The 56914-nt window shown below is 71.7% G+C and carries 53 protein-coding genes (1 of these 53 running past the window's edge); 24 read left to right on the forward strand and 29 right to left on the reverse strand.

The window, feature by feature from the left end; translation table 11 throughout:
* Positions 1–692: the 3' portion of a hypothetical protein gene (locus C3V38_RS03325; RefSeq protein WP_070721855.1), read on the forward strand. The gene continues 100 nt to the left of window position 1, outside the view; the window shows 692 of its 792 coding nt (coding positions 101–792); the start codon falls outside the window, past its left edge; it ends in the stop codon at positions 690–692.
* A gap of 216 nt (positions 693–908) precedes the next feature.
* On the opposite strand, the gene lpdA is transcribed toward C3V38_RS03325, so the two are convergent.
* Together lpdA and C3V38_RS17520 are read right to left on the reverse strand one after the other, a co-directional pair.
* Positions 909–2300 carry a dihydrolipoyl dehydrogenase gene (gene lpdA, locus C3V38_RS03330; RefSeq protein WP_061227954.1) on the reverse strand — a complete coding sequence of 464 codons (1392 nt, stop codon included), beginning with the start codon at positions 2298–2300 and terminating at the stop codon, positions 909–911.
* Positions 2301–2422: 122 nt separating this feature from the next.
* Positions 2423–2569, reverse strand: a complete 147-nt coding sequence (locus C3V38_RS17520; protein ID WP_165001061.1) for a hypothetical protein — start codon at positions 2567–2569, stop codon at positions 2423–2425.
* A gap of 182 nt (positions 2570–2751) precedes the next feature.
* Here C3V38_RS17520 and C3V38_RS03335 point away from each other — a divergent pair, with 182 nt between their 5' ends.
* Positions 2752–4932, forward strand: a complete 2181-nt coding sequence (locus C3V38_RS03335; RefSeq protein WP_106386349.1) for a prolyl oligopeptidase family protein — start codon at positions 2752–2754, stop codon at positions 4930–4932.
* Here C3V38_RS03335 and C3V38_RS03340 read toward each other — a convergent pair.
* The 5 genes from C3V38_RS03340 to groL form a co-directional block, all read right to left on the reverse strand.
* Entirely contained in the window at positions 4892–5788 is an 897-nt protein-coding gene (locus C3V38_RS03340) for an alpha/beta fold hydrolase (protein ID WP_061227953.1), read from the reverse strand. The genes C3V38_RS03335 and C3V38_RS03340 overlap by 41 nt on opposite strands.
* A gap of 144 nt (positions 5789–5932) precedes the next feature.
* Positions 5933–7063 carry an alpha/beta hydrolase family protein gene (locus C3V38_RS03345; RefSeq protein ID WP_070722406.1) on the reverse strand — a complete coding sequence of 377 codons (1131 nt, stop codon included), beginning with the start codon at positions 7061–7063 and terminating at the stop codon, positions 5933–5935.
* Positions 7064–7470: 407 nt separating this feature from the next.
* Complete coding sequence (locus tag C3V38_RS17525) at positions 7471–7617, reverse strand: hypothetical protein (protein WP_165001062.1); 147 nt, start codon at positions 7615–7617, stop codon at positions 7471–7473.
* Positions 7618–7762: 145 nt separating this feature from the next.
* Positions 7763–7909: a hypothetical protein gene (locus tag C3V38_RS17530; RefSeq protein ID WP_165001063.1), complete on the reverse strand. Its 147-nt coding sequence runs from the start codon at positions 7907–7909 to the stop codon at positions 7763–7765.
* Between the two features lie 642 nt (positions 7910–8551).
* Complete coding sequence (groL, locus tag C3V38_RS03350) at positions 8552–10174, reverse strand: chaperonin GroEL (RefSeq protein ID WP_106385087.1); 1623 nt, start codon at positions 10172–10174, stop codon at positions 8552–8554.
* A gap of 299 nt (positions 10175–10473) precedes the next feature.
* Between groL and C3V38_RS03355 the strand changes: the two genes are divergently transcribed.
* Both C3V38_RS03355 and C3V38_RS03360 read left to right on the forward strand, forming a co-directional pair.
* Complete coding sequence (locus C3V38_RS03355) at positions 10474–10950, forward strand: SRPBCC family protein (protein WP_070722408.1); 477 nt, start codon at positions 10474–10476, stop codon at positions 10948–10950.
* A 7-nt stretch (positions 10951–10957) separates the two neighbouring features.
* The gene (locus C3V38_RS03360) at positions 10958–11677 is read left to right on the forward strand and encodes a hypothetical protein (RefSeq protein ID WP_070722410.1); all 720 of its coding nucleotides are present in this window, start codon (positions 10958–10960) and stop codon (positions 11675–11677) included.
* 21 nt (positions 11678–11698) lie between these two features.
* Here the strand turns inward: C3V38_RS03360 and C3V38_RS03365 are convergent, their stop codons facing one another.
* The gene (locus tag C3V38_RS03365) at positions 11699–12451 is read right to left on the reverse strand and encodes a hypothetical protein (protein WP_244881634.1); all 753 of its coding nucleotides are present in this window, start codon (positions 12449–12451) and stop codon (positions 11699–11701) included.
* A gap of 82 nt (positions 12452–12533) precedes the next feature.
* Between C3V38_RS03365 and C3V38_RS03370 the strand changes: the two genes are divergently transcribed.
* The 10 genes from C3V38_RS03370 to C3V38_RS03415 all read left to right on the forward strand — a co-directional run bounded on the left by C3V38_RS03370 (position 12534) and on the right by C3V38_RS03415 (position 25296).
* The gene (locus tag C3V38_RS03370; RefSeq protein ID WP_070722414.1) at positions 12534–13985 is read left to right on the forward strand and encodes a M20/M25/M40 family metallo-hydrolase; all 1452 of its coding nucleotides are present in this window, start codon (positions 12534–12536) and stop codon (positions 13983–13985) included.
* Positions 13986–14117: 132 nt separating this feature from the next.
* Complete coding sequence (locus C3V38_RS03375; RefSeq protein ID WP_061227946.1) at positions 14118–15341, forward strand: alpha/beta hydrolase family protein; 1224 nt, start codon at positions 14118–14120, stop codon at positions 15339–15341.
* Positions 15342–15379: 38 nt separating this feature from the next.
* The gene (locus C3V38_RS03380) at positions 15380–17737 is read left to right on the forward strand and encodes an AAA family ATPase (protein ID WP_061227945.1); all 2358 of its coding nucleotides are present in this window, start codon (positions 15380–15382) and stop codon (positions 17735–17737) included.
* A gap of 190 nt (positions 17738–17927) precedes the next feature.
* A complete protein-coding gene (locus C3V38_RS03385) occupies positions 17928–18506 on the forward strand; it encodes a hypothetical protein (RefSeq protein WP_061227944.1) in 579 nt (192 codons plus the stop codon).
* 130 nt (positions 18507–18636) lie between these two features.
* Positions 18637–21681: a Na+/H+ antiporter subunit A gene (locus C3V38_RS03390; RefSeq protein ID WP_070721042.1), complete on the forward strand. Its 3045-nt coding sequence runs from the start codon at positions 18637–18639 to the stop codon at positions 21679–21681.
* The gene (locus C3V38_RS03395) at positions 21678–22277 is read left to right on the forward strand and encodes a Na(+)/H(+) antiporter subunit C (RefSeq protein WP_061227942.1); all 600 of its coding nucleotides are present in this window, start codon (positions 21678–21680) and stop codon (positions 22275–22277) included. The genes C3V38_RS03390 and C3V38_RS03395 overlap by 4 nt, the downstream gene beginning before the upstream one ends.
* Positions 22274–23899: a Na+/H+ antiporter subunit D gene (locus C3V38_RS03400; RefSeq protein WP_061227941.1), complete on the forward strand. Its 1626-nt coding sequence runs from the start codon at positions 22274–22276 to the stop codon at positions 23897–23899. Before C3V38_RS03395 ends, C3V38_RS03400 begins: the two co-directional genes overlap by 4 nt.
* A gap of 1 nt (position 23900) precedes the next feature.
* On the forward strand, positions 23901–24641 hold the full coding sequence (locus C3V38_RS03405) for a Na+/H+ antiporter subunit E (RefSeq protein ID WP_061227940.1): 741 nt from the start codon (positions 23901–23903) through the stop codon (positions 24639–24641).
* Positions 24638–24931 (forward strand): monovalent cation/H+ antiporter complex subunit F, encoded by a 294-nt coding sequence (locus C3V38_RS03410; protein WP_061227939.1) that lies wholly within the window; start codon positions 24638–24640, stop codon positions 24929–24931. Before C3V38_RS03405 ends, C3V38_RS03410 begins: the two co-directional genes overlap by 4 nt.
* On the forward strand, positions 24928–25296 hold the full coding sequence (locus C3V38_RS03415; protein ID WP_061227938.1) for a monovalent cation/H(+) antiporter subunit G: 369 nt from the start codon (positions 24928–24930) through the stop codon (positions 25294–25296). The genes C3V38_RS03410 and C3V38_RS03415 overlap by 4 nt, the downstream gene beginning before the upstream one ends.
* 130 nt (positions 25297–25426) lie before the next feature.
* Here the strand turns inward: C3V38_RS03415 and C3V38_RS03420 are convergent, their stop codons facing one another.
* From C3V38_RS03420 to C3V38_RS03430, 3 genes are all read right to left on the reverse strand, one after another.
* On the reverse strand, positions 25427–25774 hold the full coding sequence (locus C3V38_RS03420) for a hypothetical protein (RefSeq protein WP_061915318.1): 348 nt from the start codon (positions 25772–25774) through the stop codon (positions 25427–25429).
* 93 nt (positions 25775–25867) lie between these two features.
* Positions 25868–26689: a LytR C-terminal domain-containing protein gene (locus C3V38_RS03425; RefSeq protein ID WP_254426066.1), complete on the reverse strand. Its 822-nt coding sequence runs from the start codon at positions 26687–26689 to the stop codon at positions 25868–25870.
* 15 nt (positions 26690–26704) lie between these two features.
* Complete coding sequence (locus C3V38_RS03430; protein ID WP_061227935.1) at positions 26705–27034, reverse strand: DUF3263 domain-containing protein; 330 nt, start codon at positions 27032–27034, stop codon at positions 26705–26707.
* Between the two features lie 155 nt (positions 27035–27189).
* On the opposite strand from C3V38_RS03430, the gene C3V38_RS03435 reads away from it, so the two are divergent.
* The 5 genes from C3V38_RS03435 to C3V38_RS03455 all read left to right on the forward strand — a co-directional run bounded on the left by C3V38_RS03435 (position 27190) and on the right by C3V38_RS03455 (position 31251).
* Positions 27190–27861 carry a peptide deformylase gene (locus tag C3V38_RS03435; protein WP_007630501.1) on the forward strand — a complete coding sequence of 224 codons (672 nt, stop codon included), beginning with the start codon at positions 27190–27192 and terminating at the stop codon, positions 27859–27861.
* Positions 27854–28972, forward strand: a complete 1119-nt coding sequence (locus C3V38_RS03440; protein WP_061915315.1) for a GNAT family N-acetyltransferase — start codon at positions 27854–27856, stop codon at positions 28970–28972. Before C3V38_RS03435 ends, C3V38_RS03440 begins: the two co-directional genes overlap by 8 nt.
* Positions 28973–28982: 10 nt before the next feature.
* A complete protein-coding gene (locus tag C3V38_RS03445; protein WP_106385088.1) occupies positions 28983–29783 on the forward strand; it encodes an exodeoxyribonuclease III in 801 nt (266 codons plus the stop codon).
* A 62-nt stretch (positions 29784–29845) separates the two neighbouring features.
* On the forward strand, positions 29846–30739 hold the full coding sequence (gene ppk2 / locus C3V38_RS03450; protein ID WP_106385089.1) for a polyphosphate kinase 2: 894 nt from the start codon (positions 29846–29848) through the stop codon (positions 30737–30739).
* Between the two features lie 95 nt (positions 30740–30834).
* The gene (locus tag C3V38_RS03455; RefSeq protein ID WP_007627320.1) at positions 30835–31251 is read left to right on the forward strand and encodes a CoA-binding protein; all 417 of its coding nucleotides are present in this window, start codon (positions 30835–30837) and stop codon (positions 31249–31251) included.
* Positions 31252–31312: 61 nt separating this feature from the next.
* Here the strand turns inward: C3V38_RS03455 and C3V38_RS03460 are convergent, their stop codons facing one another.
* The 4 genes from C3V38_RS03460 to C3V38_RS03475 all read right to left on the reverse strand — a co-directional run bounded on the left by C3V38_RS03460 (position 31313) and on the right by C3V38_RS03475 (position 34047).
* Complete coding sequence (locus tag C3V38_RS03460; RefSeq protein ID WP_106385090.1) at positions 31313–31822, reverse strand: CD225/dispanin family protein; 510 nt, start codon at positions 31820–31822, stop codon at positions 31313–31315.
* Positions 31823–31954: 132 nt separating this feature from the next.
* On the reverse strand, positions 31955–32251 hold the full coding sequence (locus tag C3V38_RS03465; protein ID WP_106385091.1) for a GNAT family N-acetyltransferase: 297 nt from the start codon (positions 32249–32251) through the stop codon (positions 31955–31957).
* A gap of 123 nt (positions 32252–32374) precedes the next feature.
* Positions 32375–33136: an ABC transporter permease gene (locus C3V38_RS03470; RefSeq protein WP_106385092.1), complete on the reverse strand. Its 762-nt coding sequence runs from the start codon at positions 33134–33136 to the stop codon at positions 32375–32377.
* Positions 33133–34047, reverse strand: a complete 915-nt coding sequence (locus C3V38_RS03475; RefSeq protein WP_063973888.1) for an ABC transporter ATP-binding protein — start codon at positions 34045–34047, stop codon at positions 33133–33135. Before C3V38_RS03475 ends, C3V38_RS03470 begins: the two co-directional genes overlap by 4 nt.
* An 87-nt stretch (positions 34048–34134) precedes the next feature.
* Here C3V38_RS03475 and C3V38_RS03480 point away from each other — a divergent pair, with 87 nt between their 5' ends.
* Positions 34135–34788: a DUF1707 domain-containing protein gene (locus C3V38_RS03480; protein ID WP_063973889.1), complete on the forward strand. Its 654-nt coding sequence runs from the start codon at positions 34135–34137 to the stop codon at positions 34786–34788.
* Between the two features lie 25 nt (positions 34789–34813).
* On the opposite strand, the gene C3V38_RS03485 is transcribed toward C3V38_RS03480, so the two are convergent.
* The 3 genes from C3V38_RS03485 to thiO form a co-directional block, all read right to left on the reverse strand.
* Positions 34814–35584: a thiazole synthase gene (locus tag C3V38_RS03485; protein WP_106386352.1), complete on the reverse strand. Its 771-nt coding sequence runs from the start codon at positions 35582–35584 to the stop codon at positions 34814–34816.
* Positions 35585–35645: 61 nt separating this feature from the next.
* Positions 35646–35846, reverse strand: coding sequence for a sulfur carrier protein ThiS (thiS, locus tag C3V38_RS03490; RefSeq protein ID WP_061228006.1), 201 nt, complete (start codon positions 35844–35846; stop codon positions 35646–35648).
* A gap of 62 nt (positions 35847–35908) precedes the next feature.
* On the reverse strand, positions 35909–37096 hold the full coding sequence (gene thiO / locus C3V38_RS03495; RefSeq protein WP_106385093.1) for a glycine oxidase ThiO: 1188 nt from the start codon (positions 37094–37096) through the stop codon (positions 35909–35911).
* Positions 37097–37137: 41 nt separating this feature from the next.
* Here thiO and thiE point away from each other — a divergent pair, with 41 nt between their 5' ends.
* On the forward strand, positions 37138–37869 hold the full coding sequence (gene thiE, locus C3V38_RS03500) for a thiamine phosphate synthase (RefSeq protein ID WP_106385094.1): 732 nt from the start codon (positions 37138–37140) through the stop codon (positions 37867–37869).
* Here thiE and C3V38_RS03505 read toward each other — a convergent pair.
* Positions 37811–39757: an alkaline phosphatase D family protein gene (locus C3V38_RS03505; RefSeq protein WP_106385095.1), complete on the reverse strand. Its 1947-nt coding sequence runs from the start codon at positions 39755–39757 to the stop codon at positions 37811–37813. The genes thiE and C3V38_RS03505 overlap by 59 nt on opposite strands.
* 64 nt (positions 39758–39821) lie before the next feature.
* Positions 39822–40940, reverse strand: coding sequence for an NUDIX domain-containing protein (locus C3V38_RS03510; protein WP_106385096.1), 1119 nt, complete (start codon positions 40938–40940; stop codon positions 39822–39824).
* A 153-nt stretch (positions 40941–41093) separates the two neighbouring features.
* On the opposite strand from C3V38_RS03510, the gene C3V38_RS03515 reads away from it, so the two are divergent.
* From C3V38_RS03515 to C3V38_RS03525, 3 genes are read left to right on the forward strand one after another with little or no spacing between them, the layout of a single operon-like run.
* On the forward strand, positions 41094–42584 hold the full coding sequence (locus C3V38_RS03515) for a hypothetical protein (protein WP_254426067.1): 1491 nt from the start codon (positions 41094–41096) through the stop codon (positions 42582–42584).
* Positions 42581–43705 (forward strand): glutamate ABC transporter substrate-binding protein, encoded by a 1125-nt coding sequence (locus C3V38_RS03520; RefSeq protein ID WP_232303169.1) that lies wholly within the window; start codon positions 42581–42583, stop codon positions 43703–43705. The genes C3V38_RS03515 and C3V38_RS03520 overlap by 4 nt, the downstream gene beginning before the upstream one ends.
* Positions 43702–46182 (forward strand): serine/threonine protein kinase, encoded by a 2481-nt coding sequence (locus tag C3V38_RS03525; protein WP_106385097.1) that lies wholly within the window; start codon positions 43702–43704, stop codon positions 46180–46182. The genes C3V38_RS03520 and C3V38_RS03525 overlap by 4 nt, the downstream gene beginning before the upstream one ends.
* Positions 46183–46199: 17 nt before the next feature.
* On the opposite strand, the gene C3V38_RS03530 is transcribed toward C3V38_RS03525, so the two are convergent.
* From C3V38_RS03530 to fgd, 9 genes are all read right to left on the reverse strand, one after another.
* Positions 46200–47411: an acetate/propionate family kinase gene (locus C3V38_RS03530; RefSeq protein WP_106385098.1), complete on the reverse strand. Its 1212-nt coding sequence runs from the start codon at positions 47409–47411 to the stop codon at positions 46200–46202.
* Positions 47408–49711 carry a phosphate acetyltransferase gene (gene pta / locus C3V38_RS03535; RefSeq protein ID WP_254426068.1) on the reverse strand — a complete coding sequence of 768 codons (2304 nt, stop codon included), beginning with the start codon at positions 49709–49711 and terminating at the stop codon, positions 47408–47410. The genes C3V38_RS03530 and pta overlap by 4 nt, the downstream gene beginning before the upstream one ends.
* Before the next feature lie 85 nt (positions 49712–49796).
* Positions 49797–51086, reverse strand: coding sequence for an HNH endonuclease signature motif containing protein (locus C3V38_RS03540; protein ID WP_106385099.1), 1290 nt, complete (start codon positions 51084–51086; stop codon positions 49797–49799).
* 70 nt (positions 51087–51156) lie between these two features.
* A complete protein-coding gene (locus tag C3V38_RS03545; protein WP_106385100.1) occupies positions 51157–51849 on the reverse strand; it encodes a hypothetical protein in 693 nt (230 codons plus the stop codon).
* 13 nt (positions 51850–51862) lie between these two features.
* Positions 51863–52870: an L-histidine N(alpha)-methyltransferase gene (locus C3V38_RS03550; protein WP_254426134.1), complete on the reverse strand. Its 1008-nt coding sequence runs from the start codon at positions 52868–52870 to the stop codon at positions 51863–51865.
* Positions 52871–53010: 140 nt separating this feature from the next.
* A complete protein-coding gene (gene egtB, locus C3V38_RS03555) occupies positions 53011–54366 on the reverse strand; it encodes an ergothioneine biosynthesis protein EgtB (RefSeq protein WP_106385102.1) in 1356 nt (451 codons plus the stop codon).
* A gap of 111 nt (positions 54367–54477) precedes the next feature.
* Positions 54478–55080, reverse strand: a complete 603-nt coding sequence (locus tag C3V38_RS03560; protein WP_254426069.1) for a methylated-DNA--[protein]-cysteine S-methyltransferase — start codon at positions 55078–55080, stop codon at positions 54478–54480.
* A gap of 2 nt (positions 55081–55082) precedes the next feature.
* Entirely contained in the window at positions 55083–55721 is a 639-nt protein-coding gene (locus tag C3V38_RS03565) for a suppressor of fused domain protein (RefSeq protein ID WP_106385104.1), read from the reverse strand.
* Positions 55718–56737, reverse strand: coding sequence for a glucose-6-phosphate dehydrogenase (coenzyme-F420) (fgd, locus tag C3V38_RS03570; protein WP_106385105.1), 1020 nt, complete (start codon positions 56735–56737; stop codon positions 55718–55720). Before fgd ends, C3V38_RS03565 begins: the two co-directional genes overlap by 4 nt.
* Positions 56738–56914 lie beyond the last annotated feature (177 nt).

Consider the following 56914-nt stretch of genomic DNA (forward strand, 5'->3'; position numbering starts at 1 on the left):
CCGAGGCCGAGCAGTCGGGCGACACGTCGACCTCGGCGCCGGCCTCGCCGACGGTCGACGACTCGGCCCCGCAGGCGCCCGTCGAGGAGCTCGTGCTGGCCGAGGGCGAGGCCCCGGGGGGTGGCATCGTCCAGGTGCTCGACCGGCCGATGCTCCAAGAGGCCGTCGACAAGCTCGTCGCCGACCAGCAGCGCCAGCTCATGGACGACCCGGCCTGCGACAAGGTCTCGCGCCTCGAGACCGTCTCCAACCACGCCACCACGGACGGCGTGACCGCGGCGGTGCGCTACAAGCAGTCCGAGACGGACGAGACGGAGCACCGGTTCGGCATCGGCATGGTGAGCGGCCGGCTCGACGACTTCATGGACCGCTCCCTCTACGAGGCGTGCGACACCGCGCGCAGCACCTCGAACCCCGACGTCGAGCTCGTCATGTCGGTGCAGGACGCGCCGGAGATCGCGGGCGCCGAGGGCTTCCGCGTCACCAGCGACTTCATCACCACGCAGCCGGACGGCACGAAGACCCTGAGCCGGGCCATCGCGATCCACGGGTACGCCCGCGACACCACGGTGAGCGTGGAGTACGCGGCCCGCGGCGACGATCCCGCGGCCGACCCGGTCCTGCCGACCGCCGCCGGCGCCCTCGACGCGATCTACACGGCGCAGATGGAGAAGCTCGTCAACGCCGAGTGACCCCGCGGCCGGCGGGTCCGCGCCATCGAGAAGACCGTTTCGCACACGTCGCCCGAGTGGGTCCGTGCGGAACGGTCTTTTCGTCGGCCGGGGCCCGATCGTTCCGTCAGCTGTGGACGGGTTGGACCCCGCGCCGGGCACACGCCGGAAGGCACTCCGCCCCGCCGCCCGGCCGGACGAACCGGCGAGCAGCGGGGCGGAGCGACGGGCGGACCGTCAGAGGTTGATCATGTGGCCGGCGATGCCCTCGACGGCCTCCTTCATGGCCTCGGACAGCGTCGGGTGCGTGTGCACGTTGCGGGCGACGTCGGCGGCGGTGAGGTCCCACATCTGCGCGAGGGTCAGCTCGGGCAGGAGCTCGGAGACATCGGGACCGATGAGGTGGCCGCCGATCAGCTCTCCGTGGGTGGCGTCGGCGACGATCTTCACGAAGCCGACCGCATGGCCGAGGCCCTGCGCCTTGCCGTTGGCGGAGTACGGGAACTTGGCCACCTTGACGTCGTAGCCCTCGTCCCTCGCCTGGGCCTCGGTGAGCCCGAAGGACGCGACCTGCGGCTGGCAGAACGTGGCGCGCGGCATCATACGGTAGTCGCCCAGGGTCTGGGTCTCGGCGCCGGCCATGGTCTCGGCGGCCACGACGCCCTGCGCCTCGGCCACGTGGGCGAGCTGCAGCTTGCCGGTGACGTCGCCGATGGCGTAGATGCCGTCGACGTTGGTGCGCATGTGGTCGTCGATGTCGATCGCGCCGCGGTCGGTGAGCTCGACGCCGGCGTTCTCCAGGCCGAAGCCCTCGACGCGGGGACCGAAGCCGACGGCCATGAGGACCTTGTCCACGGTGACCGTCTGGGTCTCCCCGCCGTCCTTCTTCTCGATCTCCACGTCCACCGAGTCACCGTTGTCGGTGATCTTGGTGGTCTTGTGCCCGGTGAGGAGCTTGATGCCGAGCTTCTTGTAGTGCTTGGCGATCTCCTTGGAGACCTCCTCGTCCTCGTTCGGCAGCAGGCGGTCCATGAACTCGACGATCGTGACCTCGACGCCGTAGGCGTTCATCACGTACGCGAACTCCATGCCGATCGCGCCCGCGCCCACCACGACGATCGAGTCGGGCAGCTCGCGGGAGAGGATCTGCTCCTCGTAGCTGACCACGTTCTCGCTCAGCTCGATGCCCGGGAGGGTCTTGACCACGGAGCCGGTGGCGATGATGCAGTTGTCGAACGTGTACTCCGTGCCGTCGACCTCGATCGTCTTGGCGTCGGTGAACGTCCCGTAGCCGTTGATCTCGGTGATCTTGTTCTTCTTCATGAGGAAGTGGACGCCCTTGACGATGCCGTCCGAGACCTTGCGGCTGCGGTCGTAGGCGGCGCCGAAGTCGAAGGAGACGTCGCCGGAGATACCGAACAGCTTGCCGTCACGCTGAACCGTGTTGGCCAGCTCCGCATTACGCAGCAGTGCCTTTGAGGGGATACAACCCACGTTGAGGCACACACCGCCCCAGTACTTCTCCTCGACGACGGCCACCTTGAGGCCGAGCTGCGAGGCACGGATTGCGGCGACGTAGCCACCGGGGCCCGCGCCGAGGACGATCAGGTCGAAATGAGTGTCAGCCACGACACACAGACTATGCGCAACGCGTGTCGCAGGCACCCCGAGCCGCCCCCGATCGCACCCGAAATGCCCGACGCCGCCCCCTCCGGGTGGAAGGGGCGGCGTCGGGATGTCTGCGGGCACCGTCAGGACAGGTTGCCCAGGACCTGCCGGAGCGCGGTGGCGACCAGGTCGCCGACGGTCTCGGCGATCTGATCGGTGATGGTCTCGGTGGAGCTGCCGGTGCCTCCGCCGAGGGACTCCGTGACCGATCCGAGCTTGAGGGAACCCATTATGTGTCTCCGTTTATCGAGGGTGCATTCCCGGATCCCCGAGAATGGCCGGGTCAGACGACCCGAACGTGGGGATGATGCTACTGACGGCGCAGCCTCATAACAAGAGTCTGTGAAGATCTGGACCCCCATCCGACATGTCGGCTCGGTCACTCCGACACGACCACGGCATCATCGAGGTCATGACGGTTTCCCCGAGCTCAGATCCGTACCTCCACCTGGAGGACGTGGACGCGCCCCACGCCCTGGAGTGGGTGCGGATGCGCAGCGACCGGACGGTGGCCGATCTCGCGACCGGCGAGCACGCCGAGGCCTCCTACACCCGGGCGCTGGAGATCCTCGACGCCACGGACCGTATCGCCTGGCCCGTCCTGCGCGGCCCCCACGCCTACACGCTGTGGAAGGACGGCGACCACCGACGCGGACTGTGGCGCCGCGTGCCGTGGTCGGTCCTCGCAGAGGGCGCGCCAGGTGTCGACCACCCGGCGTGGGAGACGCTCGTCGACGTCGACGCGCTCGCCGACGAGGAAGGCGTCAACTGGGTGTACTCGGGGACGGTCGTCCGCCGGCCCGCCGACGACCGCGCACTGCTGCGGTTGTCCCGCGGCGGCGCGGACGCCGTCGAGATCCGCGAGTTCGACCTCCTCGCGCGACGCTTCGTCCCCGCCTCGGAGGACGGCTTCCGACTGAGCGAGGCCAAGTGCTCGGTGTCGTGGGTCGACCGCGACACCGTGCTCCTCGCCGCGCCGCTCGACCCGGAGGGATCCGACGCCACCGACTCGGGGTACGCGCGCGTCGTGCGACTGTGGCGGCGCGGTACCGATCCCGCGCAGGCGCCCGTGATCTTCGAGGGACGGACGGACGACGTGGCGGTGGGGGCCTCGCACGACCCGACGACGGGCCGGTTCCTCGCCAGCCGCGCACCGGACTTCCACACCTCGCAGGAGGTCTTCTGGACGCCCGGGACCGACCCCACCGCGACCGGGCCGCGCGCCGTGCCCGTGCCCGAGGACTGCGACGTCACCTCGTGCGGCGACTGGCTCCTCCTGAGGCCCCGGACCGATCTCGAGATCGCGGGCCGGACCCATCCCGGCGGGTCGGTGCTCGTGGTGCCGTGGTCCGTCGTGGACGCCGACCCCGAGCGCCTGCCCGAGCCGGTCGTCCTGTTCTCCCCCACCCCGTCCACGACCGTCGAGGACATCACCTGGGGCCGCGGCCGGATCCTGCTGACGGTCCTCGACGACACCGAGTCGCGGATCGAGGCCTACACCATCCCCGATTCCGTCGACGGCGACTGGACGCCGCGGCCGGTGGAGGGCCTGCCCGAGCACGTGTCGATCGACGTGCTGTCCTGCGACCGGCTGTCCGGGATGCGGGACGGCGAGCAGGAGGATTCCGGGCCGGCGGGAGGAGGGCGGTCCGACGGCGAGCGGCCGCACCCCGACGACGCCGTGCTCGCGGTCTCCGGGCCGGTCGTGCCACCGTCGCTGGTGCTCCTGCGCGCCGACGGCAGCACCACCACCCTCGGCGCGACCCCGCACCGGTTCGACACGGCCGGCATCGAGGTCACCCGCCACACCGCCGTGAGCGACGACGGCACCGAGGTCCCGTACACCGTCATGCGCGGGCCCGGCCCGGACGGCCCCCGACCAACCATCCTGTACGGCTACGGAGGCTTCGAGGTGTCGATGCGGCCCGCGTACGCGGCCCTGCGCGGCGCGCTGTGGCTCGAGGAGGGCGGAGTCTACGTCGTGGCGGGGATCCGCGGCGGCGGCGAGTACGGGCCGTCGTGGCACCGGGCCGCCCTGCGCGAGAAGCGGCCGCGCGCCTACGAGGACTTCGCGGCCGTGGCGCGCGCCCTCGTCGATACGGGGGTGACCACCCGCGACCAGCTGGGCGCGACCGGCGGATCCAACGGCGGGCTGCTCATGGGCGTCATGCTCACCCGCTACCCGGAACTCTTCGGAGCGCTGGCGATCGCTGTACCGCTGCTGGACATGAAGCGTTACCACCTACTGTTGGCCGGCGCGTCGTGGATGGCCGAGTACGGCGACCCGGACTCGTCCGACTGGGACGATTTCCTCGGCGCGTACTCCCCCTACCAGAACATCCGGCCCGCCTCGGAGGTCCGTTACCCGCCCGTGCTCATGACCACCTCGACACGGGATGACCGCGTGCACCCGGGCCACGCGCGGAAGATGACCGCCGCCCTGGAGGCCGCGGGTCACGAGGTCGCCTATTACGAGAACGTCGAGGGCGGCCACGCCGGCGCCGCCGACAACACGCAGGAGGCGCGGAAAGCGGTCCTCACGTACGAGTTCTTCAGGCGTCGACTACCTCGTCGTCGTCCCGCTCGGGCCTGACGACCTCCCGGTCCGTCCACGCGAGCACCCGGGCGACCACCTCGGCGGGTCGGCGCGCCCACGAGTTGTGCCCCAGCGCCTCGGGTTCGAGCTCGAGGGTCGTGCGCGCGGAGGGCAGCATGGCCAGGAGGTTGCGTGCGGCACTCGCGGGGGCGAGCGGGTCGTCGGCGATCACCACCGCCAGCGCCGGCACGGTGACGCGCGACAGGCCCGCCGGGTAGTCGAGATCGGCGCGGGCCGGCTGCATGACGCCCGCCGCGGCGAGCCGGGCCCAGTCCCGGATGCGGTCGGCGGGGATCCGTCCCTTCGCGCCGAAGAACTGTCCCGGCACGTGCCCGGAGAGCCAGCCCAGCGCCGGCAGGATCACCGAGCCCGCGCGCAGCTTGCGACCGACGGGCCCCGGGAAGCCGCGGTGGAACGGTGACTGGGCGGCGACCGCGACGAGCCCGGCGACGCGCGGGTCGTGGCGCGCGAGGTGGTACACACCGATCTGCGCGCCCATGCTGTGCCCCAGGAGGATCACGGGCCGCCGGCCGAGTCGCTGCTCCATCGCGTCGAGCGCGAGCGGGACGTCCTCGGCGGCGCTCTCGTGGTAGCCGGCCGGGGCGCTACGCCGACCGATGCGGTAGGTGCTCTCCCCCTGGCCGCGCAGCTCGGTGATCGCGACGTCGACGCCCTCGGCCGCCAGCGCGCGGGCGAGCGGGAGGTAGTAACGGGCGCCGACGGCGATGCCCGGCAGCACCAGGACCGACGGCCGGCGCTCGTCCCGCTGGTCGGTCTCCACGATCAGCAGCGGGCTGGTGCTGCCGTCCGGGTGGTGCAGTTCGACCCGGGCGGGGTCTTCGATCGTGGTCATGGGTACAGGATGCCGGACTACGCTCCGTTCGCCGCAGCCGGCCCGCGGCGGGGCCGCATACGAGAACGGACCCCGCCCACCTGATGTGAGGTGAGCGGGGTCCGTGGGCTCCGGGCGCGGGTGAGCCGCCGTGGCGCCGGTCGATCAGAGAGCGCCCCAGCGGGCACCCATGGCGTTCGCCATCATGGGCCAGGACTGCTTGAGGTCGTCCTCCCAGTAGCCCCACGAGTGCGTGCCGTTGGGCGCGAAGTCGAAGTGGGCGGGGATGCCGAGCTCGCCGAAGCGGCGGGCCAGATTGGCCGTGCAGTACTGGGTGGCCGCCTCGATGACACCGCCGACGATCGCCTGGTTGGCCAGCGCCGGGATGCTGTTGCGCAGGCGCCAGTTCTCGAGCGACTCGTGCGGTCCGGGCAGACCGTTTCCGGTGGAGATGAACATGGCGGGCAGCTGGCCGCGGTCCATCTGCTCCTTGAAGCGCCAGGCGCCCCAGACCGGGTCGTTGTCGAACCAGCTGTTGGTACCCGCGCGGGGCTCGCCCGGGAAGGGCCCCCACATGTTGTTGAGGTCGGCCCCGCCCCGCATGCCGGTGACGATGTTGATGAACTCGTGGCCGATCGGGGTGGAGGTCTCCGCACAGCCGGAGTAGGAGCCGATGGCGTCGAACCTGCCCGGGTACTTCTGGGCGATGGTCAGGACCGAGGTCGCGGTCATGGAGATCGCGGCGAGACCACGGCCGCGGGCGTCGCCGGTGTTCCCCCCGTAGCGACCCTCGAAGAGATCCGGCAGTTCTTTGGCGAGGTAGGTCTCGAACGCCATCGGACGGTCGGTGTCACGCGCGAAGCGGGTCTGGACATTGGGATCGTGCTTCTGCCAGTCCGTGTAGTACGAGAAGGCGCCGCCGATCGGGGTGACGGTCCAGGCGTCCTTGTCGGACATGAACTGCTTGACGTCGGACTGTGCCTGCCAGGTGGCTGAGTCCTCGCCGCCACCGGCACCGTTGACCAGGTAGAGGACCGGCGCGTGCGGGTTGCCGTCGCGCGGCCGCTGGACGATGTTCGGCACCTCGATGGCCATCTTGTCCGACCACACCGACACGATCAGTCGACCGTCCGGGAGCTCGGTCTCGGCGACCTTGTTAGTGGCCGTGGCCTTGGTGTACTGGATCGTGCCGCCCTGGGCCTGAGCCGTGCCGGTGGCGACGACGGGGACCATGGCCGCGGCCAGGGCCGCCGCAGTCACCTTCGTGCCGAGCCGGCGGCTCTTGACTGATCGCATAATTCCGACGCCTTTACGTTCTCGTAGTTCACCGGCCCCACGGAAGCGGGGCCGGACACCTCTTATCGCCGACGGCCTGGGCAGACCCTCAGGGGAGAGTAAACCCAATCCGTATCGGTCACACAAGCCCCACGGGTCACACACCGTGCAGGCGTGGGACTTCGGGGGCGAGTCACGCGTCCGCCCTCCACGACCCCCTGCGGATTCCCTGGCCGGAAGCCATGGAAACCTCACCAGACGCGGTGGCGGCTCACATGTTCCTTATCGACGGTACCGGCCACACCGTTACCTCGGGACCTCAACCCCGTGAACATGCCGCCGAGACCCTACGCCGAAACCCGGCCGCAGACACGAAAAGGGGCGCCGGGAAGCACTCCCGACGCCCCTTATCGAGACCGAAGGTCAGATCACTTCATGAAGCCGCCGGCGAGGGCCTCCTCGAAGTCACCGCCGGTGAAGTAGTCGAGGCCCGAGAAGAGGTCGCCGAAGGCGCCGAGGAAGTCGTTGACGAAGCCGAGGGTGTCGGACACGGCCGCGAGGGAACCGAGCTCCATGATTGTCTCCTTTGAGGATGGGCCCCGCTCCGCGCGGGACCTCGGTGAGATGCGGGCCGGACCGGCCCGGGGTCAGGTGGGAGGCATTGGGGTCCGGCCGCGTCCCGAGCCGGTGGGCCGCCCCGTCAGCGGCGGCCCGGGGTCATCACTCGCCGCCGGCGCTGATGGAGCCGATGGCACCGAGGAAGCCGTCGACGTTGTTGCCGCCGAGCGAGCCGGTGAAGAACTCCGCGGCACCGAGGATGTCGGTGATGCCACCGATGAGGTCGGCCAGTGCACCAAAGTCAGGCATGAAAGTCTCCCTTGTTGAGAAGTGAACCCCGGAATGCTGAGGCAGAAATTAGGGTAACGGGGCGCACCCCTATGTCAATTGTGATCTGCACCATGTGAAGTACCGCCACAGAGGGGCCCGTCACACCGAACCTAGCCCACCGTGACCCACATTACAATGACTTCCAAGCAACCCGCCTTCCCTCGATCGCCACCGTCGCCGCAGGTAGACCGACCCGGTTACAGGTCAGGGCACCCTTAGTTTCCCTAGCAGCTTCTCGGAGACACCCCCTTGCCGCCGGCCCGACCGGTTGACGAACGCGAACATCGCCCCACCCCCCAGGGAAATCCGCGCCTCACTCGGCCCCGGACAGACGGTTTCCAATAAGGAGAATTTCTCTCTGAGTTTCCCGGGAATTCACCGATCCGGCACGCCGGAGCACGCCCACCGCCGCCCGAGGCGTTCCGGCCCGGCCCCGGGAATGACCCCGTCTTCACGTGCGGCCCGCCTCGTCGTCGCCGCCCCCTCCCCACCACAAATGGGCCGTGGCCCGCACCGGGGGATCGGTGCGGACCACGGCCGCGACAGGCGTGGTGCCAGGGCTACCTCCAGAAAGCCCACTCCGTGGGGCTTCTGCGCCTGCCTCTGTTCCAGGCAGCTCCCTTAGAAGCCCATGCCGCCCATCTCGTCGCCACCCGGCATCGCCGGGGCGGCGGGCTCGGGCTTGTCGGCCACGACGGCCTCGGTGGTGAGGAACAGCGCGGCGATCGACGCGGCGTTCTGCAGCGCCGAGCGGGTCACCTTGACCGGGTCGTTGACGCCGGCCTCCAGGAGGTCCTGGTATTCGCCGGTGGCCGCGTTGAGGCCCTCGGAACCGGGGAGGTTGCGGACCTTCTCGGCCACGACGCCCGGCTCGAGGCCGGCGTTGAGGGCGATCTGCTTGAGCGGGGCGCTCAGGGCGAACTTGACGATGTTCGCGCCGGTGGCCTCCTCGCCCTCGAGGGACAGGCCCTCGATCGCGGCCTCGGACTTCACCAGGGCGACGCCACCGCCGGCGACGATGCCCTCCTCGACGGCCGCCTTGGCGTTACGCACGGCGTCCTCGATGCGGTGCTTGCGCTCCTTGAGCTCGACCTCGGTGGCCGCGCCCGCCTTGATGACGGCCACGCCGCCGGCGAGCTTCGCGAGGCGCTCCTGGAGCTTCTCGCGGTCGTAGTCCGAGTCGGAGTTCTCGATCTCGGCACGGATCTGGTTGACCCGGCCCTCGATCTGGCCCTGGTCGCCGGCGCCCTCGACGATGGTGGTCTCGTCCTTGGTCACGACGACCTTGCGGGCCTTACCGAGCATGGAGATGTCGGCGGTCTCGAGCGAGAGGCCGACCTCCTCGGAGATGACCTGGCCACCGGTGAGGATGGCGATGTCCTGCAGCATGGCCTTGCGGCGGTCGCCGAAGCCCGGGGCTTTGACGGCGACGGACTTGAAGGTGCCGCGGATCTTGTTGACGACCAGGGTCGACAGGGCCTCGCCCTCGACGTCCTCGGCGATGATCAGCAGCGACTTGTTCTCGCCGATGACCTTCTCCAGCAGCGGGAGCAGGTCCTTGACGGTGGAGACCTTGCCCGAGACGAGGAGGATGTACGGATCCTCCATGACCGCCTCCTGGCGCTCCGGGTCCGTCATGAAGTACTGCGAGATGTAGCCCTTGTCGAAGCGCATGCCCTCGGTGAGCTCGAGGTCCAGGCCGAAGGTCTGGGACTCCTCGACCGTGATCACGCCCTCCTTGCCGACCTTGTCCATGGCCTGGGCGATGAGCTCACCGATGGCCGGGTCGGCGGCGGAGATGCCGGCGGTCGCGGCGATCTGCTCCTTGGTCTCGATCTCCTTGGCGGAGTCGATGAGGTGCTTGGTGACGGCCTCGACGGCCTTCTCGATGCCGCGCTTGATGCCCATGGGGTTGGCACCGGCGGCGACGTTGCGCAGGCCCTCGCGCACGAGCGCCTGGGCGAGGACGGTGGCGGTGGTGGTTCCGTCGCCGGCGACGTCGTCGGTCTTCTTGGCGACCTCCTTGACCAGCTCGGCCCCGATCTTCTCGTACGGGTCCTCGAGCTCGATCTCCTTGGCGATGGAGACACCGTCGTTGGTGATGGTGGGGGCGCCCCACTTCTTCTCCAGCACGACGTTGCGACCCTTGGGGCCGAGGGTGACCTTGACGGCGTCGGCGAGCTGATTGAGCCCGCTCTCCAGGCCGCGCCGGGCCTCTTCGTCGAACGCGATCATCTTTGCCATGGGGTGAATCATCCTCCGGGTATGGGGTGACACGCGTGTGGTCAGCGTCGGTGCCCGCGACGGACGGTGCGGACCGTGTCGGATCCGCCCCTCACCTTGCGACCTCAGTTTCAGATCTTGCTGGCACTCAGGGTAACCGAGTGCCAATCGCTTTTCTAGCACTCGCCCCCGACGAGTGCAAAGGATCGATGTCCGGGTCCGCGACCGGCGAACGCCTGACACGAACGTCCCTCACCGACCCGGGCCCTGCCCTACCATCGAGACGCCGTCCCACCCGCCCGTGTCGAAAGGCCCGCCGAATGCCCACCGAACCCGCCGCCTTCGGCGCCATCGAGAGCTCCATCGAGATCGACGCCCCTCCGGCCCGGGTCTGGGAGGTCGTCTCCGAGGTCCGCAACGCCACGGAGTGGAGCAGCCAGGCGTGGAAGATCTTCTCGCCCGGCGGCCGCACCACCAAGGGCACGTGGGCGATCAACCTCAACAAGCGCGGCCCTATCGTCTGGCCCACCACGAGCCGGGTGGTGGAGTTCGAGCCCGGTCGCCGGTTCGCCAACCGCATCAACGAGAACACCACCGTGTGGGTGTTCGAGCTCGAGCCCACGCCGTCCGGTGGCACGCGACTGACCGAGCGCCGCGAGGTGCCGGACGGGCTCACCTTCATCTCCCGGTTCCTCACCGACAAGCTCTTCGGCGGACAGAAGTCGTTCACCGCCGAGATGGACCGCGGCGTGTCCACCTCGCTCCAGCGCATCAAGGCTCTCGCCGAGCGGGGCTGAGAGCGGAATGCCCCGCCCCGCCGCGGCGCTGCTCGCCGGCGCGCTCGTCGCGACGCTCACGGGGTGCACACTGTGGCCCGGCGGCGAGGACGAGCCGTACGAGCCCACCCGGGAGGAGCCCGGGCCCACTCTGGCCGCCGCGCCACCGCCGGCGGACTGGCAGGACGTGCGCAGCCCCACCGGCCTCGTGTACTCGGTTCCGCCGGACTGGGAGGTCGGTGACCCGTTCGGTGTCGACGAGGACGGCCACGACCCGGGGGCGGACTGGGGCTCGGGCTACGTCACCACCGCCAACGCCATCGCGGACAGGGACTACTGCGCGCTCGGGGGTCTGAGCTTCCGGACGCTGGTCGGCATCAGCGCGACGACGCTGCCGGGCGAGGCGCGCGATCAGGCCGAGTCGGCGTCGCGGGCGATGGCAGATTCCATCGACCGGCGCTTCACCGAGGCGGGAGCGGACGTCCCGGTTCCCGAGGCGCGCCGTATCGGGATCTCCGGGGTGCCCGCCTGGTATGTGTCACTGCGCGGTCAGGTGCGCCCGCCGCGCAACGCGTGCACGCCGCCGGTCATCCGCTTCGACACGATCGCGGTCTCCACCCGCACCCCGGACGGCGCGCCGGCGTCCACCGTCTTCGTGCTCATGTCCGACGAGGGCGAGCCCGGGGTTCAGCCGACGGAGACGATCGACGCCGTCGTGGCCTCGCTGCGCTACGACAACTCGGTGTAGACGCGCGGGACCGGTGAGGACTCAGGCCGCCGACGCGGGGCTGCTCGGTTCGGTCATGCGCGCAGCGGCGGGATCGACGTCCGCCGGCGCCTCCCCGGAGCCGGTGCCCGCCTCGAGGAACCGGGCCCAGTCCGCGCCGCACCGCGCCCACGCCCAGCCGGCGTCGGCCGCGGAGGCCGCCACGTCCACGGGGACCATGACGCGTCGGACAGGGACGTCCGGGCCGTCGACGGCCTCGACGACCAGCGCGCCGCCGGAACGCTCGTAGCGAAACCACCGCTCGTCGTCGACCTCCAGCTCCAGCCGGTCACCGTCGATCTCGAGATGGTCCACGAGCTGACCGAGAAGCTCGCGGGTGACCCACGGCAGCGTGCCCCGCGGCCGGCCGCGCACGGAGTGGTCGGCGATCCCCGCCCCGACCATGGTGGGGCGCCGGTTCACATCGATGTCGATGCGCTCGCGCGGATCCGCGGCGAGCCCGAGCTCGGGCGCGGTGACGCGGAGCTGGCGGGGCGCGGCCAGCCGCATGACCGCGTTGACCACGAGTGGGCGGGTGATGACCTCGGGACGGATGACGACGCCGACGCCCTCGATCTCGGGCCGTGCGCACAGCGCGCCGGTCTCGCCGATGGCCTCCGCCCCGGGGAAGCGCTCGGCGACCTCGTCGCGCAGGGCCTCGAGGTCGGCGCGGAGTCGCTGGGGGAGCTCGTCGACGTGCGCGAGCTCGCGGAATTCCTCTTCCGCCGGAGTGACGACGATCACAAAGCTGCTCATGACTCCGAAAATACTTCATTCCGCGTTCACTTGCTGTTCATCTTGCGCAGCCGTGTCGGACCCGGCCTCTATCCTGTTGCCCATGACCGACTCCTCCGCGTTCGCCGATCCCCACGCCGAGCTCGCGCCGCTGGCCGCCGCGGTGGGTGCGCAACTCGACCGCGCCCGCTCGGACCTGGCCGCGCTCGTCTCCGTGCCGTCGGTACACGGGGCCGAGCCGGAGGCCTGCGAGCGGGCGTGCGAGATGGTCCGCGATCTGCTCGCCGAGCTGCCGGTGCCGGGTCTGGGACCGGAGGCGGTGGAGGTGGTCGAGACGTCCGACGGGTCGCGGGCCGTGTTCGCCCACCGCCCGGCCGCGCCGGGTCGGCCCACCGTGCTGCTGTACAGCCATTACGACGTGCAGCCGACGGGCGACGAGGGGGCGTGGACCTCCTCGCCGTGGAAATTGACCGAGCGTGACGGCCGGTGGTACGGCCGCGGCGCGGCCGACTGTAAGGGCAACCTGGTCGTCCACCTCACCGCCCTGCGCGCCCTCGCCGCCGTGGGTGGATCAGAAGAGGACGACGACGACAAGGGCGGCTCGCCCGGGGCGGACCCGCTGGACGGCCTGGGGATCCGGATCGTCGTGGAGGGTTCCGAGGAGACCGGTGGCGGAGGGTTGGACGATCTCGTGGCCGATCGGCCGGACCTGGTGGCGGCGGACGCCATACTCATCGCCGATTCCGGGAACGTCTCGGTGGGCACCCCCACGCTGACGACCAGCCTCCGGGGGATCGCGAACGTCGTCGTCGCCGTCGACACCCTCGAGGCCGGGGTCCACTCCGGCCAGTTCGGCGGCGCGGCGCCCGACGCGCTGGCCGCACTGCTCTCGATTCTCGCTTCCATGCGCGACCCGCAGACCGGGGCGACCACCGTCGACGGACTCGACTTCTCGGGGCGGTGGGACGGACAGGCCTACCCCGAGGAGACGTTCCGCGCCGATGCCGGCGTCCTCGACGGCGTCGATGTCTCCACGGCCGCGCCGGTGGCCGACCTCGTGTGGGCCCGCCCCGCGGTGACGGTGCTGGGCATCGACTGCCCGCCGGTCGAGGGCTCGATCGCGGCCGTGCAGCCCCACGCCCGTGCCCTGATCAACCTGCGCGTCCCACCGGGGATGGACCCGGTCGAGGCGCAGGGGCTGCTCACCGCGCATATCGAGCGCCGCCGCCCCTGGAACGCCCGGGTGACGGTCGAGCCCGAGGCCGTCGGCCACCCGTTCCGCTCCGTGCCCGCGGGCGGGTCCGACCCGGTGCACGACCTGCTCTCGCGGTGCCTCGCGCAGGCCTACGGTGCCGAGGAGGTCGCGGAGGTCGGCTCGGGCGGGTCGATCCCGCTGTGCACGGCGCTGCAGCGCGCGCACCCGGACGCAAGCATCGCCCTGTTCGGCGTCGAGGACCCGGCGGCCGCAATCCACTCCCCCGACGAGAGCGTCGATCCCCGGGAGATCGAGCGCATCGCCCTCGCCGAAGCGGCGTTCCTCCAGCGCTACCGCTGACCGGGGGCGGGGAGCTGAACCGGCTGGACGCTGAACCCACCACGCGCATCTCGGTAACAGTGTGACGGAACAGTGCGATAGTGGATGCAGTGGCGGCTGTCCAGTCCCGGCTGCCCGGAGCAAGGAGCCGCCATGACCGTCCCCGCACCCGTCGCCGCCGTGCCGAGCACGCGGCGGACATCCGCCGCCCGCCGAGCGGGGCGCGCCCTGCTCGCCACCGCCACGGCCGCGGCCCTGAGCGTCGGCCTCGTCCCGGCATCGGCGCAGGCCCAGGGCCTGCCCGGCTCGATCAGCCCCGAGCAGATCGCCAACGACGCCCTCGGCACCATCTCGCCCGAGAGCCTCAGCCAACTCCTCTACTTCGGCAACCTCCCCGGCTCCTCGGGTTCGTCGATGATGAACATCGCCCACCGGCTCGGCTTCTCGCCCAACATGTTCGCCGGCCCGCCGCCGCCGTCGCCGCAGCCCAACCCGAACATCCGCGAGACGAAGTTCGTCGAGGTCCTGGAGAAGGACGGCCGTTACGAGCGCTGGCTCATCGACTCCGCGGACATGCAGCGCGGCATCACCGTCGAGGTCTACCGAGCACCGGGCGGCGGCGCCGGCGCGCCCTTCCTCTACCTCCTCGACGGCGTGGGCTCCGAGCTGCCCAGCGGCTTCATGCAGTGGGGCGCGGCCGAGCAGTTCGCCGATCAGAACGTCAACCTCATCATCCCCACGGGCGGCCAGGGCTCCATGTGGTCCGACTGGAACGCGCCCGACCCCGTGCTGGGCATCAGCAAGTGGGAGACGTTCATCACCCGCGACCTCCCGCGGATCGCCGAACCCCGCCTCAGCGCCAACACCAACCGCGCGATCGGCGGCATCTCGATGGGCGCCGGCGCGGCCGTGACCATCGCGACCCGGCACCCCGGCCTGTACAACGGCGTGTTCGGCGTCTCCGGCTGCTACTCCACCGACGCGCTCGGGCAGATCCTCACCCGCTACACGGTCGAGAGCCGCGGCGCGACGCTCACCAACATGTGGGGCGAGCCCGGCAACGAGCAGTGGGCCGCCCACGACGCCCTCCTGAACGCCGAGAACCTGCGCGGCAAGGCCATCTACCTCTCGTCCAGCACCGGCGTGGCCAACCCCGGTGACTGGGAGGCGTACAACAACGACGCGGCCAACTTCGTCGCCGGCATGGCGCTCGAACAGGCCACCGACCGGTGCACGTGGGACGCCGACCGCCGCCTGCGGCAGCTGGGGATCCCGGCGCGCATCGACCACCTCCCGACGGGCATGCACAACTGGTCCTACTACTCGCGCCAGATCCCCGTCGCGTGGAACGCCATCAAGCACAGCGTCGGCCTCTGACCGCCGGGCCGTGACGGCGCGCCGATAGGCTCGGCGGCGTGAACGCGCGCCCGGATCTGGACCTGACCCTGCGACTGTCCGCCTCCGCGGCCGACTCCCGCCGGGGCATCGTACGCGCGCACCCCGAGGTGATCCTCGCGCTGGGGATGCGGGAGTGGGACGCGATCGAGATCGTCGGCGCCCGGACCACGGGGGCGGTGGTGGCCGCCGCGAAGCCGGGTTCGCCGAGCGGGATCCTCGTGGTGGACGAAGTCGTGGCCGCCAACTGTGGTCTCGGCGAGGACGCACGCGTCACCGTGCGGGCCGCGCAGGTCACGGGTGCGCAGTCGATCGAGGTGCAGGGGCTCCCGCCGGCGGGGCGGGGGGTCGCCGAGCGGGTGCTGCGGTCGGCGCTGCTGGGCAAGGTGGTGCGCGTCGGCGATTCGGTGACGCTGCTGCCCCGCGACCTCGGGCCACAGTTCCCCACCGGGGACACCACCCGCACCCTACGCAACACGATGGGCGCGCAGTGGAGCACGGAGCTGCTCACCGTGACCGCGACCGTTCCCGACGGCATCGTGTCCGTGCAGCCCACCACCGCGGTGGTGACGGGCGCGGCGACGGCGACCGCGCCGCGCACAGCAGCGGCGGCCGGAACGACGGCGGCGGTGACGACGACGAGTTCCCTCTTCCCCGCCGGTCCCGCCGCAGGCGGCGTCCACGCGTCGGGGTCGTCCGGCACCGCGGCCGCCGGGCGGACCGCGGGCGCCGGGAGCGCGGATGGGGCCGACGGTTCGGCGATCTCGGCCGTCGCGCGCGAGGATCTCGTGGGCGTGGGTGACCAGGCCGAGGTGCTGGAGCAGTGGCTCTCGCTCGCGCTGGACCGGTCGGAACTGCTGCGGACGCTGGGCGCGTCGCCGCACCTCGGGGTGCTGGTGGCGGGGCCGCCGGGGGTCGGCAAGGCGACGCTCGTGCGGTCGGTCGCGGGCGACCGGCGTCTCGAGGTGATCGACGGGCCGTCGGTCGGCTCCCTCGACCCGGCGTCACGGTTGGAGGCGGTGCGGGCGGCCGCCGAGCGCACGCGTGAACACGGCGGGATCCTGTTGGTGACCGACGTCGACGCGCTGCTGCCGGCCGAGTCCGAGCCGGTCTCCACCCTGGTCCTGGACCGGTTGAGGTCGGTGGTCGCGGCCCCGGGTGCGGCGCTGGTCGCGACGTGCGTCCGGCCGGAGGACGCCGACCCCCGACTGCGCGATCCCGACGTGTGCGACCGCGTCCTGGACCTACCGCTGCCCGACGCCGCCGACCGCGCCGCCCTGCTGGCCGTCATGCTGCGGGACGTGCCCGCCGCGGACCTCGACCTGTCCGCCGTCGCCGATCGCACGCCCGGCTACGTGGCGGGCGACATGCGGGCGCTGACCCGCGAGGCGGCACTGCGCGCAGCCGCCCGCGCCACCGGCGGCACCGACGGCGGCACCGACGGCGGCACCGACGGCACGGGAGCCGCGGACGACGCCCTCTCCGGCGCCCGCCTCGAGCAGGAGGACCTCCTCGGCGCCATCAGCGTGATCCGGCCGCTCTCCCGCTCGGGGACGGAGGAGCTGAGCCTGGGCTCGATCACGCTCGACGACGTCGGTGACATGGAGGAGGTGCGCCAGGCGCTCACCGAGACGGTGCTGTGGCCGCTGCAGCACCGCGAGTCCTTCGAGCGCCTGGGCGTGCAGCCACCGCGGGGTGTCCTGCTGTACGGCCCGCCCGGCTGCGGCAAGACGTTCGTGGTCCGTGCACTCGCGGCGAGTGGGCGACTGACCGTGCACATGGTCAAGGGCGCCGAGCTCATGGACAAGTGGGTCGGGTCGTCGGAGAAGGCTGTCCGCGACCTGTTCCGCAAGGCCCGCGACTCGGCGCCGTCCCTGGTGTTCCTCGACGAGATCGACGCCCTCGCCCCACGTCGCGGCCAGACCGGCGACTCCGGGGTGGGCGACCGCGTCGTTGCCGCGCTGCTCACCGAGCTCGACGGCGCCGAACCGCTGGGCGACGTCGTCATCCTCGGCGCCACCAACCGGCCCGAGCTCATCGATCCCGCGTTGCTCCGCCCCGGGCGGCTCGAGCGACTGGTGTTCGTCCCGCCGCCGGACGCGGAGGCCCGCGCCGACATCCTGCGCGCCGCCGGCCGTGACGTCCCGCTGGCCGACGACGTCGACCTGGACGAGCTCGCCGCCGACCTCGACGGCTACTCCGCCGCCGACTGCGCGGCCCTGCTGCGTGAATCGGCGTTGACCGCGATGCGCCGGGACATCGACGCGGCCGAGGTCACCGCCGACGACGTGGCCCGCGCGCGCCTCGCCGTGCGGCCGTCGCTCGACCCCGACCAGGTCGAGAACCTGCGGCTCTACGCGGAGCGACGCGCCGACTGAGCCGGCCCGGGAGCTCGAGGCGTCGACCACACGGGCTTGCCGGGTCCGCGGACGGCAGCCTATGGTGGGGATCATGCGGAAGAATCTCGTAGTAACCGGACGTAACGGGGCCTGACAGACCGGCACCCCCGTTGCGTGGTTGCTCTTTCTCCGTCGGTCATCGTCACCGACGTCGAGAAGCGAGAACACCATGAACGCCGCCACGCACCACCTCCCCACCGGCATCAACGGCCGCACCCCCCACGGCAGCATCGCCCGCGACACCGACTCCCGCGGTGCCACCGCCACTCCCTGCCCCTTCGCCGAACGCTTCGGGCGGCGCATGCCCCGCGGATTCGCCGAGGAGGCGGCCGGGATGGACTGGCGGGCCCTCGTCGACACCTACGCCCCCTCGTCCGACCACTTCCACCTGGCCGATTTCTCGCGGCGCCCGCTCGGTCGTGGGATCACCGCCTACGAGGCGATCCTGGCCACCCGCACCGCCGACGACGCGCCCGGAGACTTCCGCGCTCACCGTCTCACCACCGAGTCCTGTGGCGACCTCACGGCGATGTCGGAGATGCTGAGCCGGGTCGGCGCGCCCGCCGAGATCGAGCGGTTCCACCAGTACGAGGGGCGCGGGTTCGACGAGGCGACGTCGTCGTGGTGCACCATCCTGCGAGCGACGAGCGGCAGGCGCGAGACGTGGGCACTCGGCTTCGGCCAGACCGCGGCGGAGGCGTCCATCTCCGCGCTGCTCAGCGCAGCGACCCGTCTTCACCTGCGGTGAAAGCGGCTCGAAACGCTGTTCTGTAAAGTAAGCGCAGTAACCACGCCCCGGTCGACACCGGTCGCCCGCCCCCTCCCGGCGGGTCCATCCGCATGTCGTCGTCCGATCGACGCAAGGGAAGGAGCCGCCGGTGATCGTGATCCTCGCGGCCCATGCCGTGGCCGCCCTGATCGCGCTCCCACTGGTGCTGAGGCTCGGACGCCGCGCTTTCCCGCTGCTGGCGCTCGTCCCCGCCGGCGGCGCGGTATGGGTGGCCGCCAATCTCGACCGTGTGCCCACGGAGACCCTCCAGTGGGCGCCCGGCATCCACCTGACGCTGGACCTGCGGATGGACGCGCTGTCCGCACTGATGTCCCTCATCGCACTGGGCGTCGGCGCGCTCGTCCTGTTCTACTGCACCTGGTACTTCGACGACACCGAGCCCCGCCTGCACCTGTTCGCGGCCGAGATGGTCGCGTTCGCCGGAGTCATGTTCGGCCTGGTCGTGGCCGACAACATGGTGCTGCTCTACACCTTCTGGGAGATCACCTCCGTCCTGAGCTTCCTGCTCGTCGGCCACTACGCGGAGCGGGCGACATCCCGCCGCGCCGCCACACAAGCCCTGCTCGTCACCACACTCGGCGGCCTGGCGATGCTGGTCGGCATGATCATCCTGGCCCAGGAGGCCGGGACCTACCTGCTCAGCGAGATCGTCGCCTCTCCGCCGTCCGGCTCTCTCGTCCACTGGGCTCTCGGCCTGGTGATCGTCGGCGCGACGAGTAAATCCGCCATCGCCCCCCTGCATTTCTGGCTCCCCGGAGCCATGTCCGCACCCACGCCGGTGAGCGCCTACCTGCACTCCGCGGCGATGGTCAAGGCCGGGGTCTTCCTCGTCGCCGCCTTCAGCCCGGGCCTGTCCGGATCGTCGACGTGGCAGCTGCCGCTCATCGTTCTCGGCCTGGTGTCCCTGCTCATGGCCGGCTGGCGCGCCCTGCGGGAAACCGACCTCAAGCTGGTGCTCGCCTTCGGAACCGTGTCCCAGCTGGGGTTCCTGCTGGTCCTGGTCGGCATCGGATCGCGCGACACGATGCTCGCCGGACTCACGATGCTGCTGGCGCACTCGCTGTTCAAGTCCGCGCTGTTCATGGCCGTCGGCGTCATCGACAAGACCACCGGCACCCGGGAGATCCGCGAACTGTCCGGTCTGGGCCGCAAGAGTCCCGCTCTCGCCGTCTTCTTCACCCTCGCCGCCGCGTCGATGGCCGGTCTCCCGCCCTTCCTCGGATTCGTCGGTAAGGAATCCGCGTTCGCCACCACGCTGACCGAGGAGCGGCTCCACGGCATGCCGGCGCTCGTCGTCACCGCCGGGCTGGTCGTCGGCTCGGTCCTCACCTTCTCCTACACCGCCCGCCTCGTCATGGGCGCGTTCCGCTCCAAGCCGTTCTTCCCGGACGGGATCAGCCCCGCGGTCGCCGAGTCGAAGCCGGTCACCCCGCTCTTCCTCTCCGTGCCCGCGCTCCTCTCCGTCGCCGGCCTCGTGCTCGGTGTGTGGTCGGCGCCCGTCGAGGCACTGCTCACCCGGTTCGTCGACGTCGCGTTCCCGCCGGGCAGCCCGTGGGCGGGCGAGGAGGCCTACCACCTCGGGCTGTGGCACGGGTTCGGTGTCCCGCTCGCGCTCACCGCGGTCGTATACGTCCTCGGCACCATGCTCTACGTCGCGCAGCGGACCGTGGAGCGGATGCAGTTCGAGTCGCCCGCCCTGGGTAACGCGGACCGCATCTACGACGCCGTCCTGCGCTTCTTCGACATCTTGTCGCTGCGCCTGACCGCCAGCATCCAGCGCGGCTCCCTCCCGCTGACCCTGGGCATCATCCTGTTCACGCTCGTGGTGTTCCCCTTCGTGTCCCTGCTGGTCGGCACCCGCGAGGGCCTGCGGATGGAACTGTCCGCCAATCCGGTCGTGCTGTTCGTCATGATCCCCATGACCGTCGCCGCGGTCGCCGCCACCGTCCTGCGCAACCGCCTCGCCGCGGTCGTCAGCATGTCCGTGACCGGCTACGGCGTCGCCGTGATCTTCGCCTTCCACGGTGCTCCCGACCTCGCGCTCACCCAGGTGCTGGTCGAGACGCTGATGATGGTCACGTTCGTGCTGGTCCTGCGCACGATGCCCGCCGAGGTGCCCCTGTCCGACGGCTTCCGCCGCCTGCGCGCCTGGCTCGGCATCGGCGTGGGACTCCTCGTCGTCATCGTCGGCGCGTACGCCATCAACGCCCGCCAGGACCCAGCCGTGTCCACGGTCTTCCCGGACATCGCCTACCGGATCGGCAACGGCGCCAACGCCGTCAACGTCACCCTCGTCGACATCCGCGCCTGGGACACCCTCGGCGAGATCACCGTGCTGCTGGTCGCCGCGACCGGTGTGGCCAGCCTCGTCTTCCGCAATCGTCGCTACGGCTCCGGGCCACGCATCGCTGACGCCGACAAGACCCGCTCCGGACGGCGCGGGATGGAGGCGGCCCGGATCGTCATCGAGGCACCGGGGGCTTCGCCCGGCCGGTGGCTGGTCGGCGCGACCGTGCGCGACCCCCGCGCCCGCTCGCTCGTCCTCGAGGTCACCACCCGTCTCATCTTCCCCACGATGATGATCCTGAGCCTGTTCTTCTTCTTCGCCGGCCACAACAACCCCGGCGGCGGTTTCGCCGGGGGGCTGGTCGCGGGTCTCGCGCTCGTTCTGCGCTACCTCGCGGGTGGCCGTTACGAACTCGGCGAGGCCGTCCCGATCGATGCCGGACGGATCCTCGGCGCCGGCCTCCTGCTGGCCGCCGGTACCGCCGCCGCCTCGATGGCCCTCGGTGCGCCGCCGCTGTCCAGCGCCACCTTCGAGTGGACGCTGCCCGTGTTCGGTGAGGTCAAGCTCGTCACCGCGCTGTTCTTCGACGCGGGCGTGTACCTCATCGTCGTCGGCCTGGTCCTCGACATCCTCCGCAGCCTGGGAGCGCGGCTCGACCTCGACGCCGAGGACCTCGAGGAGCTCAGGGCCGTCTACGTCGACGCCACCGACTCGCCCTCCACCGCCGCCCTGCGCCGCGTCCCCGGCGTCGACAGCGAAGCTCCACGGTCCGACCTGGCCGCGCGCCGCGCCGCGCGTCTCGAGGCCGCCGAGAACCAGGGCACCACACCCCAGGGGATGCCATGACCGCCGACTTCGCACTCCTACTCATGGCCGGTGTCCTCAGCGCCACCGGTGTCTACCTGCTTCTCGAGCGCGCGATCATCAAGATCCTGCTCGGCATCATGATCCTGTCCAACGGCGTCAACCTGCTCATCCTCGCGGCCGGTGGAGCCCCGGGGAACCCGCCCATCCGCGGCCGGTCATGGGGCGACAACACCGTCGACTCGGATCCGTTGTCCCAGGCGATGATCCTCACCGCGATCGTCATCACCGCCGGCGTGGGTGCGTTCATCCTGGCCCTGGCCTACCGCTCCTATCAGTTCACCACTGTGGACGAGGTCGCGGACGACGCCGAGGACACCAAGATCGCCCAACGCTCCCCCACCGACGCCTGGTCCGCTCCGGACCGCGACGCCTCGGACGACCAGACCACGGGCCAGCCCACCGAACTCGGCGACCACGTGGATTACGACGACGAGGACCTCGAGGAAGCCGAGGCCGAAGCCGAAGCCCGGGCGGAGGCCCGCGCAGAGGCCAGGGCGAAAGCCGAGGCCGAGGCGCGGGAGGTCGACAGACGAGAGCGGCGGTACAAGAAGGCCGGTAAGGAGGAGGAACTGTGATCTCTCCCGACCTCTTCGGGTACCTCATCCCCTCCGTCGTCCTCCTGCCGCTGCTCGCGGCCGCGCTGTGCCTGGTGGTCTCCCGCCGGCCGCGGGTCCAGAACATCATCACCATCACGACCCTGTCCGCTCTGCTCGTCATCTCCGGGCTCCTGCTGGTGCTCACGGACTCGCACGGCATGCACACGGTGCAGGTGGGCGGGTGGGACGCCCCGGTCGGCATCACCCTGGTCGCCGACCGGCTCAGCGCCCTGATGCTGTGTGTGGCCGCCATCGTGCTGCTGACGGTCATCATCTATGCCGTCGGGCAGGGTGTCCGCGACGGCGACGGCGACCAGCCCACCTCGATCTTCCTGCCCACCTACCTCGCGCTGGCGGCGGGACTCAACGCCGCCTTCATCGCGGGCGACCTGTTCAACCTGTTCGTCGGGTTCGAGATGCTCCTGGCCGCGTCCTACGTCCTGCTCACGCTCGGGGCCAGCCAGGAACGCGTCCGCGCGGGGGTGTCGTACACCGTCGTGTCGATGGTCTCGTCCATGGTCTTCCTGCTGGGGATCGCGCTGACGTACTCGGCCGTCGGCACGCTCAACCTGGCTCAGCTGGCCACGCGGATGGCGGAGGTGCCGGAAGGCCTGCGCAACACGATCTTCGCAGTGTTCCTCGTGGCGTTCGGTATCAAGGCCGCGGTCTTCCCGCTCTCCACCTGGCTGCCCGACTCCTACCCGACCGCTCCCGCCCCGGTCACCGCCGTGTTCGCCGGCCTGCTCACTAAAGTCGGCGTGTACGCGATCATCCGCTTCCACACCCTCGTGTTCCCCGGGGGCGGGATGGACGGGGTACTGCTCGTCGCCGGTCTTCTCACGATGGTCGTGGGCATCCTCGGCGCGATCGCCCAGTCCGACATCAAGCGAATACTGTCGTTCACGCTGGTGAGTCACATCGGCTACATGATCTTCGGCATCGCGCTGTCCAGCGAAGCCGGGCTCAGCGCGGCGATCTACTACGTCGGGCACCACATCATCGTCCAGACGACCCTCTTCCTCGTGGTCGGTCTGATCGAACGCCAGGCGGGGTCGTCGTCCCTGCGTCGGCTCGGATCCCTCGGCGTCGCCAGTCCCGTCCTCGCGGTCACGTTCCTCGTCCCCGCGCTCAACCTCGGAGGCATCCCCCCGTTCTCCGGGTTCATCGGCAAGCTCGCGGTCGTCCAGGCCGGCGCGGAGAAGGGCGGAGCCCTGCTGTGGGTGCTCATCGCGGGCGCCATGGTCACCAGCCTGCTGACGCTCTACGTGGTCGCGCGCGTGTGGTCCAAGGCCTTCTGGCGGCCGCGGGCCGACGCCCCGGAGGGTGCCCTCGCGCTGGCCCGGCCGCTGTCCCTCCTCCCCTCCGACGAGTACGTCGAGTTCGACGAGCGCGAGGAGGTCGGCAAGATGCCCTGGAGCATGCTCGCCCCGACGTGGGCGCTCATCGTGGTCTCGCTGCTCATGACGATCTTCGCCGGACCGCTGCTCCGGGTGGCAGACGGCGCCGCCGCCACCCTGCGCGAGCGCGCCGAGTACCTCTACACGGTCCCCACCGACACCTCACCCGACCGGTACGTCGACTCCGTGACGGGGGTGCGCTGACATGGGACGCAAGCCTTCTCCCGACCTGCGGGTGCTCGGCGCCCGCGTCTTCATGACGTTGTGGCTCACCTTCGCCTGGGTACTGCTGTGGGGCAGCTTCGACATCGGCACCGTCGTCTCCGGACTGCTCGTGGCGATCCTGGTGATGGTGGTCCTGCCCCTGCCGCGGGTGCCGGTCGAGGGTCTGCTCCGGCCGCTGTCCACGGTCTGGCTCGTGCTGGTCGTGGCGTTCTACCTGATCCGGTCGTCGCTGATCGTCTCCTGGCAGTCGATCCGGCCGAAGGCGCCACCCCGGTCCGCGGTGCTGCGCGCGCCGATGCGACTGAAGTCAGACTTCAACCTCGCCCTGGCGGTGAACACCCTCAACCTGCTGCCCGGCGGCATCGTGGTCCGAGTCGACCCGGTGGCCCGCTACGTCTACGTGCACGTCCTGGACGCCGGTACCGACGAGGCCGTGGAGCGGTTCCGCCGCCAGACCGCGCACGTGGAGAAGCTCTACCTCCGCGCCTTCGAGCGAGACGAGGACTGGAGGCCGAGCCCCGGGCACTACTCGGCCCCCGCCGACAGGGCCCCGAGCGCCGCGAGCACCGTGGCGCCCGCGGAGCCGGTGGATCCCGCCGGCGACACGGACCCGGCAGATCCCGACGCCGACCGGGCCGCCGGCCCCGACAACCCCGCAGGCCCCGACGGCGACGAGAAGAAGCCGTTCGATCCCACGACGGAAGAGGAGGGACCCTGGTGAGCGTCGCACTCGTCCTCTGGATCCTGGCGATCATCGCGCTGACTGCCGCGCTGTTCGTGACGATGATCCGTCTGGTCGGCGGACCCAACACCCTCGACCGGCTCATCTCCCTCGACATGATGGTCGCCGTCGCTCAAGGGGGCATCGCCGTCTACATCGCGTGGACGAAGGACACCACCCCCGCAGCGGCGCTCGTCGCGCTGGCACTGGTCGCGTTCCTGGGTTCGGTGTCCGTGGCCCGGTTCCGCGTCAGCGACAACATCGGCACCCCCGAGGAGGCCATTTCATGAGCGACGACCTCATCGAGATCATCGCCGCGCTGTTCGTTCTCGCCGGCGCGCTACTGACCTTGTGCAGCGCGATCGGCCTCGTGCGGTTCCGCGACACCCTCAGCCGAATGCACCCGGCGGCCAAACCTCAGGTGCTCGGGCTGGTCCTCGTCCTCATCGGCGCGGGGATCCGGGTTTTCCCGGACATCGACCTCGGCATGCTCGTCCTCACCGCGATCGTGGCCGTGTGCGCCGCACCCGTGATCGCCAACCGGGTGGGCAATCTCGCCTACCGCGAGAGTGTGGAGGACGGGACGATCACCCACGAGGCGCCCGTGCTGGAGAAGTACACCGGCCCCCGTCTCGACGGCCGCGGACCCCTCTGAGCCGCACCGCGGGCCGCAGAGCCGGGGCTTGAGCGCCGGGCCTGGCGCCGCCTGCGGCCACACACGACGCGAGCCCCGCACCCGTCTGCTCGGGGTGCGGGGCTCGCGGGTCCGGTGGCCGGACCGGAGATCAGGGAGCGGGCTGCGTCGGGACCGCGCTGCCGGCCTGCTGCCCGGCGCCCGGGACCGGGAGTCCGTCGTCGGTGGTGGCCTGGCCGCCGCCCTCGTCTCCACCCTCACCGGGGATGCCGGTCGCGGTGGTGCCGGCCTCGAAGTCCTCGATCGTGTCCGGGTCGTCGGTCTCCTGCGTCTCCGGGATGGAGGAGTGGGGCGCGGACTCCTCGGAGTACGTGGGCAGCGTGTACGGCGCGTCGGGATCGGCCGGCTCCTGGTTGGGGCTGCACGCGGCCACGGCGAACGCGAGGGCGAGTGCGGGAGCCGCGACCAGGATGCGGCGGGCGGTCTGACGCGGGGCCATGGGGGCTCCTTCGATCTCGGGAGGCTGCAAGTCGCTACTGGGCGTGCGTCCCGCGGACGGGCCGGACGCGTGGGCTCATCATATCCTCAGGGGTCAGCGGTCGAGATCCTGGGTGACGATCACGATCACCCCGGGAGCCTCCCCCGCCAGATCCGCCGGACGCGGCTTGGCGGTGATCCCCAGCTGGGCGGCGATCGCCTGCGCGGCCTGCTGCTCACCGGGCCCGGTGCCGTAGAAGGCGGTGGACTCCGCCACCACGCCGCGGTTGGACGGCATGTTGGCCACGTCGCCCACCGCGAAGCCGCTCTCGCGCAGCGCCTCGCCCGTGCGGGCTGCCAGGCCGGTGACGGTGCTGTTGTTGAAGATCTGCACCGGCACGCTGGTCACGTCCGGTCCGGGCGCGCCGGGCTGGGCGGGAGGCTGCCCGGCCGCGGGCGGGTCGGCCGGGGCGGCGGGATCGCCGGGCTGGGCCTCGCCGCCGGCCTCGCCGGACGCTCCCGCCGCGCCGTCCTGACCACCGGGGGCGCCGCCCTGGGCGGGTGCACCCTCAGCCCCGCCGGCCTCACCCTGCGCGGGCTGGCCGTCCGCGTCCTGACCGGCCGAGGCGTCCTGCTCGACCTGGGAGGTGCCCTCGTCGGCGGTGGGGGCCGCCTCGTCGTCGTCGCCCCCGAACAGCTGCACCAGCCCGATGCCCACGGCGAGCACGACCGCCGACAGCAGCACCATCGCGATGGCGCGGTACGGCGGGCCGCTGGGCTCGTCGGGGTCGCCAGCGCCCGGGCCGTAGGGGTCGTCGGCGTCGTACGGGCCACCGTCCCGGGGGTCGCCGTACTGTGCGTCGTCGTACCGGGGATCGCCGTGGTCGGGGTCGCCGGGCTGCGGGGCGTACTGCGGGTTCTCGGACTGGGAGCTCACGCGCCCGAGTCTAGGTCAGTCGAGGCGCATTCCCAGGTTGCGCGCCGCGCGTGCCTTCTGGCGGCTCGAACGCATGCGGCGCAGCCGCTTGACGAGCAGGGGATCGGCGGCCAGCGCCTCGGGGCGGTCGATGAGGTCGTTGAGGATCTGGAAGTAGCGGGTGCCCGACATGTCGAACTGCTGCCGGATCGCCTCCTCCTTGGAACCGGCGAACTTCCACCACTGCCGCTCGAACTCGAGCATCTTCTGATCCCGCTCCGACAGGACGGGGTCGGCGGCGGGCAGCGGACCCTCCCGGTCGCCTCCGGTGGTTGCCTCACGCGTCGCGGCAGCCGATCGACCCATGCGCGCACCTCCTCGTGTACCAACGGGCACCGCACCCGACGCCCAGGCCAGCAACCCGGCCAGCAGTCCGGCCAGATCACACCGTTGTGATTCCCCCGTAGTGAACCACACGCCTCCGACACCCCGCCATCGCCGGCGCACTAGAATCGGCGACCATGGCCGTCCGTCCCATCGTCATCCTCGGCGATCCCGCGCTCCACGCGCCCACCGAACCCGTCACCGAGTCCCCCGAGGAGATCGCGGACCTCGTCCGGGACCTCTACGACACCATGGACGCCGCCAACGGGGTGGGGCTGGCCGCCAACCAGATCGGCGTCCGCAAGCGCGTGTTCGTCTACGACTGCCCCGACCTGGACACCGAGGACGGCGAGGGCGTCTCGCGCGAGGAGGTCGAGGCGCGCGGCGGCTGGCTCAACCGGCGCGGCTGCGTGATCAACCCGGTCCTGGAGACGTCCGAGATCCCCGAGACCATGCCGGACCCCGAGGACGACCTCGAGGGCTGCCTGTCCGTCCCGGGCGTCAACTTCCCGCGCGGGCGTGCGTGGTGGGCGCGGGTGACCGGCACCGACGAGCACGGCGAGCCGGTGTCCGTGGAGGGGTACGGCCTGTTCGCCCGCTGCCTGCAGCACGAGGTCGGCCACCTGGACGGCTTCGTCTACACCGACCATCTCATCGGGCGGAACAAGAAGGCCGCCAAGCGCCACATCCGCGACGCGGGCTGGGGTGTGCCGGGCCTGAGCTGGGATCCGGCCACCGACCCGGACCCGTTCGCCGACGAGGAGGACTGGGACGGCGACGACGACGAGGTCGTCACCGACCATGGCTGAGCAGGACCGGGGTCTGTCGGGTCGGTCCCGGTGGAACTCCGGCCGCCGGGTGGCGGTGGGCGAACGCGTGGTCGTGCGTCGCCATCTGGCTCCCGGTGAGGCCTCGCACCTGTACACGGACGTCATCGGTCACGTGGTGGCGCTCGAGCCGGAGCTGATCGTCCGCCGGGAGTCCGGCGAGGAGCTGCGGATCCCCGACGCGGACGTCGCCGTGCTCAAGGTCCTGCCCCCGCGGCCGGTGCGGGCCCGCGACGTCCGGGCGCACGAGTACGCGGGTGCGCTGGCGTGGCCGTGCCCCGAGTACGAGCTGGTCGACGGCTGGTTCTGTCGGGCCGGCGACGACTGGTCGTATCGCGGGAACTCGGCCGTGCCCGTCCTGCCGTGGGCCAGTTGCGAGGACCTCGACGGGGTGCGCGACTGGTACGCCGCCCGCGGCCTGCCGCTGCGGTTGGTCGACGTCGAGCGGCTCGTGAAGGTCGAGCGCATGATGCTCGACGGCGCGCCGGTGGACTCCGCGCGGATCCGCGCCGACCGTGACCTGTTCCTCTGCACTGCGGACAGCGAGGCGCTGCTCGCCGTGGTCGACGCCGCCTTCCCGGCCGACACCCGGCCCGCCGTCACCCTGGCCGACCGCCCCGACGACGACTGGCTGGCCCTCTACCACGCCACCGCCGACCTGGACCCCGAGCGCGTGCGGCCCGCGATGCTCGCCACGGCCGGCATCCTCACCGACGGTCCGGACAGCGGCGATCCCGGCCCCGGCGGCCACGTCGTGTTCGCCCGCCTCGAAGAGGGCGGCGAGCTGGCCGCCATCGCCCGCGGCGCCGTCACCGCCGGGCCCGACGGGCAGGCGCGCGTCGCCGTGTCCTGCGTGCAGACCGCCGACGCCCACCGCCGCCGCGGCCTCGCGGAGGTCGTCACCGGCGCGCTCGTCGACTGGGGACTCGGCCTGGGCGCGCGGGAGTGTCACCTGCACGTGTTCGCGGACAACACCGCCGGGCGCGGCCTGTGGGCCAAGCTCGGACTCGAACCGCACCATTCGCTGCGGCACCTCGTCGTCGTCGACCAGTCCCCGCCTCCCACGGTGACGCCGCCGCGCGGCGCGCAATAGACTCGCACCCATGCGCCTGGCCACCTGGAATGTGAACTCGATCCGAGCCCGCAAGGACCGCGTGCTCGCCTGGCTCGACCGGTCCGACGTCGACGTCCTGGCGATGCAGGAGACCAAGTGCAAGGACGAGCAGTTCCCCGAGGAGGACTTCCGCGAACTGGGCTACGAGGTCGCCCACCACGGCCTGAGCCAGTGGAACGGCGTCGCCGTGGCCTCCCGCGTCGGGCTCGAGGACGTGCGGCTCGGCTTCGACGGCATGCCCGGCTTCCACAAGGACCCCGAGCAGTCCCAGGACCCGGAGGCGCGCGCGATCTCCGCGGTGTGCGACGGCGTCCGCGTCTACAGCCTCTACGTGCCCAACGGCCGAGAACTCTCCGACCCCCACTACACGTACAAGCTCGAGTGGCTGGCCCGACTGCGTGACCACGCCGCCGCCGAGCTGGTCGCCGACCCCGACGCCCAGGTCGCGCTCGTGGGCGACTGGAACGTCGCGCCGCTCGACGAGGACGTGTGGGACATGGAGGTCTTCGAGGGCAAGACCCACGTCTCCGGCCCCGAGCGGTTCGCCTTCGCCGCCTTCGACGGCGCCGGGTTCCGCGAGGTCACCCGCGAGTACACCCCCGGGCCGGGCGTCTACACCTACTGGGACTACACGGGGCTCAGCTTCCCCAAGCGCAAGGGCATGCGCATCGACTTCCAACTGCACTCCCCCGCGTTGGCCGCGCGGGTGAGCGGGGCGTTCATCGACCGCGAGGAACGCAAGGGAAAGGGCGCCTCGGACCACGCCCCGGTCGTGGTGGACCTCCACTAGACCCCGCCGCTCCCGGGTCATCTGAAACGCTCGACACCACCTCACGCCAGGAGACCGACCACATGTCCACGTTCCAGCTACGTCACTACATCGATCGGCTCCGCGCCGAGGGCTACACGGTTCGCGACGACCACGGCGAGGACCCCGACCTCATCGACATCAATGGCCGGGCCGTGGACACGTGGCGGGAGAACTACCCGTACGACAACCGGATGGACCGGAACCATTACGAAGTCGAGAAGTACCTGCTGCAGATCGAGCTGCTCAAGTTCCAACGGTGGCAGGCCGAGACCGGGCACCGGCAGATCATCGTGTTCGAGGGTCGCGACGCCGCCGGCAAGGGCGGCACGATCAAGCGGTTCACCGAGTACATCAACATCCGGCAGTCTCGCACGGTGGCGCTGATCAAGCCCACCGAGACCGAGATGCACCAGTGGTACTTCCAGCGCTACGTCAGCCACCTGCCCAGCCGCGGTGAGCTCGTCCTGTTCGACCGGTCCTGGTACAACCGGGCCGGCGTTGAACGGGTGATGGGATTCTGCACCGACTCGCAGTACGAGACGTTCATGGAGCAGGCGCCGATGTTCGAGAAGATGCTGGTCGACTCGGGAATCGGGGTCACCAAGTTCTGGTTCTCCGTCACCCGCGAGGAGCAGAAGACCCGGTTCGCGATCCGCCAACTCGACCCGGTGCGGCGCTGGAAACTCTCGCCCATGGACCTGGAGTCGCTCGACAAGTGGGACAAGTACACGGACGCCAAGGAGGAGATGTTCCGGCGCACGGACACCGACCACGCGCCGTGGATCACCATCAAGTCCAACGACAAGAAGCGCGCCCGCATCAACGCGATGCGCTACTTCCTCCACCAGTTCGACTATCCGGAGAAGGACCCCCAGGTCGTGTTCGCGCCGGACCCGAAGATCGTCCGGCGGGGCAAGGACGCCGTCGGGGACTGACTGAGCCTGCGAAGGAAGCGCCCCGCGCGCAGACGCCGTCGGGGACTGATTGCTCGCGCGGGAATGTCTGGGCGCCGTGGGGCCTTGCACGGGGTATGAGCCATTCCAATGATCCGGCCGTCATCGAGCGTCTGCTGTCCGAGAAGGGGCGGTGGGCCGTCGTCGGTCTGTCCTCGAACACCTCGCGCACCGCGTACCGGATCGCCGCGTTCGTCCGGGACCTCGGTCACGAGATCGTGCCCGTCCATCCGAAGGCCGAGACGGTCCACGGTCAGCAGGGGTATCCGGACCTGGCGTCGGTCCCCGGCGAGATCGACGTCGTGGACGTGTTCGTCAACTCCGAGCTCGCCGGGGGCGTGGTCGACGACGCCATCGCCAAGGGCGCGAAGGCCGTCTGGCTGCAGCTGGGCGTGATCGACGAGGCCGCCGCGCAGCGGGCCAAGGAGGCCGGTCTCGACGTGGTCATGGACGCGTGCCCGGCGATCGAGGCACCGCGCCTGGGCCTGTCCTGAGGCGTACGGGCGCGCCGCCGACCCGGCACCGGGTGGGCGGCGCGCGTGCGCCGGCCGAGCGTTAGTAGCCGCTCGAGGCCAGGCCGACCATCGCGAAGATGAAGATCAGGTACAGGATGATGAGGACCGCCACGATCGCGAGCGAGATCATCCCGAGCCGCTTGGCGGTCGCACTGGCGGCCTCGGCCTCGGCGTGCCGCCCGGCGGCCCAGAGCGGGTAGACCTCCAGCGCCCGCGTCATCGCGATGAACGACAGGGGCCAGAAGAACAGGATCGAGGCGACCGCCCACCCCACGTTCGACGGCGGCCCGGGCCGGGCACCGGGAGCCGCGGCGAAGCCGCCCGAACCGGAGTACGCGGGCGTCTGCGAGCCGTAGCCACCCTGCCCGTAGGAGCCCTGCCCGTACGCCTGCTGCCCGTAGGCCTCCTGGCCGTAGCCGCCTGTCCCGTACGAGCCCTGCCCCGCCCCGGACTGGCCGCCGTATCCGGATTGTGCGGAGTAGTCCGTGTACCCGGACGAGGAGGTGTTGTCGGCGTTGTCGGCGTTGTCGCCCTGCGGCGGGTAAATCATGAGGTGTCCTGTTCGCTGGCCGGTCTTCCGCCGCCCACACTACGGATCGGGTCGGACATCCTCCCCGTCGTGGCGAGCATCCTCCCCGCCGTGGCGAGGCCGGCCGTGGTGCGCGCGGCGTGACGCGGCGTGTCAGTTGGCGGCGACGAGCAGCTGGTACTCGGGGAACCGCACGAGGAAGCGGCGCACGTAGCTGCACACCGGGCGGATCTTCAGCCCGTCGAGCCGCAGGCGGGTGAGGACCAGGCTCACCAGCAGTCGGGCGATGCCCTGCTGACCGAACCGCTCCTCGATCACGGTGTGCAGGAGGATGTAGACGTCGCCGTCCTTCTCGTACCCGACCAGTCCCATGAAGGTCTCGCCGTCCCACAGCTCGAAACGGTCTCTATCGGTGTTGTGGACGAGCTTGAGCGAAGTTCCGCCGGTCATCTCGACTCCTTAGGGCCGACCGAGTATCGATTCCGACCCTACCCCTGAAGGGCGGCCCAGTCCGGCGCATCGCGAGCGTGAATCCGCGGGCACCCCGGCGCGGGTCAGAGGTCGCGGCGCGGGTCAGGCGTCGCGGCGCAGGGTCATCACCAGGCCCACGCCCCACAGGACGACGCACACCGCGGCGTAGAGCGCGAACGCCGGCCACTCGCCCCAGGTGATGTAGCCCTTGGCTGCCTCACCCTGGGTCCAGTAGTCACCGTTGGCGAACGGCATCCACCCCGCGAGGTCCTCACCCACCTTCGGGATGAGCGACACCATCCCCTCGAGCGCCAGGATCCACACGAGGAACAGGGAGATCGTCCCGGCGGCGTTGCGCATGATGTACGCCAGTCCCATGACCGCGAGAGTGCCGAGTGCCGCGTAGACGGGGAAACGCCAGAGGTAGGTGAGTCCGTCACCGGAGAACGGCGTCCACGACTCGTTGCCGGACAGCGCCCCCGCCACCAGCAGCGCGACGATCACCGAGACGGCGGTGACGACGATCGACAGGATCGTGAACAGCACGGTCTTGGCGACGATCGCGGGCCAGCGCGACGGCGTCGTCAGGTAGGTCGCCTTGGCGGTGTGGTAGCGGTACTCGCCGGTGACGCCGACGATCGCGGCGATCCACACCAGCAGGACGGTGAACGCGCTGACCCCGAGGATGGCGAACAGCGGGTCGCTGCCGCCGCCGGCCTCGCCGGCGACCGGGTCGGTGGCGGACTGGTCGAACTGGCCGATGATCACGGCCAGCAGGACGGCCAACGCGATACCGATCGCGTACAGCCAGTAGGCGCTCTTGGTGGTGGTGACCTTGATCCACTCGGACTTCAGCAGGTTCATCGGGTGGACTCCTGACCGTGGTACTCGACGTCCTGGTCGGTGAGGGCCATGAAGGCCTCCTCCAGCGACGCCCGCTTCTCGTGCAGCTCGTGGACGGTGATGCCCAGGCTGGCGGCGAGGTCGCCCACCTGGGGGGCCCGCAGGCCGTCGATCAGGAACACGCCCTGCTGGGGGTCGAACGTGGCCTGGACGTTCTCGGAACGCGCGGCCTGGGTGAACTCGTCGACGTGCGGCGTACGCAGGATGACCGAGGACTTGGCGGCCGAGAGGAACTCCTCGACCGAGGTCTGCGCACGCAGCTTGCCGCGACCGATCACCACGAGGTCCTGGGCGGTCTGCGCCATCTCCGACAGCAGGTGGGAGGACACGAGCACCGTGCGGCCCTCGGCGGCGCGGGCGTGCATGAAACGTCGGATCCACAGGATGCCCTCCGGATCGAGCCCGTTGACGGGCTCGTCGAACAGCAGCACCTCGGGGTCACCGAGCATGGCGGTGGCGAGGCCCAGTCGCTGACGCATGCCGAGCGAGTACCCGCCCACCTTGCGGCCGGCGACGTCGCTCAGGCCCACCAGGGCGAGCACCTCGTCGACGCGGGTCGCGGGCAGGCCGGCCGCTGCGGCGATCATCTTCAGGTGCGCGGACGCGGAACGGTTGGCGTGCGTCCAGGAGGCGTCCAGCAGGCAGCCGACCGTGTGCGCGGGCTGCTCGAGTTCGCGGTACGGCCTGCCGTTGACGAGCGCCTCCCCTGACGTCGGATTGTCCAGACCGACGATCATGCGCATCGTCGTGGACTTACCGGCACCGTTCGGGCCGAGGAAGCCGGTGACGACGCCGGGGCGGACGGTGAAGCTGAGGTCGTCGACGGCGAGGGAGCCGCCGTAGCGTTTGGTGAGATTCCGTACCTCGATCATGGCCACCAGTGTGCCTGCCGCAGACCCGGCGTCGTGTGTCCACCTACTCAGCCCGCGTACAGCAAGAGCAGGTCTAGGCTCGTGACCATGGACGATGTCACGCCCGAACCGGACCGCCGGCTGCCGGCGGTCCGCGCCTCGGACGCCGAGCGGGAGGCGACCGCTCAGCTACTACAGGAGTCGTACTCGGAGGGCCGGTTGACCCTCGCCGAGTTCGACGAGCGGACCGCCGCGGCGTACGGCGCCCGGTTCCGGTCCGAACTGCTGGAGCTGACCCACGACCTGCCGGTCGCGCACCATCAGCTCGAGTCGACGTTGGCGGAGCGGCCGCACCGCGCACCCGAACGGCGGGTCACGGGCGGCAGCGGGCCCGCCACCTCCATCGCGGTCATGGGCGGCGTGGAGCGCACCGGGTCGTGGACCCTGCCGGCCGAACACACCGCGGTCGCGCTGATGGGCGGTATCGAGATCGACCTCAGGCGCGCGTCGCTGCAGTCCCGCGAGACCGTGATCCGGGCGTTCGCGATCATGGGCGGTATCGAGATCAACGTCCCGGACGACGTCCACGTGGAAGTCGACGGGATCGGCTTCATGGGCGGTTTCGCGGAGGAGTCGGGCCGATGGAAGCCCGATCCCCGGCCGGTCCGTCAAGCGCCGCCCGGCGCTCCTGTCCTGAGGATCACGGGTCTCGCGCTGATGGGCGGGGTCGAGGTACGCCGAGTACCACGCGTCGAGCAGTGATCCGGCGGGCGGAGCCCCGGGCGTCTCAGTCGATCGGCGGGCTGGAGGCCTGCGCCCAGAAGCGCTTGGGGATGCGCCCGGCGACGCGGGCGGCGTGCCCGGCCCGGACGGCCTCGCGCATCGCCGCGGCCATGAGCGGCGGGTTCTCCGCCCGGGTGACGGCGGTGGCGAGCAGGACACCGTCGCAGCCGAGCTCCATGGCCAGTGCGGCGTCGGAGGCGGTGCCGATCCCCGCGTCGCAGATCACCGGGACCCCGGCGCGCTCGACGATCATCTCCAGGTTGTGCGGGTTGCAGATGCCCAGCCCGGTGCCGATCGGCGCGCCCAGGGGCATCACGGCCGCGCAGCCCACATCCTCCAGTCGGCGGGCCAGGACGGGATCATCGGTGGTGTAGGGGAGGACGACGAATCCGTCGTCGACCAGGTCCTCGGCCGCCTCGACGAGTTCCAGTCCGTCGGGCAGGAGCGTGCGCTCGTCGGCGATCACCTCCAACTTGACCCAGTTGGTGCCGAGCGCCTCGCGGGCCAGGCGGGCCGTCTTGACCGCCTCTGAGGCACTCCGGCACCCGGCGGTGTTGGGCAGCGGGCGGATGCCGAGCTCGCGCAGCAGCCCGAGTAGTCCGAGGCCGTCCGAGCCGAGGCGCAGGTCGACCTTGCGGATCGACACGGTGGTCAGGGCGGTGCCCGAGGCGATCAACGCCTCGCGCAGGACCTCCTGGTTGCCGGCACCGCCGGTGCCGGTGATGAGCCGGGAGCCGATCTCCTCACCGGCGATGACCAGCGGCGAGTCCAGCACCTCGGCGACGCGCGCCCCGTGGTCGGGGGCGGCGGGCGCGTCGACGGGGCCGGGGGCGGCCTCAGCCACCCTGGACCGCCGTGAGGACGTCCACCTCCGCGCCGGCGTCGAGCGGGGTGTCACCCCAGCTCGAGCCGGGCACGACCATGCCGTCGACGGCGATCGCGACGCCCTCGTCGGGCAGGTCCAGTTCGGCGACGAGCGCGCGGACGGTCGCGCCATCGGCCAGGGTGCGGTCCTCACCGTTCACGGTGACGATCATGGGGGCCTCCTGCAGGAAGTCGTGACGTACGGCACCACCGTAGCCGTCGGGCACGACCGGGGTCAGGAGCGGGCGAAGCGGTCGGGTACCGCCGCGCCCGCCGCCCCCGGGACGGCCCGCCCCAGCAGCGTCGCGACGACGGCCGCAGCGGTGACCGGCGTCAGCGCAATCCCGTTGCGGCCGTGCCCGGTGGCGTGGACGATCCGCAGGTCGCGAGGGTCGGCCCCGAGAATCGGCAGATTGTCCGGCGACATCGGCCGCAGCCCGGCGATCGTCTCGGCCAGCTCGTACTCGCCTATGCCGGGGAAGATCGTCTCGGCGTCGGCGAGCAGGTCGCGGACCCCGGCGACGGTGACCTGCCGGTCGTCGCCGTGTTCGTACTGGGTGGCGCCCACGACGAGGCCGCCGGCGCGCGGCACCAGGTACAGCGGCCGGCCCCGGACGAAGGCGCGCACGACGCCGCGGGGCGGGTCTTCACACCCGGGGCGGGACCGCAGGCGGAGCACCTCGCCCTTGACCGGGCGCACGGGCAGGCCCGCCAGGTCGGCGGAGCCGGTGCCCGCGGCGAGGACGACGCGGTCCGCGTCGAGGTCGTCGAGAGAGGCGACGGCGCCGCGCACCCAGGTCACTCCCTCGGCGCGACAGGCACGGGTGAGGGCGGCGAGCAGGACCCGGTTGTCGACGGCGCCCTCGGAGTCCATCCGGTAGGCGGCGCGGGCGACCCGGGCCAGTGACGGCTCGGCCTCCCGGAGCTCGCGGCGGGTCACGCGACGCAGATCGGCCTCGGTGACGCCGCCGTTGGTGCCGGCCGGGTCGGTGCCCCGTGTCGGGTCGGGCTGGCTGGCCGCCCACTCCATGGCCATGTCGAGGTCCCGGGCGTCTGCCTCGTCGACCGCCAGCATGTGCGTGTACCCGGCCGTGCGGACGGGGGGACCGGGTGGGACGTGGGGGGCGAGCGCGTCGAGGAAGCCCGGCCACCTCCGGAGCGAGTCCACGCCGAGCGCGAACACCGCCTCCTCCCCCGGCCACGCCTCGCTGAACGGGGCGAGCATCCCGCCCGCGACCCACGCGGCGCCCGAGGTGGGGACGCCGCCGGGCCCGGAATCGTCGGGCTCGTGGACGACGACCTCATCGGCGGCGCCGGACCGGGCGATCGCCCAGGCGCAGGCCAGGCCGATCACCGAGCCGCCGACCACCACGACCCGCCCCGCACCGATACGGGCGGCGGGCGGGGCGGGGTCGACGGTCATGGCGGCCAGCCTAGTAGGGGCCATCACCTACCGTTAAACCCATGACCGCCCGCGCCGACCGCCTCCGTGCCCGCCTCGCCGACGCCCGCCTCTACCTCTGCATCGACGCCCGCCGGCACCTCGACGACGACGCCCGCGCGCAGGGCTGGACGGGCGACTTCCCCGCCCTGCGCCGCGACGTCACGGCCGCCCTGGCGGGCGGCGTCGACATCGTGCAACTGCGGGACAAGAACTCACCCGGCGACCGCGACCTCGGGCCCCTGGAGGCCGGGCACGAGCTGCGCGCGCTCGCGGTGATGCGGGACGTCTGCGATGCCCACGGCGCGCTGCTCTCGGTCAACGACCGCGCCGACGTGGCGGTGGCCGCCGGCGCCGACGTGCTGCACGTCGGGCAGGACGACCTACCCGTGGAGTGGGCGCGACGGATCGTCGGCGACGACGTGGTGATCGGCCTGTCGTGCCACGCGACGGACGAGGTCGACGCCGCGGCGGCGAACCCGGTGGTGGACTACTTCTGCACCGGCCCCGTGTGGCCGACCCCCACCAAGCCGGGCCGCCACGCCCCGGGGCTCGGGCTCGTGCGGCACGCGGCCGGGCTGGGCGGCGGGCCGGCCGCGGCGCCCAAGCCGTGGTTCGCCATCGGCGGGATCGACCCGGACACCTTGCCCGAGGTGCTGGCCGCCGGGGCGAGCCGCGTGGTCGTCGTCCGCGCGATCACCGCGGTCGCGGACCCCACCGCCGCAGCCCGCGAACTCCGGGCCGCCCTCGACTGAGCGCCCCGCCCCAGCCCGCCGCGGTCAACTCCTTGGTCAGCGTCCTGCGCAGAACCTGCCGGGGCTTGCGGTCGAGCGAATCCCCACCTCGTCGTCGTCCCCCTCCCCCGGCCTGGCCGGTGCGCCCGGCCTGCCCGGTCGGGTCGTCTCCCGGCTTTCGTCCCCACGAGTCGGGCGCCGGCCCCGGCACCAGGGTGAGGGCCTTACCCAGCCCCCACGCCGGCCACTCGACGCGCGCGTGGTCGACCTGCACCCTCGCGCGGCGGCCGCGCAGCACGAGGGTCATCACGCCGTTGTCGAACCACACGCCGTCGGACACCCGCCACCGCACCTCGGGGTCGCGCACGCCCACCGCCCGCGCGAGGCGACGCGTCAACGCCGGCAGGGGCTCGCGCACCGACAGCCGGTTCACCGCGCGGATCGACTTCTGCAGCGGGTTGCGGAACGGCGACATCACCAGCTGGTGCACGCGCGTCGGCGAGTCCGCCACGCGCTGCGCAGTGAGCTCCACCTCCTCGAGATACGAACAGTGCACGTCGCCGCCGAGCAGCAGGATCGACGCGGGCGCCGGACGCCCATCCCCCGCGGCGACCTCGGTGAGCAGCCCCACGAGGTCGTCGAAGCTGTTGCGGAACGCGCCCCAGTGCTCGAGGTCCACCGCGCGCCGCGCCCACTCCCCGAACCTCGCGGACACCGGCATCTCCGGGCGATGGCGCGCCACCGCCTCGTTCCACCCCTCCACGTGGTGCAATGCCGGCAGCATGAACGCGGGCAACGACGAACCGATCACCAGGTGGTCCACGTCCGCGTCCAGGCACGCGTCCCGCGTCCACGCCCACTCGTCGGCGTCCATCACCCGCCGGTCCTCCGGATCCAGGTGCCGCGACGCCCGCACGTCGAGCATCACCACCCGCACCCGACCGAAGTCGCGCTTGTAGCTCCACTGGACCGTGCCGCGCTCGGAGTCCGCGGCCACGGCGAAGTCCTCCAGCAGGCGCACGCGCTCCGCGTCGGAGGCGGCGCCCCGCAGGGCCTGGTACGTCTCGTTCGCCTCGAGCTCGTCCGGCGCGAGGTTGCCGAGGTGCTGGTAGACGAAGTAGCTGGAGAACGCGCCGATCACGCGGTCGCGCCACCACGGCTGGGCGGTCATCTCGCGCCGCCACGCGTACGAGGAGTTCCAGTCGTCGCGCAGGTCGTGGTCGTCGAGGATCATGCAGCTCGGCACGGTCGACAGCAGCCAGCGCACGTCCGGGTCCCGCCACGACTCATGGTAGAGCCAGGAGTACTCCTCGAAGTCGCAGATCTCGTCCGAGACGTCGCGGTCGCCGCCCGCGCCCGCCGAGTCCCGCACCGACTGCGGCCCCAGACCGGCGTCGCGGCGCTCGGCGAGGCGCTCGGTGATCTCGCGGCTGGGGATGTCCGCGTACACCTGGTCGCCGAGGAGCAGCATCGCGTCCGGCCACTCGCGGCGCGGCGCCTGCGCCATCCGGTGCGCCAGCCCCACCAGCGCGTCGGCGCCGATCTCCCGCAGCGCCTCCGGCGTCTGGCTCTCACCACGCCGGCACGAGCCGAACGCCAGCCGCACGGTGTCGTCAGCGCGGGGCGTGCAGATCACACTGGGCCTTCCCGGGTCGACCGGCCAGACCTGCTCGCCGTCGAGCTCCACCGAGTACGGCGTCTCCTCCCCCTCACGCAGGTGGCACAGGTGCAGCACGGCGAAGTGGTGACCGTGCACGCCCCAGGTCCGTTCGGTGGCCACCTCGTCGCCAGCGCGGATCGTCACCTCGCACGGGGCGGAGACCTCGACCCACACCGTCGCGTCGGTGCTGTCGACGTACCGGAGCAGCGGGCCCAGGACGAGCTCGGGTGTGCGGGCGGATGCGGTCATGCGCACCAGTGTGCACCCGCGCGGCGGGTGGGCGGGACCGGTCCGTCGAGCGGAACGCCGAGGGTTACCCGAGGAGGGTCCGGGGCCCGACGACGAGGACGTTCTCCGGCAGCCTGTCCCGCAATCCCCGATCGGCCGTGACCACCACGACCCGTCGGGGCCCGCCATCTAGCTCGGTGGCCAGGTCGACGATCGCGTCGTCACCGGAACCCGGCGCGCGGTGCACCACGAACGGGCCCGAGTGCTCGGCGGCGCGGGCGGCACCCTCGATCACGGCGTGCGCGCGGGCGACCCAGCCGAAGGCGGCCGCCGGGGCGGGCGGCTCGGCCGGGTGCGATCCTCCGGTCTGGGAGGGTCGTCCGGTCGACGCGGACAGTTCGAGGGTGCGGGGCATCCCGGCGCCCAGCTCGTCGAGCAGACGCCCGGTCGCGCCGGCCCGGTCCCGCCACCAGCCGTCGGGGCGCGAGCCGAGAACGTTGGCCACGTCCACCACCAGCTCGACCGGCTCGGACCGCAGCCCGCCCGCCCACGCCTGCGCGAACGCCGGCATGAGCGGCAGGTCCGCCACCCGCGTCTCCGGCACCCAGCGCAGCTCGAGGCTCTCGTTGTTGGGCACCGTCTCCAGCGGGCGCGGCGCGTCGGCGATCACGGTCGTGTACGTCCACTCGACCGAGTCGGGGGACTCTTGGACCAGCGGTGGCAGCGCGCGGGGGCGGCGGTCGGCCCCGGCGGCTACGTCGGCCCCGGCGGCCCCGGCGGCCGCGTCGGCGCCGGACTCGTCGAGCTCCTCGTCATGCCTCTGATCGGGGCGCAGCCGACGCAGCATCTCCGCGGCGTGGCGCATGTCCAGGCCGGGCCGGTGCCAGACCGTGCCGGGCATGCGGGAGGTCACCACCTCGGCGCGGACCACGACGTCGGCGGGCCGGATCTCCGCCTCCTCCTCGGTCTCGCGCAGTGCGGCGCGGGGCGCGTCCTCGTACGAGTCGCGCGCGCCGCCGGGCAACGCCCACGTGTCACCGGAGGCGGTCCACGCCGCGCGGTGCTGCAACAACACCAGGGGGGTGTCGGGATCGGTGGGATCGGCGGCGCGCAGCAACAGCCCGGCGGCGCCGAACCGGCCCCACCGGCGATCACCGCCCGCGGACACCACCCAGCCGTTGCCGTCACCCTCGCTCGCCGTCACCGGACCTCCACCTCCTCCCCGGACGGGCCCACCCCCGTATCGGGCGGATCCTCGAGTCCTCCTCGACCAGTCTGCCCGACTCCGCGCCGTCACTTCACTAACCTGGGACACACTCCCGTCGCGACGTCGGCTCGGCGGGCGAGGACCGGGGAGGTGAGCGACGCGATGCGCGCACGAACCCTCGCACGACGCGGCACTCCCGGATCCTCCGACGGGACCGGCAGCGGTTCCACACCCACGCCGGGCTCCGGGCCCGGAACCGGCGGCCGCTCCGGAGCCGGTGCTCGGCCCGGGCCCGGCGGCCGCAGCGGCGAGTCCGGCACCACCGTCCAGCCCCGCCACCCCGTGCGCCGCCGCGCCGCCCGCTTCTGGAGCGACGTACTCACCACCCCGGGACGCATGTCGGTCTTCGCGCTGATCGCGATCGTGGTGGTGCTCGCGGGCGGCATCGTGGCGTCCTCCACCATCACCCAGCGGCAGAGCTACCACGAGACCCTGCTCGCCGAGGTCGAGCCCGTCGCCAACGCCTCGCAGACGCTCTACAGCTCCCTGACGATCGCGGACTCTGCCGCGAACACCGCCTTCATCACCGGCGGGATAGAACCCGCGGAACTGCGCGAACGCTACCTCCAGGCGATCGCGGACTCGTCGTCGTCGATCATCGCCGCCGCCCAGGGCCTCGACCGCAACGACACCGAGTCCATCGACCAGCTCGCCCACATCAACGCGCAGCTGGCCACCTACACCGGCCTCGTCGAGACCGCGCGCACCAACAACCGCGTCGCCAACCCGGTCGGCTCGGCGTACCTCGCCTCCGCGTCCGCGCTGATGCAGGACACCATCCTGCCCGCGGCCGCCGACCTGTACGACCGGCAGTCCACGTCCGTGGGCCAGTCGGACCGCGAGTGGTCGTCGCCGCCGTGGGGCTCGTTCTTCCTCCTCGGACTGGCGATCGCGGTGCTGGTGCTGCTGCAGCAGTGGCTGTGGCGGCTCACCGGACGGCGCCTCAACCCCGCGCTCGGTGTGGCGTCCCTGCTCATGGTGGCGACGTTCCTGCTCACCATGATCGCCGGGTTCCTCGCCGCCAACGACAACGCCAAGGGCCTGTCCGAGGGCGCGGCGCCGATGAACGAACTGACCCGCCAGCGCATCAACGCCCAGAAGGTGCGCGCGCAGGAGACGCTCAACCTCGTGCGGCGCACCGACCCCGAGGGGTCGGCGGCCGAGCGCGCGGCCGTCCTCGGTGGAGTCCGCGACACCTTGACCGTGTATCTCGACGACGAGGAGAACAGCGGCAGCGACATCAGCCTCGACTCGCACGGCGCGGTGACGGACGCGATCGAGGCGCTCGACGAGTGGATGGCCGCCCAGAACCGCGCCGACTCCCGCTATCAACAGGGCGACTACCAGGGCGCCATCGAGATCTCATCCGGACAGGACGCCGGCGACTCGGGGGCGGCGTTCGACGAGTTCGACGAGTCCATGCAGGCCGCCATCGAGGAGGCCCGCGACACGCTGCGCACCCGCATCGACAACGCCCGCCGCACCTCCTCGAGTGGCCCGGACCTCATCATCGCGCTGTCCACGCTCGCCGCGTTCGGCGTCGTCGTGGGGATCGCGCCCCGGATCAGGGAGTACCTGTGAGTGCGCGGGTCGGCGGGGCGGCACGGGTCGGCGGGCCGGGACGGGCTGGCGGCGCGGCGCGGGTCGGCGGGGCGGCGCGGGCCGCGCTGGGTGGCGTGCTGGTGGCGGCCCTGGCGTTCGGCGCCGCGTGTGGGGTCGGCGACGACGAGGTCCGCCCCGGCGTCGGCGGGCCGGACCAGGGCGCGGCGGCCGAGTCCGCGGACATCGTCGGCGCGGGGATCCCGGAGGTGGAGGCCGTCATGCCGCTGCCCGCCGGCGCGGTGGTCAGCACCGACATCCCCGACAACCTGCCGCGCGAAGACGAGGAAAACTGCGACCCCCTGCCCAGCCTGCGGCCAGACGACGCCCCGCCCGAGGAACGTGTGCCGCGGATCCTGCAGCGCGGCCGGCTGATCGTCGGCCTGGACCAGGGCTCCAACCTGTTCTCCTTCCGCGACCCCGCCAGCGGCCAGCTCACCGGCTTCGACGTGGACCTAGCCCGCGAGATCGCCGCGGACATCTTCGGTGACCCGCGGCAGGTGGAGTTCCGGTCGTTGACATCGGCGAACCGGCTGGAGGCGCTCGAGAACGACCAGGTGGACGTGGTGATCCGGTCGATGTCCATCACGTGCGCCCGGCGCGAGCGGGTGACGTTCTCGGTGCCGTACTACCAGGCCTACCAACGAGTGCTCACCGTGCGGGGTTCGGGTATCACGGAGATCGAGCACCTCGAGGGAAAGCGCGTGTGCGTGGCGGCGGGGACCACCTCGGCGTCGCGACTGTGGGCGGAGTTGGAGCGGATCACCGTGCTGTCGGTCAACACGTGGGCGGACTGCCTGGTCGCCATCCAGCAGAATCAGGTCGACGCCATCACCACCGACGACGCCATCCTGGTGGGCATCACCGCGCAGGACCCGTACCTGCAGATCGTCGGTCCGCAGCTCGACGCCGAGCCGTACGGCGTGGGCATCGCCAAGTCCACCCCGGAGAACAACACCGACGGGCTGGTCCGGCAGGTGAACTCGACGCTCGAGCGGATCCGCGCGGACGGCACGTGGAACCGCATGTACTCCACGTGGCTGTCCGGGCTGGGACCGAACCCCGGCATGCCTGAGCCGCGGTACATCGAGGAGCCGCGATGAGTTACCGGAAGTGGGACGACCCGCCGGAGGACGGAGAACCCACCGTCGGCACCCAGGCCACCGTGCGGACCGAGGCCGTCGCCGTCACCCAGGCCGCGGCGGCCACGGGCGCGATGGCCGAGACGGGCGCCGCGGCGGCGACCGGCGCGACCGAGGCCACCGGCGCGATGGCGGCCACGGGCGCGATGGCGGAGACGGGTGGCTCCGCGTCGACCGGCGGGATGGCCGAGACCGGCGTCGTCGACGTCACCGGCGCGGTGTCCATGACCGGGCTCCTGTCCGACACCGACCCCGACGCCGGCACCACCCCCCGCGCCGCCGGCCGGCCGCGTCACGATCCGGAGTCGCGCACCGAGTCCGTCCCCGGCGCGCGTCCGTCCGTCCGGACCGACGCGGTCACCGGTGACCGCGCCACCTCGGCACCGTTCCGCCTGCGCCACCCCGACAAGCCCGAGGACCGGCCGAGCCAGGCCGCCGAGGGCCTCGTCGATCTGCCGTACATCATCCCCGTTGACCCCACGTCCGCGATGCTCGCGCCGGAGGACATCGAGGCCGAGTGCGCGGCCTCGAACGGCAGGCTGCCCAGGCCCGAACTGCGCCCCGGCGACATCGTCGCCGACCAGTACGAGGTCCGCGGCGCGCTCGCCCACGGCGGGATGGGCTGGATCTACCTCGCCGTGGACCACAACGTCTCCGACCGCTGGGTCGTGCTCAAGGGCCTGCTCCACGCCGACCAGGCCGAAGCGCAGGAGGTCGCAGTCGCGGAGCGGGAGATCCTCGCCGAGCTCTCGCACCCGTCGATCGTGCGTATCTACAACTTCATCCACGACGACTGGGCCACCTCGCCCACCCACGGTGGGTACATCGTCATGGAATACGTCGGCGGCCCCAGCCTCCGCGACGTCCGGCGCGCCGCTCCCGGGCGGGTCCTGCCGGTGGAGAAGGCCATCGCCTACGTCCTCGAGGTCCTCCAGGCGCTGTCCTACCTGCACTCCGTGGGGCTGGTCTACAACGATCTCAAGCCCGAGAACATCATGCTCACCGAGGACCACGTCAAGCTGATCGACATGGGCGCCGTGTCGGGCGTCGGCGACTACGGGCACATCTACGGCACCCCAGGCTTCCAGGCCCCCGAGATCCCCGTGACCGGGCCGACCATCGTCTCGGACCTGTACACCGTCGGCCGGACGCTGGCCTCGCTCATCGTCCGACTGCCCGTCGTCGACGGTCGCTACGCCGACGGGATCCCCTCCCCCATGGAGGAGCCGGTCTTCAGCCGGTACGACTCCCTGTACCGGTTCCTGCTGCGCTCCACCCACGAGGACCCCGACATGCGGTTCCGCAGCGCCTCCGGCATGGCCAACCAGCTCATGGGCGTCCTGCGGGAGGTGCTGGCGCTGCGGACCGGGGTGCCGCACCCCGCGTTCTCGTCCGTGTTCTCCCCACAGCGGTCGACCTTCGGCACCCTGTTCACCGTCGAGCCGACGGACTTCCTCGTCGACGGCCGCGCCCGAGACACCACGCTCACCGGTGCCGAGCTCGTCGACGCGCTCCCGGTGCCCCTCATGGAGTCGTCCGACCCGGCCAGCCGCATCCTCGCCGCGACCTCGTACACCTCGGTCGAACAACGGATCGACACGCTCAGGGAGCTCTACTCGGACACCGGCTCCGAGGCGCACGAGAGCATCGGCGTCATCATGTCGCTCGCACGCGCCTACCTCGAGAGCGGGGACCTCGCCGCCGCCGAGGCGCTCCTGGAGGAGAACGCCCACCGGCGGCGCGCCGAGTGGCGGCTCGTCTGGTACGACGGCATCGTCGCGCTGCTCAAGGGCGACCCGGTCGGCGCCTACCCGAAGTTCCAGCAGGTGCTCTCCGCCATGCCCGGCGAGAACGGACCCAAGCTGGCCCTCGCCGCCACCGCCGAGCTCATCCTCGACGTCTGCCCCGAACGGGACCGCGCCCGCTGGGCCCGCTCGAGCGAGCACTTCTACCGCACCGTGTGGTCGGTCGACCGCTCGGTCATCAGCTCGGCGTTCGGACTGGCCCGCCAGCTCCAGCGGCGCGGCGAGGTCGCGGCCGCCATCGAGGAACTCGACCGCGTCCCACCCAATTCGCGCTACTCCTCGCTGGCCAACCTCACCGCGATCCTCCTCCTGTGCCAGGGACGCCCACTGGAGGAGACCGAGGAGTCCCACCTGCGGGAAGCCGCACGCCGGGTGACCAACCTGTCCGCCGGCGAGCACCGGGCCTTCCAGATCCGGCTCACCGTCCTCACCACCGCGCTGGCGTGGATCCAGCTGCCCGGCAACGAGCCCTCGCCGTCCCCGCTGATGCGGGGAGTGCCGTTCACCGAGTTCGGCCTGCGCTCCGGTGCCGAGACCGTCCTGCGGACGCTCGCCCGGTCCACCGAGACGCGGGCCCAGCGGTTCCGCCTGGTCGACCAGGCCAACAGCATCCGCCCGCGCACGTTGTTCTAGGACCGCGGGCGGGGTGGCTACGTTCCCAGGCCCAGCACGGTGTCGCACGCCCGCGCGATCGCCAGCTCCTCGTCCGTCGGCACCACGAGCACCGCGACCCGGCTGTCCGGCGTCGAGATGACCCGCTCGCCCGTGCCGTTCTCGTTGGCGTCGCGGTCGATCTCGACCCCCCAGCCGCTCATCGTGGACAGCGCGTCGGCCCGCAGGCGAGCGACGTTCTCCCCCACCCCGGCGGTGAACGTGATCGCATCCACCCGGCCGAGGACCGCCCAGTAGCCGCCGATGTAGCGGCGCAGGCGATGGATCACCACCTCGTAGGCGAGCCGCGCGTCCTCGTCGTCGTCGTCGACCCGGGTCAACAGCTCGCGGAAATCACGCGCGCCCGACAGCCCCTCCAGCCCTGACCGGCGGTTGAGCAAGGTGGAGACGTCCTCCGGTGACATCCCGCGATCGCGGATGAGGTGGATGATCAGCCCGGGGTCGAGGTCCCCGGGGCGCGTGCCCATCACGAGACCCTCGAGCGGCGTCAACCCCATGGAGGTGTCCATCGGGCGGCCGCCCGCGATCGCCGAGGCCGACGCCCCGTTCCCGAGGTGCAGGACTATCTGGTTGATCTCGTCGTGGCGTCGGCCGAGGACGTCGGCGACACGGTGGGAGACGAATTCGTGGCTGGTGCCGTGGAAGCCGTACCGACGCAGGTTCCACTCGCGCGCCGTCTCGCGGTCGATGGCGTACGTGTGTGCTGCGGCGGGCAGCGTGTGGAAGAAGCCTGTATCGAACACCGCGACGTGCGGAAGGCCGGGCAGCAGCTCGCGTGCCACCCGGATCCCGCGCAGGTTGGCCGGATTGTGCAGCGGGGCGAGAAGTTCGAGCTTCTCGATGTCGGCCTCCACCTCGGCGGTCACCTCGACCGGCTCTTGGAAGGCCGGCCCTCCGTGGACGACCCGGTGGCCGATCGCCTCGACGCCCAGGTCGGTGGGGTGCACGCGCAGTTCCCCGGCCAGCTCCAGTACGCGGGCCAGCGCGGCGGTGTGGTCGGGGCACTCCGCCTCCGCGGTCCGCTCCGCGGCGGGCGATCCGGTGAGCTCACTGCGGCGCACGGTCAGGGCGCCGACGGGCTCCCCGATCCGCTCGACCAGTGCCCAGGCCAGCTCGGCCTCCGCGGCGATGTCGATGATCTGCAACTTGAGGGAGGACGAACCGGAGTTGATGACGAGTACGCGGGTCATGAATCGCTTTCCTGGGCGTCGCCGGCGCCCTGTGCCTGGACGGCCGTGATGGCGACGGTGTTGACGATGTCCTCGACCAGCGCGCCACGCGACAGGTCGTTGATCGGTTTGCGCAGTCCCTGTAGGACCGGCCCGATCGCGACGGCGCCCGCGGTCCGCTGGACGGCCTTGTATGTGTTGTTGCCGGTGTTGAGGTCGGGGAACACCAGCACGGTGGCGCGTCCGGCAACCTCGGAATCGGGCATCTTCTTCCTGGCGACCGTCGGGTCGATGGCGGCGTCGAACTGCAGGGGCCCGTCTACCACCAGGCCGGCCACCGGGTCGGCGGCGTCGGCGATGCGGGACCGCACGAGCGCGGTGGCCTCGCGCACCTTGTCGACGTCCGCTCCCGAGCCGGAGTCACCGGTGGAGTACGACAGAAGCGCCACCCGCGGATCGATACCGAAGCGCGCGGCGGTCTCGGCGGACGACACGGCGATGTCGGCGAGCTGCTCCGCGGTGGGATCGGGTACCACCGCGCAGTCGCCGAACGCGAGCACGTGGTCGGCCAGGCACATGAGGAACACGCTCGAGACCGTCTTAACGTCCGGCCGCGTGCGGATGATCTCCAGTGCCGGACGGATGGTGTGCGCGGTGGTGTGAGCTGCGCCGGAGACCATGCCGTCGGCGAGGCCCGTGTGCACCATCATCGTGGCGAAGTAGGAGATGTCGAGGATGCGGTCGCGGGCCACGTCCAGGGTCATCCCCTTGTGCTTGCGCAGCTCGGCGTACTCCTCGGCGAACCTGTCGGCGTGTTCGCTCTCCCGCGGGTCGAGCAGCTGCGCCCCGCTGAGGTCGATGCCCAGTTCGTCGGCCCGGCGTCGGATCGCCTCGGGATCCCCGAGGATCGTCAGGTCGGCGACGTCACGTCGCAGCAGACGGCCGGCGGCGTGGAGGATGCGGTCGTCGTCGCCCTCGGGCAGGACGATGTGCCGCTTGTTCGCGCGGGCGCGTTCGAGAAGTTGGTGCTCGAACATCTGCGGCGTCATCACGTCGGGCGTGTCGACGCGCAGCCTGGCGAGCAGTTCCTCGGTGTCGACGTGCTTCTCCATGAGGCTCAGCGCGGTCTCGACCTTGCGTCCGGAGCCGGAGTAGACACGACCGCGGGTCTCGGCGGCGAGCCGCGCGGTGTCGTAGGTCCCGTGCTGGGTGCAGACGATCGGCAGGGTGGACCGCATCCCGCGGACGAGCTTGTCCAGCGCCGGGTGCGGCGTCACCCCGCCGTTCCAGATCATCCCGGCCAGCGACGGGAAGCCTTCGGCCGCGTGCGCGGTGAGGATCGCCAGCACCGCGTCGGTGCGGTCGGCGGGCACGATGACCACCATGCCGTCGACGAGCCGCTCGAGGATCCGGTCGCCGGTCATGCCGCCGACCATCACGGCCATCGCCTCGCGGTCGAGCAGCGCCGGGTCGCCAGAGTACAGAGTGCCGTCGACCGCCTCCTTGAGCTCGCCCATCGTGGGTGCGGTGAGCAGCGCCTGGGCGGGCAGGGTCCAGGCCGGCACGTCGAGCGTGTCGAGTTCGGCCTGGATCGCCTCGAGGGCGCCGGGGTCGCAGCGGTTGGCGACGACACCGACGGGGTGGGCGTGCTCGGCGCGCAGTTCGTCGAGCGTGAGCCGGGCGTTGGTGCCGATCTCTGCCGGAGAGCGGTCGGTACCGCGGAGCACCAGTAGCACGGGGGCGCCCAGGTTCACGGCGATCGTGGCGTTGAAGTCGTACTCCGTGGGACTGGGGACCCCGGTGTAGTCGGTCCCGAGGATCACCACGACGTCGCATTGGCGGGCGACCACCTGGTAGCGGTCGACGATCTCGGCGAGGGCGGCGTCGCGGTCCTCGTGGACGCGCAGGTTCGTCACGCCGATGCAGTCCTCGTAGTCGAGGTCCACGGTCGTGTGCTGCAGCAGCATCTCGAGGATGCGGTCCCGGGCCGACTCGTCGGCGGTCGCCGTGCCGGTAGCCGCGCCGGTGGTCACACCGGGGACCGGCCGCGGGGCGACGGTGACGGGACGGAACACGCCGACCCGCTGGACGGTCCCGGCGAGGATCCTCAGCAGGCCCAGCGCGACGGTCGACTTCCCGGTGTCTCCCTCGGGGGCCGCCACGTAGACGGCTGACGAGGAGAGCGGCTCGTTCCCGCTCTGGGCCGGGATGGTCAGCGCGGCGATGTCGGGTTCGGGCGGCTCGGCCGCGTACGACTCGGACGACTCAGACGACTCGGACGACTCGGGCGTGACGGAATCGGGCGGAAGGGAATCGGGCACGGGGGCATTGTGACAGCGCGGGTGGCGCGGCACATCTGGTACACCCCTGTCGGGCGCGTCCGTCACCCCGGTCGGGGGCTGATCGTCAGGCATCGGTGAGCCTGTCGACGCCGGGTGGCAGCCACGTGCACAGCCCGGGCGAAGCGGGGTTCACGATGGTCGTCCAGCCCGCCGGCCCGTCACCGACGAATCCGTGATGGACGGGACAGCCGAGTGCGCCGTTCGCGACGGTCGTCGGTCCGCCTCTGGACCATTCCCGGACGTGGTGGAACTGACTTCGTCGGGCCGGGGCTGTGCATCCGGGGAAGGTGCACCCTCCGTGGGCGGCGTAGAGGACCAGCCGCTGGATCGCCGTGGCGATGCGCCGTTCGGGGTGGGCGTCCACGTCGACCCTGAGCAGCTCTTCGCGTCCGTCGCGGAGTAGCGAGACGAACCATGGCATGGCTCCGGCCATCGAGACGGCCTGCCTGACACTGAGCTGGGTGCCCGAGTCGGTGCGGACGAGCGCGTGGGGGTCCTCGAGCTGCTCGGGGGTCAGCCGCACCACGATGGTCGCGATCCCCTTGGGCCGTGCCGGGTCGACGGTCGAGCCGAGTGCCCACTGGTGGACCAGTGCGTCGTGGGCACGCTTCTCCGGGGTGCGGTCGTCCGATCCGGGTTCGCACGGCACGGCCCCGCCCGGGCCACCGAAGTCGCACAGCGCCCGCTCCACCAGCGCGCGACCGCGAGGGGTGAGCGTCATGGTCAGCGTGCTCGTCCCGTCGGAGCGCACGGCTCCGAGCCTCGCGGAGCGCTGACGTTCCTGGTGCTCCTCGCGGTCCCGGCCGCGGGCGGGACACAGCTCCGCGATCCGTCGCGCGGCCTCGGCGCGCAGGTCGGCGGGCGCCGCCGACCGGGCGAACCGTGTGAGTTCCTCGGCGAACGCGGTCTTGGCCGTGCCGCCCATCGTCCCGGGTAGTGCCGCGACGGCCTTGGCGATGATCCGCTCGTGCTCACCGGAGATCTCTCCGCTCGCTGCCGCCCGCCCGGCCGGGGTGGCCTGGCGCCCGCCGGCGTCGATCCGGCCGTGCACAGTGCCCTTGGCCAGGCCCAGCCTCTCGGCGAGCATGGCGGCCACGCCTCCGGGGGTCCGGCCCTTCTGCCCGTGCAACGCCGCCAGTTCGGCGGTCGCGCGGCAGCCGCTGGCCTCGAGCCGGCGCGCCAGGACTTCGACGCGGCCCACCGCGTCCGCGAGCGCGTCGGCCTCGACGGCGGACCACTCGACCGCGGACAGTGACTCCACGGACGCCTCGAGGAACACGAGGACATCGGCCAGCGTGGGCGGCTCGACACTGCGACCGCCGTCGCCCTCGGTACCCGATATCCCCTGCTCCATGCCCTGAAGTATAGAACAGGTGTACGACACCGTGGGGTTGCTTCCGGCGGCCGACCGCGCGCGGGCCTCCTCAGTCGCGCTCGGTCAGCAGCCGGAACCTGAGCTCGTCGAGCATGGCGGCGACCTCGGCGCTCACGAGCGCGCGTTCGAGCGTGACGAGCCTGGCGAGGTCCGCTGCGGCCGCGTCGGGGTCACTGTGGTCGAGGTGTCGTGACGCGCGCGTGTAGAGCAGGTCGAACTCTGCGAAGTCGTGCACGCGGTCGCGCGCGAGTTCGCCGATCCACACGCACTCCCGGCCGCGCTCGCCGGCCGCCTCGAGGACACGCCGGGCCGACTCGAGGACCGCCCTCACCTCGCCGCGCCGGGCCTCGCCGTCCCGCGCCGGGCCTCGCGGAGCCCCGCCGTCGAGAACCTCGCCGCGAGGAGCCTCGCCGCCGGAAACCTCGCCGCGAGGAGCCCCGCCGCGAGGAGCCCCGCCGGCCACCGCGTCCCCGCTCGCCGAGCCCACCAGTTCGGCACCGAGCCGATCCGCGGCGGCGGAGAGCACGGCGAGTTCGCCGAGCAGACCGCTGACCCTGTCCCGCTCGGCGGCGACGCGGGCGCCGCTGCGGGCGGCCTCGCGCCGCGTGCCGGCGCGGGCGACGTCCCCGCCGAGACGGAACAGCGTCGCCGCGGCCGTGTCGATGGCCGCCTCGGCGACGCGCGCGTCGTCGAGCAGGTCGCGGGCGCGCGCGGCGAGGTCGGGTCCGTCCGGCGTGGCCATGCTGAGGTGCCTGTCAGTCGACGACGACAAGGGCCAGCCCGAAGTCACCGGCGTCGTCGGTCCACACGGGCCCGCGGAGGAAGCCGTGCCCCGCGAGTTCGTCCATGAGGGCGTACGGCTCGAACTTCCGCGCGATCTCGGTGCGGATGCCCGCCCCGACGTCGAGGGTCCGGGAGCGCCCCAGCGTCGGGAAGTCGATGCGCACGTCGCGGACGGCCCGCAGCCACATCTCGATCCTGCTCTCCTCGGCGTTCCACACCGCCTCGTGCCGAAAATCCCTGCGGTCCAGGCCCCGGGCCTCGACAGTGCGGGAGATGACGTCGAGCATGTTGAGGTTGAACTCCGCGGTGACACCGTCGGCGTCGTCGTAGGCCGCGACCAGGCGCGCGGGGTCCTTGACCAGGTCGAAGCCCAGTCCCAGGCGGTCGCCGGGGTCCATGACGCCGCGCAGCATGTCGAGGAAGTCCGCACGCTGGGCTTCGCTGAAGTTTCCGACCGTCCCGCCGAGGAACAGCACGAGCCGGCCGCCAGGTTCGCCGGGCAGGGGCCCGTCGAGGGCGGTGAGGTCGGCGACGACGGGCTCGACCCGCAGGCCCGGATACTCGGCGGCGAGGGCGCGGGCGGAGTCGAAGAGCATCTCGGTGGAGATGTCGACGGGCACGAAGAGCGGCGACGCCTCGGCCGCCGCGCCGGCGGGAGTGGCAGCGCCGGCGGGAGGGGCAGCGCCGGCGGGAGGGGCAGCGCCGGCGGGAGGGGCAGCGCCGGCGGGAGGGGCAGTGGTGCGGCGACTGAACACGTCGAGCAGTACCCGCGTCTTCTCACAGGTGCCGGCCCCGAGCTCGACCATGGTGCTCGCGTCGCCGACGATGTCCACCGCCCGCGCCCGCAGGATCTCGGCCTCCGCGCGGGTGGGGTAGTACTCGGCCAGCCGGGTGATCCGGTCGAACAGCAGGCTGCCCTTCTCGTCGTAGAACCACCGTGGCGGCACCGTCGGCGGGTCCGAGAAGAACCCCTCGCGCAGGTCCGATTCGAGGGCGGCGGTGTCGGGCGAGGCGGGGCTCGTCGTCGTCGCCGTCGAGCCCCGGGCGCCGTGGACGTCGGTCGGCGCCGCTACGGTGTCACGCGCGGCGGCCACGTGGAGGGAATCCCGGCCTGCGCCGGTCACCGCGCGAGCCTCAGGCCGGCGGCCGCCCACCGCGACGCGGCGGGGAAGAAGTTCCGGTACGTGTGGCGCGTGTGGCCGGCCGGCGTCAGGGCGCTACCACCGCGCAGGACGTGCTGGTCGGACATGAACTTGCCGTTGTACTCGCCGGCCGCGCCCTCCTCGGTGACGAAGCCGGGGTACGGAAGGTAGGCGCTCGAGGTCCACTCCCACACGCCGCCGATCGCGCGCTCGGCGGCGGTCCGCGGGTGGCACCGGTCGGGGTCGAGCTCGTCGCGGATCTCCCAGCCGGTGGTGGCGACCTCCCACTCGAACTCGGTGGGCAGCCGCGCCCCGGCCCAGCGCGCGTAGGCGTCGGCCTCGTAGAACGAGACGTGGAGGACGGGCTCGGCGTCGACGACCGGCCTCCGTCCACTGAGCGTGAAGGTGGTCCACTCGCCGTCGACGGCGCTGCCGGCGTCGGCGCGCGCATCGCCCGTGCCGTCCTCGCGCCGCCAGTACCCGGGCGCGTCCCAGCCCTCGGCCTGCACGGTCGCCCACCCGTCCGACAGCCAGAACTCGGGACGGGAGTATCCGCCGTCGGCCATGAACCGCTTCCACTCGCCGACGGTGACCTGGCGAGTGGCGACCTCGCCGCCCGGGATCCACACGCGGTGGCGGGGCCGTTCGTTGTCGTAGGAGAACCCCGCGGGCGGTGTGTGGGCGCCGGGAGTGTGGGCGCCGGGTGCGTTGGCGCCGGGTGTATTGCCGCACGCGGGATCGGGCGCGCCGATCTGCGCGACCCCCTCGACGACGGCGAGCCAGTCCGTCTCCCCCGGCGTCGCGGCGGCCGGGTCGGCGGGCCTGTCGACGTACACGGGATCGGTCGGGTTGTGGGAGAAGAGGTGCTTGATGTCCATGAGCAGCAGTTCCTGGTGCTGCTGCTCGTGATGACAGCCCAGCTCGAGCAGCTCGAGGCCGCGCTCGTCGATGTCGCCCGCCTCGAGGGCCGCGACCACGGCCTCGTCGACCCGCGCCCGGAAGTCGGAGATCTCGGCGACCGATGGCCGCGTGATGAGCCCGCGCTCGGGGCGCGGCTGCCGGGGCCCGACCGCCTCGTAATACGAGTTGAACAGGAAGCGGAACACCGGCTCCGGCGCCACGTACCCGGGCACCCGGCCCAGGACGAACTCCTCGAAGAACCACGTGGTGTGCGCGCGGTGCCACGCCGCGGGGCTGGCGGCGGTCATGGACTGGGGGATCTGATCCTCGGGACTGAGGCGGGAGGCGAGCAGGTCCGTGAGCCCGCGCCCCCGAAGAAATCTCTCGACGACGCTCCCCGTGCTAGGAGCGGTGCTGACGGAGCCGACTGTCATGGGATCCCCCGTGGTTCGTGGTCGACGGCAGGCGGTCTGGGACGGGGACCCGTCGGACCCCCGGCGTTTCCGCCACCCTAACCACGGCGTACGACACCGCCCACCGAACCGCTACACGAAAGAGATCGGGGCCTGTGGCCGACCGCGCGCGGCGGCGTCGTTGCGCCGCTCGTGCTCGAGCAGCCGCAGTCGGTACTCCGGGCAGTTGCCCATTCCGCCGTCGGCGCGGATCACGCGGTGGACGGGGATGACGAACGGCACCGGCACGATGCTGCACAACCGGCCCACCCGCCGGGCGTTGCGGGGCCGGCCGGCGTCCACGCTGATCTGCCCGTAAGTGGATGTCTCGCCGTACGGGATGCGCTGGATCTCGCGGTAGACCTCGCGCGAGAACTCGTCGTGGACGCCGGCGGCGGCCCAGTCGAGCGGGACGTCGAAGCCGCGTAGCTCCCCGGCCAGGTAGGCCCTCACCTGACCCGCGAGTCGGTTCAGATGCCCACCAGCGCCGCCGGGCCCGCTGTCGGGGTCCTCGTCGTCGTCCCCTCCCCGTCCGTCACCGTGTTTCACGTCGAACCATGCGTCGACCGCGTGGAGTTCGCTCTCGTCGACCTGCTGCAGACGTGACACTCCCACGGCCGTGGCCTCGACGATCATGAGGCCGGCCGCGGTCTCGAGCAGCCGCGCGGCGACGCCGGGCGTCCGGGCCGCGCGCACGCTCACACCACGCTCGGACGGTCCGGGTTGGTGACGTCGGCGTCGGCGGTATCGAGCTTCTCGAACAGGGCGTCGGCACCGTCGCGACCGATCGCGGACATCTCCGCGGTGGTGATGGGCACGGCCTGCAGGCGCGTGAGCAGGGGGCCGGCGCCGTCGGGTCCGCCGGTCTCGTCGACGACCTGCAGTTCCGGCCACAGGAACGGCGGCGTGAGGATGAGGTGCTCGCAGCGACGCCCGGGATCGACCAGGCCGACCGCGTTGGGGATCACCGCGCCGGGCGCCACGTGGATCGAGCCGGTCGCCACTGCCAGCGCGCAGGCGTCCAGGACGTCGGCCATCGCGCGGTGACCCGTGCGGCCGACCGTGACGAACTCACTGCGGATCTGACGCCCTTCGGGCGTGGTGACGTTGGTGGGCAGCTCCCGCGCGCCGATGGTGGCGTAGGTGGAGAAGCCGACGGCGGGGACGTTGTCGACGACGACGATGTCGCAGTGCCATTCGGTGGTCTTCCCCTCCTCGTCCGGCTCGGTCTCGTGCGGGTAGCGCAGGACGCGGACCTTGTCCTTGCCGCCGAGGATGCCCTCGAGGCCGGAGAGATCGGCCGTGTCCGGGCCGGGGAGGGTGTTCTCGTCGCTCATGCCAGTGCTCGCAGACGTGGTTCGAGGTCGGCCTCGAACAGGTCGAGGAAGCGCTTCTGGTCGTGACCGGGCGCGTGGAAGACCAGGTGGTTGAGGCCCGCGTCGACGTACTGCTTGACCTGCTCCACGGCGTCGTCCGGGTCCGAGGCGACGATCCAGCGCTTGGCGACCTGCTCGATCGGCAGCTCGTCGGCCAGGCGCCCCATCTCTCGCGGCGAGTCCACCGAGTGCTTCTGCTCCGGCGTCAGGCTCAGCGGCGCCCAGAAGCGGCAGTTCTCCAGGGCCTTCTCCGGGTCGGGGTCGTAGCTGATCTTGATCTCGATCATCCGGTCGATCGTCGAGGAGTCACGCTCGTTGATCCGCGCGCCCTCCTCGACCGCGGGCAGCAGCTTGTCGGTGTAGAGCTCCATGCCCTTGCCGGAGGTGCAGATGAAGCCGTCACCGACGCGGCCGGCGTACTTGGCCACCACCGGGCCGCCCGCCGCGACGTAGACCGGCACGCCGCCCTCGGGAACGTCGTAGAGGAAGGCGTCCTTGGTGGAGTAGAAGTCGCCGGAGAAGCTGGTGGTCTCGCCCGTCCAGAGCTCGCGCATGAGGCGGACGGACTCCCGCAGTCGCGCGAAGCGCTCCTTGAACTCCGGCCACTCGCCCCGGTGGCCCGTGGCGATCTCGTTGAGCGCCTCACCGGTGCCCACGCCGAGGAAGACGCGCCCCGGATAGAGGCACGCCATGGTGGCGAACGCCTGGGCCAGTACCGCGGGGTTGTAGCGGAACGTCGGGGTGAGCACGGAGGTGCCCAGCTGGATGGTGCTGGTCCGCTCCCCTACGGCCGTGAGCCAGGCCAGGGAGAACGGGGCGTGGCCGCCGTCGTGGCGCCAGGGCTGGAAGTGGTCGGAGACCGTGGCCGAGTCCATGCCCGCCTGCTCCGCCATCACCGCGAACTCCACGAGATCGCGCGGCCCGAACTGCTCGGCCGAGGCCTTGTATCCGAGCTTGAGGGAGGGGGTGTCGGGCATCGGCTTCTCCTACGTCTAGGCGTGTGGCCAGGTGTACGTCGACGTTGTTCACTGGGGCGTTCACAGCGGCGTTCGCGGTGGCGTTCGTTGCGGCGTTCGCTGCGGCGGCACTCCGTCGCGCGGGCCACTGCGCCGAGTATGCCAGTGGCCTGCGACACTCGTAGCGCCCTGTCCCCA

Source organism: Dietzia sp. oral taxon 368, from assembly GCF_002999155.1.
Taxonomy (GTDB): domain Bacteria; phylum Actinomycetota; class Actinomycetes; order Mycobacteriales; family Mycobacteriaceae; genus Dietzia; species Dietzia cinnamea.

Excerpts from the sequence above, each read along its gene's own strand:
- C3V38_RS03470 (WP_106385092.1), bottom strand. The coding sequence starts at position 33,136 with ATGAACCTGCTGAAGTCCGAGTGGATCAAGGTCACCACCACCAAGAGC.
- C3V38_RS03365 (WP_244881634.1), bottom strand. The coding sequence starts at position 12,451 with ATGAGCAGCTTTGTGATCGTCGTCACTCCGGCGGAAGAGGAATTCCGC.
- C3V38_RS03525 (WP_106385097.1), top strand. The coding sequence starts at position 43,702 with ATGAGTTACCGGAAGTGGGACGACCCGCCGGAGGACGGAGAACCCACC.
- ppk2 (WP_106385089.1), top strand. The coding sequence starts at position 29,846 with ATGTCCACGTTCCAGCTACGTCACTACATCGATCGGCTCCGCGCCGAG.
- thiE (WP_106385094.1), top strand. The coding sequence starts at position 37,138 with ATGACCGCCCGCGCCGACCGCCTCCGTGCCCGCCTCGCCGACGCCCGC.
- C3V38_RS17520 (WP_165001061.1), bottom strand. The coding sequence starts at position 2,569 with ATGGGTTCCCTCAAGCTCGGATCGGTCACGGAGTCCCTCGGCGGAGGC.
- C3V38_RS03465 (WP_106385091.1), bottom strand. The coding sequence starts at position 32,251 with ATGACCGGCGGAACTTCGCTCAAGCTCGTCCACAACACCGATAGAGAC.
- C3V38_RS17525 (WP_165001062.1), bottom strand. The coding sequence starts at position 7,617 with ATGGAGCTCGGTTCCCTCGCGGCCGTGTCCGACACCCTCGGCTTCGTC.
- C3V38_RS03505 (WP_106385095.1), bottom strand. The coding sequence starts at position 39,757 with ATGACCGCATCCGCCCGCACACCCGAGCTCGTCCTGGGCCCGCTGCTC.
- C3V38_RS03385 (WP_061227944.1), top strand. The coding sequence starts at position 17,928 with ATGAACGCCGCCACGCACCACCTCCCCACCGGCATCAACGGCCGCACC.
- thiS (WP_061228006.1), bottom strand. The coding sequence starts at position 35,846 with ATGATCGTCACCGTGAACGGTGAGGACCGCACCCTGGCCGATGGCGCG.
- C3V38_RS03370 (WP_070722414.1), top strand. The coding sequence starts at position 12,534 with ATGACCGACTCCTCCGCGTTCGCCGATCCCCACGCCGAGCTCGCGCCG.
- C3V38_RS03540 (WP_106385099.1), bottom strand. The coding sequence starts at position 51,086 with ATGGAGCAGGGGATATCGGGTACCGAGGGCGACGGCGGTCGCAGTGTC.
- C3V38_RS03415 (WP_061227938.1), top strand. The coding sequence starts at position 24,928 with ATGAGCGACGACCTCATCGAGATCATCGCCGCGCTGTTCGTTCTCGCC.
- C3V38_RS03375 (WP_061227946.1), top strand. The coding sequence starts at position 14,118 with ATGACCGTCCCCGCACCCGTCGCCGCCGTGCCGAGCACGCGGCGGACA.
- C3V38_RS03430 (WP_061227935.1), bottom strand. The coding sequence starts at position 27,034 with ATGGGTCGATCGGCTGCCGCGACGCGTGAGGCAACCACCGGAGGCGAC.
- C3V38_RS03395 (WP_061227942.1), top strand. The coding sequence starts at position 21,678 with ATGACCGCCGACTTCGCACTCCTACTCATGGCCGGTGTCCTCAGCGCC.
- egtB (WP_106385102.1), bottom strand. The coding sequence starts at position 54,366 with ATGACAGTCGGCTCCGTCAGCACCGCTCCTAGCACGGGGAGCGTCGTC.
- C3V38_RS03565 (WP_106385104.1), bottom strand. The coding sequence starts at position 55,721 with ATGAGCGACGAGAACACCCTCCCCGGCCCGGACACGGCCGATCTCTCC.
- C3V38_RS03340 (WP_061227953.1), bottom strand. The coding sequence starts at position 5,788 with ATGACCACGATCGAAGACCCCGCCCGGGTCGAACTGCACCACCCGGAC.
- C3V38_RS03530 (WP_106385098.1), bottom strand. The coding sequence starts at position 47,411 with ATGACCCGCGTACTCGTCATCAACTCCGGTTCGTCCTCCCTCAAGTTG.
- thiO (WP_106385093.1), bottom strand. The coding sequence starts at position 37,096 with ATGACCGTCGACCCCGCCCCGCCCGCCGCCCGTATCGGTGCGGGGCGG.
- C3V38_RS03455 (WP_007627320.1), top strand. The coding sequence starts at position 30,835 with ATGAGCCATTCCAATGATCCGGCCGTCATCGAGCGTCTGCTGTCCGAG.
- C3V38_RS03480 (WP_063973889.1), top strand. The coding sequence starts at position 34,135 with ATGGACGATGTCACGCCCGAACCGGACCGCCGGCTGCCGGCGGTCCGC.
- fgd (WP_106385105.1), bottom strand. The coding sequence starts at position 56,737 with ATGCCCGACACCCCCTCCCTCAAGCTCGGATACAAGGCCTCGGCCGAG.
- C3V38_RS03345 (WP_070722406.1), bottom strand. The coding sequence starts at position 7,063 with ATGCGATCAGTCAAGAGCCGCCGGCTCGGCACGAAGGTGACTGCGGCG.
- C3V38_RS03360 (WP_070722410.1), top strand. The coding sequence starts at position 10,958 with ATGCCCCGCCCCGCCGCGGCGCTGCTCGCCGGCGCGCTCGTCGCGACG.
- C3V38_RS03435 (WP_007630501.1), top strand. The coding sequence starts at position 27,190 with ATGGCCGTCCGTCCCATCGTCATCCTCGGCGATCCCGCGCTCCACGCG.
- C3V38_RS03405 (WP_061227940.1), top strand. The coding sequence starts at position 23,901 with ATGGGACGCAAGCCTTCTCCCGACCTGCGGGTGCTCGGCGCCCGCGTC.
- C3V38_RS03335 (WP_106386349.1), top strand. The coding sequence starts at position 2,752 with ATGACGGTTTCCCCGAGCTCAGATCCGTACCTCCACCTGGAGGACGTG.
- C3V38_RS03475 (WP_063973888.1), bottom strand. The coding sequence starts at position 34,047 with ATGATCGAGGTACGGAATCTCACCAAACGCTACGGCGGCTCCCTCGCC.
- C3V38_RS03420 (WP_061915318.1), bottom strand. The coding sequence starts at position 25,774 with ATGGCCCCGCGTCAGACCGCCCGCCGCATCCTGGTCGCGGCTCCCGCA.
- groL (WP_106385087.1), bottom strand. The coding sequence starts at position 10,174 with ATGGCAAAGATGATCGCGTTCGACGAAGAGGCCCGGCGCGGCCTGGAG.
- C3V38_RS03460 (WP_106385090.1), bottom strand. The coding sequence starts at position 31,822 with ATGATTTACCCGCCGCAGGGCGACAACGCCGACAACGCCGACAACACC.
- C3V38_RS03545 (WP_106385100.1), bottom strand. The coding sequence starts at position 51,849 with ATGGCCACGCCGGACGGACCCGACCTCGCCGCGCGCGCCCGCGACCTG.
- C3V38_RS03355 (WP_070722408.1), top strand. The coding sequence starts at position 10,474 with ATGCCCACCGAACCCGCCGCCTTCGGCGCCATCGAGAGCTCCATCGAG.
- C3V38_RS17530 (WP_165001063.1), bottom strand. The coding sequence starts at position 7,909 with ATGCCTGACTTTGGTGCACTGGCCGACCTCATCGGTGGCATCACCGAC.
- C3V38_RS03440 (WP_061915315.1), top strand. The coding sequence starts at position 27,854 with ATGGCTGAGCAGGACCGGGGTCTGTCGGGTCGGTCCCGGTGGAACTCC.
- C3V38_RS03445 (WP_106385088.1), top strand. The coding sequence starts at position 28,983 with ATGCGCCTGGCCACCTGGAATGTGAACTCGATCCGAGCCCGCAAGGAC.